Here is a 55,146-nt window from a genome sequence, read left to right on the forward strand (position 1 = left end):
TTCAAGGTCGCCGTTCGGTGTTCAAGGTGCGCAGTTCTGAGCCGGGTGTACCGGGTCGTGGGTCAGCCGAAGGGCTGGCGTTCGTGGTTGTGAGTGGGGTCCTGCTGGGCTGGGTAGCCATTGGTGGCGGAGGCCTGGGGTGGGTGGACTGCGTGGTGCGAGTGGTCGTGGGGTGAGCGGGCGGCATGGGCACCTTCGCCGTGTGGCGCATGGGCGGCGTGATCGGCGTCGCCGTGAGGCGCATGGGCGGCGTGATCGGCGTCGCCGTGAGGCGCATGGGCGGCGTGGTCGGGGTCGGCCCCGTGGGGGTTGGTCCCGTGGGGGTTGGTCCCGTGGGGGTTGGTCCCGTGGGGGTTGGTCCCGTGGGGGTTGGTGATGGATGTGGGTGGGGCTGCGGGTGGGGTGGGGGTGTTGGAGAGGCCGTCTCGGATGGTGCTCAGGAGGCGTTGTTCTACTGCTTCCAGTTCGGCGATTCGGTGGCGGATTGCTTCCTCCTCCTCGCGAGCTGTTGCCAGGAGTTCGTCGGCCTCGGTGCGGGCGGTCTCGCGGAGGTGGTCGGCGGTGCGTTGGCTGGCGGAGAGGACGCTGAGTTCGTAGCGGCGGAGTTCGTCGACCAAGTCGTCGTTGGGGCGTTGGGCGCTCAGGAGGGCGGCAGCCGGGTTGGACGGGTCGACCGGGACCGGGAGGGTCGACTCCAGGTCGGCGATTTGCTGGTCGACTCGGGTGAAGAGGTCGGCTACGTCGGTGCGCATCTGGCGGATGACGGTTGCGGCCGCTTGCACGCGCTCGCTCGCCTCGCGTTCGCGTTCGCGAGCGGTCCGTTCGGCCGAGGTGATCACGTCGAGCGCGACAACGGCGGCTCGCGCAGCTGGATCGTTCGGCATCGGTACCGCACCCGCACCCCCAGCCCGAGCACTGCCAAGGCCAGGGGCAGCGCCTGACGGGCCGTCCGCCAGAGCAGCAGCAGCATCGGTCGGTACCGCGCCCGCGTCACCCGCCATTCCGACAGTACGACGCAGTGGCACCTCGCGGATGAACAGCACCGCAAGCAGGCTGACCACAGCGGAGCAGGCTGCGATCAGGAAGATCCGCCCGGTCGCATCGCCATAAGCGTGCCTGACGATCTCACCCAACTGCGGTGGCAACGACCCGACATCCAGCACACTCGTCCCCGACCCGTCCTGCAATGCCCGGCCGACCGCGGCACCGTCCGGGCCGAGCGCGCGGATGTTCTCGGTGATCAGGTCCTTGACCCGCGTCGCCAGTACCGCCCCCAGCACGGAGACACCGACAGCACCGCCGAGGCTGCGGAAGAAGGTCACCGACGCGCTGGCGGCGCCGACCTCGCTGACGTCGACGGTGTTCTGGACGGCGAGTACGAGGTTCTGCATCATCATGCCCATCCCGATGCCCATGCCGAGCATGCCGAGGCCGATGTACCAGTACGGGCTGGTGTGATCGATCGTGCCGAGCACCCCGAGCCCCGCCGCAAGGAACAACCCACCAAGAACCAGGTACCGCTTCCACTTGCCGAATCGCGTGATCAACTGCCCGGCCCCGACCGACCCCAGGAACGACCCGAACATCATCGGAATCGTCAGCAACCCAGCCTCGGTAGCGCTGTAACCACGAGCCAACTGGAAGTACTGCCCAAGAAACACAGCACTACCGAACATCGCCACACCAACAGCAAGACTGGCCACGATCGCCAGCGCCGTGGTCCGTTCGCGCACCACACCCATCGGCACCAGCGGCTCGCTCGCCTTGGTCTCGACGACGACCGCCAGCAGCGCGAGTACGAAGGCACCACCCAGATACGCGCCCGTCTCCCACGACCACCACGGAAAGTGCGCACCCGCGAAAGACACCCAGATCAACGGCAAACTGGCGGCGCCACTGATCAGCAAAGCGCCGAGGTAGTCGATCCGCACCCGACGCTTGACCAGCGGCAGATGCAGATAGCGCTGCAACACCACCAGGCTGATCACAGCCAACGGCACGCAGACGTAGAAGCACCAACGCCACCCCAGCCAGGACGTATCGACGATGACCCCACCGATGAGCGGCCCACTGACGGTCGCCAACGCCATCGTCGCGCCCATGTACCCGGAGTACCGCCCTCGATCCCGCGGTGGGATCGCCGCCCCGATGATCGCCTGGGCCAGCGCCATCAACCCACCCATCGCCAGCCCCTGCAGCACCCGCGCACCGATCAGGAACGGCACGTTGTGCGCCATCCCCGCCAGCACCGACCCGATCACGAACAAAGTGATCGCCAACTGGACGAGCAGCTTCTTGCTCATCAGGTCGGAGAGCTTGCCCCAGACCGGTGTCGACACCGTCATCGCGAGCAGGCTGGCGGTGATCACCCACGTGTACTGCGTCTGCGACCCCTCGAGGTCGGCGATGATCGTCGGCAGTGCGTTGCTGACGATGGTCGAGCTGAGGATCGCGGTGAACAACGCGGCCAGCAGCCCGGCCAGAATCTCGAGGATCTCCCGATGCGTCAGCGCCGGATCCCCGACAGCTGCTGGTATCGCGGCGGGTCCTGCGTCGGGCGGTGCCAAGGTCTCGGTGGCAGACATCGTGGGTCCGTTCTCCTGCGCGCTGGGGTCGATCAGGCCGGCGCAGCTGATCGAGCTGCCCCGGGGCGGAGGAGTACGGCCGGCACTTCGCCGTACGGCGAAGCCTCACCCGGCAGTGAACGTATTTGGTTGCAGGACCCAACGATAAGCCCGGTCACCGTGAGAGGCCCCGGCGGGCCCTGACAGCACCACCGGGGCTTCTTGTTGATTACTCAACAGCTCCGAACTGTACGCCTGGAAACGCTTCCGCAGGCAGGCTCGTCTCAGGAATCGGGCAGGCTCGAGCGAGGGCCCGGAGCGCTCATACGCCGACGCGTTCGCCGAGTAGCTGTACCGCGTTCGCCGTCGTGCGGGTGCGCCAGTCGACGGCGGCCGAGGACTGGTCGAGGGCAGCGATCTGCGCGACGACTGCCGAGGCCGGGGTGAAGCAGTAGTCGCTGCCGTAGAGGAGACGATCGGTGTCGGCCACCGGGGTGCCACTGACGTCGTACCAAAGCTCCCGCAACTGAGGCGTCACGCTGGGCAGGTCGGGAGCGTAGAGGTCGAGGCGGTCGCCTAGAAGCGGCAAGACTCCACCAGCGTGGGCGATGATGAACTGGACCTTCGGGAAGCGCCTGAAGATTCCAGTCAACGCCAGGTCGGCCACTGCTCGCGCACTGTCGAACAGGAACTCGATCATCGGCCGCGGCCGGTCCAGCGCAACCTGCCGCCACTGCGGCGGCGAAGTGGGATGCAGGAACACCACTGCCGACCGCGCGTCCAACTCCCGCCACAGCTGATCCCACGACGGGTCCCCGGGGTACTGCCCACCTGCATTGCTAGTCAGTACGACGCCATCCGCCTGCAACACGTCCAGCGCGTACTGCGCTTCCACCAGCGCTCCATCGACATCCGGCAAGGGCAGACTCGCGAAGAACCCGAACCGCCCCGGGTGCTGCCGCCCCAACTCAGCCGCTGCCTCGTTGACCCGCCGTGCGAGCACCTGCGCCCGGAAGTCGTCCCCGAAGTGGACCCCTGGCGACGACACCGAGAGCACCGACTTGGCGATCCCAGTGCTGTCCATCAGGTCCAGGTGCCGCTGCACACTCCACTCCGGCCAGGCAGGCAGCCCGTCGGGCCGGACATGCCCGGCCCGCTCGGCTGCTGCGACGTACTCGGGAAGCAGGAAGTGCGCGTGGACGTCGATGAGTCCCATGATCAGACCGCGGGGTGCAGCAGGTCGTCGAGCCCGATCCGGCGCAGGAGCTCAGCGCGGACCCGGTCCGCCACCGGGTTGACCACTGCGGCGCCATCCTCGGACGGGTCGATGTGCACGCGGAACGGGCGACGCCCCTTCTCGGTGTCGACCACGGTCACGATCGCCTTGGCCACCTCAGTCACGTCGGCCCACGAGGGCTCCAGCTCCGCCAGCTTCTGGGAGACCTGGTCCATCAGGCCGGCGTACTTCTCGTCGTACGCGGCCGCCACCTCCACGTCGTATGGCCTGCCGCTGTGGGCGAAGTGGTTGGTGCCGCTGGTGAAGGCACCAGGCACGATGATGGTGGTCTCGATGCCGAACCTCGCCAGCTCCAGCGCGTAGCTGGCGGCCAGTGCGTCCATACCGGCCTTCGCCGCGAAGTACGGGGCCAGGTACGGCGGGGTGCCGCCGCGGGTGCTCGAGCTACCGACCCAGACGACCAGCCCGTCGCGCTGCTCACGCAGGTGCGGCAGAGCGGCCCGGTTGAGTCGCTGCGTGCCGATGACGTTGGTGTCATAGATGTCGGCCAGCTGCTCCGGCGTGAACGCTTCGGCCGGGCCGAGGACCATATGGCCGGCGTTGTGGATGAGTACGTCGAGCTTGCCCTGCTCGGCGATCACCGTCTGCACGGCCTGCTCGACCGATTCCTCGGTACTGACGTCAAGCTCGACAGCGCGGAGGTCGACGCGGTGCTCTTCGGAGTACTGCTTGGCCTCGGCTGCTGCGGAGGCGTTGTGGCCGGCGAGGCCGCGCATTCCGGCGTACACGATGTGGCCCGCGTCGGCGAGCGCATGGGCGGTGAGGGCGCCGAAGCCGCTCGAAGCACCGCTGATCAGGATCACCTTGCTCATGCCGCGGAGCCGCCGTTCGCGTAGATGACCTGGCCGTTGATCCAGCGCGCGGGGCCGGCCAGGAAGTGGACGATCTCGGCGATGTCCTCGGGCTGGCCGAGACGCTCCAGCGGGGGCTCGGCGGCGATCCGGTCGACGAGTTCCTGCGGCTTGCCGTCGAAGAACATGGCGGTCGCGGTCGGGCCGGGAGCGACCGCGTTGACGGTGATGTCGCGGCCACGGAGTTCGCGGGCGAGGATCAGGGTGATCGCCTCGACGCCGCCCTTGGATGCGGCGTACGCCGAGTAGCCCGGGCGGGCCAGCCTGGTGAGCGAGCTGGAGAGGTTGATGATCGCGCCGCCGCTGCGGACCCGGCGGGCGGCCTGCTGGTCGACCACGAAGGTGCCGCGCAGGTTGGTCCGGATGACCTGGTCGAAGACGTCCAGGTCGAGGTCGCTCAGCGGCGACAGCGGCATGATGCCGGCCGCGTGGACGACGACGTCGACTCCGCCGAAGGTCTCCTCGGCCCGGTCGAACAGCGCCTTCACCGCGTTCTCGTCGGCGACGTCGGCCTGGACCGCGATCGCCCGGCCGCCGGCCTGCTCGACCTCCTTGACGGCCTGGTCTGCCTCGGCGGGGCTGCCGCTGTAGGTCACCACCACGGCGTATCCGTCCCGCCCGAGGCGGCCGGCGGTCTCTCGCCCGATTCCACGCGAGCCACCGGTCACGATCGCGACCCGCTCGGTGGTGGTTGTGTTCTCAGTCATCGTCCTGCTCCAGATCTCGGTGTCGTGTTTTTCCTGACACTTAGATCTTGCGGCGGGAGATGGATCAAGTCCAACGACTCATCTCGATGGGCAGATCAGTTTTGTTGATCCATCAGATCACGGCCGACCTCGGTCCCGGCAGGGCGCTGGAGGTGGGCGGTGACCAGGCCGAGCAAGGCCCGGAGCGCCGCGGACGGCTTCCGCTTCCGCAGGGTGGCCACGTAGAGCGACCACTGGAAGGCCTCGCCGACGATCGGGACCGAGCGGATCTTCTCGTCACCGGCGACGGCGTACCCGGGCAGGATGCCGAGGCCGACACCGTGCCGGACGAACTGCACGCCGTTGTCGATACCGAGCGCCTCCACCACGACGTGCCGCTCGATCCCCGCCGCCTCGAACTTCTGGTCGATCAGCGTCCGGGTGCCGAACCCCGGCGGAAAGTCCACGAAGGCCTCGTCGGCGAGGTCGGCCAGCGTGACGGACCGGCGCCGGGCAAGCCGGTGCCCCGTCGGCACGGCCAGCACCTGCGGCACCTTCAGCAGCTCCCAGGCGGTCAGCTCGCGCGGCACGCTGCCCGCACCGACCCCGAGGAAGCCGACGTCGATGTCCCCGTTGCGCAGCCCGACGATCACCCCGGCCGACCCCTCGGGCTCGACCCGCAACTGCAGTTCGACGTTCTGGTACCGCCGCCTGAACTCACCAGCCGCCGCAGGTAGGTCGATCAGCCCGAGCCCAGGCAGCAGCCCGACTCGCACGGTCCCGCGCATCCCCGCGCCCAGCTCGTCCACCACATCCCGAGCCCCTTGCACCGCATCCATCACCGCGAGCGCCTCGGGCAACAGCGCAGTACCGGCCTCAGTCAGTACGACGCGCTGCGCGTTCCGCTCGAACAGCGTGACCTTGAGGTCCTTCTCCAACGTCGCGATCGCCGCACTGACCGCACTCTGCACCACATGCAGCCGCCGCGCCGCGAGCGTAAAACTCCGCTCATGCGCCACGGCCACGAAGTACTCCAACTGCCGCAACTCCATGCCAGAGATTAGCGCCGCACGGCCCACAACAGCGCGTGCCCACCGACCCCCTCGGGGACGAACTCCTCACGCTCCACCACGAACCCCGCCTCCTCGACCCACCCCCGAGTCGTCCCAGCGTCGGCATGGCTCCACCACATGGGCACGCCCCCATCGAGCCAATTCTCCTCGGCCCCGGTCCACGCGGCAGCACCGACGGTCGCCACGAAGAGCCCGCCGGGCCGTACCCACTCACCGATCTTGCGCAACAACTCCTGCTGCTCGTCCAGCGGAATGTGGATGAGCGCATAGAACGACACCACCGCATCAACCGCAGCCGGCGGGAACTGCAGCCGCGCAGCATCCGCCTGAAGAAAGGTCGCCGCTGGAACACGCTCGCGCGCCCACTGGACCTGTACTTCGCTGATGTCGACGCCGGTCACCTGGTGACCGGCCTCGGCCAGCGTGAGCGCCACCGGGATTCCCGAGCCGCATCCCAGGTCGAGGATGCGGCTCGGTCCGGAGAGGCGGTCGAGCAGTTCCGCCAGCCAGGGCCCGTACTTCGATTCGCCGTCGAAAGCCTCGTCGTAGCGGGCGGACAGCGCGTCGTACCCGCGCCGTACCAACTCCTTGGCCGCCTCGTTGTCCATAGCTCGGGAGGCTAGTCGGTGAGGGATCTGATCGTCTTGGTGATTTCGTCGGGCGACTCCTCGGCCATGAAGTGGCCGGCGGTGGTGGTGGAGTGGTGGAGGTTGGGGGCCCAGGCGGACCAGAGGGCGGCGGCGTCGAAGCCGAGTGCGGAGCCCCAGTCCTGCTGGACCACCGCGACGGGCATGGTCAATTTGTTGCCGGCGGCAAGGTCTTCGCGGTCGTGGGTGATGTCGATGCCGGCGCTGGCGCGGTAGTCGGCGACGATCGACGGGATCGCTTCGCGTGATGCCTTCAGGTAGGCGGCGCGGACGTCGGTCGGGATCGCGGCCGGGTCCTTGATCCACAGGTCCAGGAAGTAGCCGAAGAAGGCGTCGGGAGCCGAGGCGATCAGTTGCTCGGGGAGGCCGGGTGGCTGCGCCATCAGGTAGAGGTGGAAGGCGACGGCCGCGTTGACGCCGTGCATCGCGTCCCACATGTCCAAGGTCGGCAGCACGTCGAGGCAAGCGAGGTGGGTGATCTTGTCCGGGTGGTCGAGTCCGGCCCGGAACGCCACGAGCGCACCGCGGTCATGCCCGACCAGCGCGAACTGGGAGTGCCCCAAAGCTTCGGCCAGCGCCACGATGTCGGCGGCCATCGTGCGTTTCGAGTACGTCGTACCGTCGGTCTCCGCGGGCTTGTCGCTGTCGCCGTACCCGCGCAGATCGGGGCAGATCACCGTGTGGTCGGTGGCCAGCGAAGCGGCGACGTGCCGCCAGATCAGGTGGGTCTGCGGGAAGCCGTGGAGGAGCACGATCGGGCTGCCTTGGCCGCCGACGGCCGCGTTGAGCGAGACGCCGTCGGCGACCTCGATGCGCTGGTAGCCGAATCCGGGGATAGTCATTTCGTCTGTCACACCCCGAAGCCTGCCGCGCGCCGATGAGCATCCGATGAGCAGCGCTATACGGTGACCAGGTGGTGGCTTTCGGCGTACTCGGACCGGTCACGGCCTGGCGGGACGGCGCGGAACTCGCGCTCAAGGGCCCGCGCCACCGCGCAGTACTCGCCCGCCTGATCATCGCCCGCGGCCGCGTCGTCCCCGTCGATTCGCTCGTCGCCGACCTGTGGACGGTCCCACCAGACGGCGCCACGAGCGCGGTCCGCACCTTCGTCGCGGCACTGCGTCGAGCGCTGGAACCCAACCGCCCACCACGTTCGAAGCCCACCCTGCTCATCACCGAAGGCCCCGGCTACGCCCTGAAAGCAACAGACGTCGACGCCTGGCGGTTCGAGCAACTGATGGCCGGCCAGCCAACGCTGGAAGAGCTACAAGACGCACTGGACTGGTGGCGAGGCCCCGCCTACGCGGAGTACGCCGACGCCCCTTGGGCCCACGCCGAACGCTCCAAGCTCGCAGAGCTCCGACTGACCGCCATAGAACGCCAGGCCGAAGCACAACTAGCCCTAGGCCTGGCAGCAGAGGCAGTACCGGCCTTGGACGCGCATGTGACCGAGCACCCCTGGCGCGAGGACGCCTGGCGTCTACTAGCCCTGGCCCTCTACCGCAGCGACCGCCAGGGCGACGCTCTAGCCGTACTACGTAACGCCCGGACCCTCCTCATCGAACAACTCGGCGTCGACCCCACCCCAGCGCTCCAGCGCCTCGAGACCGACATCCTCAACCAGGCCGAGCACCTGAGCCCTCAAGCGGCCGGACAGGTCTGGGCCAGAGCCACTGCCGCCTACGACCGGGCAGTGGCCTCCACCGCCCGCGCACGACTCGAGTCGACCGTCGGACTCCTCCGCAACCTCGCAGTGACCGGCGGAACCGGCCTGGAGGCGGCCCGCGAACACAGGCTGGCAGCCATAACCGCCGCCGAGGAACTGGGCGACCCAGAGCTGACAGCCCGAGTCATCGGCCTGTACGACGTACCGGCGATCTGGACGCGCTCCGACGACCAGGAGCAGGCCGATGCGATCGTTGCCGCCTCAGAGCGAGCCCTGACAGCCGCCACCCAGCCAGCAGTTCGAGCCCGTCTCCTGGCCACAGTGGCGATCGAATCGCGCGGCAGCAAGAGCACCCGAGCGCTAGCCGCAGCGCAGGAAGCAGTCGCGCTAGCCAGGCAGCTGGAAGACCCGGCCCTGCTCGCCTTCGCCCTCAACAGCCTGTTCATGCAGACCTTCTACCGAGCCGGCCTAGCCCCAGAACGCGACCAGATCGGCGCAGAGCTGATCACCTTGGCCAGTCGCCACGACCTGACCACCTACGAGGTACTGGGCCACCTCATCCGCATGCAAGCCCGCAGCGCACTAGCGGACTTCGCCACTGCCGACACCCACGCAGCAGCAGCCGATGACCTGGCGGCCAGACGAGAGCTACCACTGGTCGCCGTCTTCACCACCTTGTACCGAGCCATGAGGGCAGGCAACGAAGCCGCGTACCAGGTGGTCGACACCTCGAGCATGCCCGGCCTGCTCGCGGATCTGCAGCAAGGGACCCCGCAAACAGAGCCACGCAACGACCTCCTCCTAGAGGCTCACTGGTGCCTGATCGCCAAGGCGGCCATCGAGCAGGACGACCAGCCGACCATGCGACGCGCACTGGAAGTACTGACTCCTGCAGCCGGTCAACTGGCCGCAGGCAGCGGCCTGCTCAACCTCGGTCCCATCGACGAGTACCTGCACGAGCTCGCAGCTCATGTAGAGAACCCTGGCCCGCCTCCGACCTAGGCATATGGACCTCCAGAAGCTGGTGCAGGACAAGATCGACGGCCTGGTCTCCTCTGGAGCCGAGACCGGACTCCAGCTCGCTGTCTACCGCGCTGGCCGAGGCCGGGCTCTGGTGGGAACCGGGCACCAAGACTGCCTACCACGCCCTGACCTTCGGCTTCCTGATCGGTGAGCTGGTCCGCCGAGCCACCGGCCAACCGATCTCCCGGCTCCTCCGCCGGAATGCTCGGCGCAGTGGATGGAGTGCAGCTGTTCAGCCCAGCGCTGACGGGCGTCGACGAACTGTTCGGGAATCAAGCGACCTGGACGCTGGGACTGCCGCTCGGCCGACTCGGATCGTCGGCGCAAGAAGCTCCGACAAGCTTCGGCATGCCGGGGACGGGTGGCAGCGCGGCCTGGGCGGATACCGCCAGTGGCGTGAGCTTCGGGGCTGACCAAGAACCGGTTCGAGCCGAGCGGAGCCGAGGTTGCCGTCGCGATCGGCAACCTGGTGGCCGGTACTACTGCTCTGTAGTTACGGCTTGCGAACGGACTGCTGATCCACCCAGACCAAGTGGCCGTGGTGGCTGACCAGCACTTCGCCGCTGCGGTGGGCCAGGGCCTGGCCGGCGATCCATCGACCGCCCAGCTGGACCTGGACTTCTTCCGGCCGCGCGCTGGTGGGGCGCACGGAGGTGGCAACAGGCATGGCACCAGACTTCTGGACAGGGGCGGAGACGGATTTACGGCGTCGTAGAGCAGGGACTGGGTGGTGATGCAGATCGGTCATAGTCGTCCTCGGCAGGGACCGCAGTCGTCGACGCATCCAACGCCGGCTGGCTGCTCAACCAAAGGCCACCTTACAACCGGTCACCACCGCGAACCCAGCGGTATCTCGAACTGTCCGAACACCGGTTACCCGGCATTCATTCCCAACCAGGTAAGGACTTTTCGAACCGTCCGTCCCTAAATCCGTCCCGCCTCAGGGGTCAGCCGCGGTCCGGGAGTTGCTGCAGCGCCCAGCCGTTGCCGTCCGGGTCGTCGAAGAAGACGAAGCTGCCCCAGGCGAAGTCCTGCACCTCGCTGACCTCGACGCCACGACCGGCCAGTTCGGCCCGCGCGGCGGCGACATCCGCGACGACCACCTGCAGACCGCGCACCGACCCAGGCTCGGCCTGCGGCATCCCGGTGCCGATGGCGATCGAGCACGCGGAGCCCGGCGGGGTCAGCTGGACGAACCTGAGCTCGTCGGTGACCTGGTGGTCATGGTCGGCGTTGAAGCCGATCTTCTCGGTGTAGAAGGCCTTGGCCCGGTCCACGTCCGCCACCGGCACCGAGACCAACTCCAGCTTCCAGTCCATCGCAGTTCCCTCCCGCTCGCTGATGAGACTCAGAACGTATCGCGGGTAGCGGTCACTTCCTGGCCGCTACTCGATCGTCTGCTTGCCGTCACGGAGCGTGGGTACCGGGCTTTCATGACCACGCACCCGGAAACCATCCATGAGGACCATCAGGAGCAGCACGTCGGCGCCCTGGTCGCTCAGCTCAGCAACGACGTGAGCCGGCTGGTGCGCGACGAGTTGCAGCTGGCCAAGGCCGAGCTCAAGGACAAGGGCAAGGAGGCCGGGATCGGCATCGGCTTGTTCGGTGGCGCCGGAACGGTCGCCGTGTACGGCGTCGGCGCGCTGGTCGCCGCGGCGATTCTCGGCCTGGCGGCCGCCGTACCGGCCTGGTTGTCGGCGCTGATCGTCGCGCTGGTGCTGTTCGCGATCGCCGGCGGCGCGGCGCTGCTCGGCAAGCGGCATGTCAGCCACGCGACTCCGCCCATGCCTGAACACGCCGTCGAAGGCGTGCACGAGGATCTCGAGGCCCTCAAGGGCCACCAGCCGGAAGGGAAGGTCAGCGCATGACCACCACCAAAGACACCACGATGACCGAAACCGAAGCCCTCCGGGCCGACCTCGAACTGACCCGCCGACACCTGGCCGACACCGTCCAGCAACTGACCCGTCAGCTCAACGTCCCCCGCCGCATCAAGGAGTCGGCAGCAAGCGCCGGCCATCGGGCTGTACAAGCAGCCGGTACGGCCGGCGAGCGCGCCAAGGACAGCGCCCGGAACCTGCCGGCCCGCGCCAAGGAGATGCCCGCGACCGCACGGCAGCACCCGAAGGCCACCGCCGCCGTCGGCGGTGCCGTGGCGTTGGGTGTCGGCGCGGCCGCTTGGATTGTGGGGCGGGGTCGGTGAGCAAAGCCGCCAAGATCGCGTATCGGCCGTTCGGGCTGCTGTCGGGGATCGCGGGTGGGCTGGTCGCGGGGGCTGTGTTCAAACAGGTCTGGCGGCGGATCAGCGATGAGGACGACGCACCCGACGCGCTGCAGGCGGAGTACCCGTGGCGCCAGGTCCTGCTCGCGGCCGCCTTGCAGGGAGCGGTGTACGCCGTGGTCAAAGCAGCGATCGACCGCGGTGGCGCGAAAGCTTTCGAGCGCTGGACCGGGGAGTGGCCGGGGAACTGACGGATGTGACCCGTGCCTCGATTGAGAACGGCTCTGAAGGGCACTGGAAGAGCAGCAAACAACGGTTGCCATGGGCCCCGGCGTTGAGCAGACAGCGCCGGGGCCGCACCGTGCCCGGCGGTCACACTCGGCGCTCGGTGTCGGGCAAATGGCCGACAGTTTCTTCGTTCTCTGTAAGGGATTGGTGTTCTCTGCCCTGAACCCTCGACGGGTGACCGTCAGTAGCACTAGCGTCCCATTCTTCTGGCGGTCGAGTGTGTGGAGAAGGTCCGACAGGCATGGACGTCGATTTACGGCTGGTGCGGTACTTCCTGGTGATGTCGGAGGAACTGCACTTCACCGCCGCGGCACGCCGGCTGTACGTCTCTCAACCAGCCTTGAGCAACCAGATCCGCCGGCTCGAGACCCAGCTCGGCGCCCAGCTGTTCGACCGCTCCCCTCGCGGCGTGACACTGACCGCCGCCGGTGACGCCTTCCTCCCGCACGCCCGTGGCGCTCTGGAGGCGATCAGGTCCGGGGTCGCCGACGCCACCGCCGCCGCGCAGCGCGACCAGGTACTCCGGATCGACGTACTCCACACCAATCTCGCCACCCCGCGCGCCGTACTCGCCCGGCTGCGCGACCGCCTGCCGTCGTTCCGGCTCGAGATCACCAGCCGCGGCACCCGCGAGCAACAGCAACGCCTGCTCGCCGGTGAACTCGACCTGGCCCTCTGCGGCTCCACCGCCCGCTGCCCCGACGGAGTCATGCAGCGCATCATCCGCCGCGAAGCCCTCGGGGTCGCCCTCCCGGCGCGGCACCCACTCGCGTCCGCGGAGTCAGTCGCAGTACGTGAGCTCACGGATGAGCTCCACTACCTACCCCAGGACGACCTCGCCCCGGAGTGGAACGAGTTCGTCCTCGCCTGCTGCCGTACCGCGGGATTCGCCCCGCGCCGCCATCCGGCCAGCGGCAGCTCAGCGGCCGAATTGGTCAAGGCCGGCGAATGCGTAGCGCTCGGTCTCCTGTCCACTCCGTACCCACCCGGCGTAGTGGTCCGACCACTCGCGGCAGGCGTACCGCCGTACGGATGGTCGCTGCGCTGGCGCGACTCACCCCGTACTCCGGCAGCCGCGCTGGCCGTGTTGCGAAGCCTCGACTGAACGTTGAGGGAAGCCTACGGGTTGATGAAATTCGACCCTCGGGTGCATAACTTCGCGATCCATGGGGTAGGAATGAGTCACACAGATATTGACCGCGGTCCAGACATGTGCCGCGCCGTGACTCATAGTCGCGAGGTCAAGAATCATGGTTACCGTTTTTGCCGAACCGAAGAAGCACAGCGATCCGAAGCAGCAGCGCGATCTGACCACCCGGGATCTTCTCACCCGGCGCGCGCAGTCCACCGACGAAGCAGTCCGGCAGCTCCTGCTGGACGAAGCGATCGAGTTGAACCTCGGTATCGCCCACAGCATCGCCGGCCGTTTCCGTGGCCGGGGCGTCGAGTCCGACGATCTTGACCAGGTCGCGTACCTGGGGCTGGTCAAGGCCGCCCGCAGCTACCGCCCGGACACCGAGACGCCGTTCCTCGCCTACGCCGTACCGACCATCCGCGGCGAGGTGAAGCGCTACTTCCGGGACTGTTCCTGGACCGTGCGGATCCCGCGCAGACTGCAGGAACTGCAGGGCTCGATCGCCGCCGCGCGACCGCAGCTGGTGCAGGACCTGCAGCGTGATCCCACCCTGGAGGAGCTCGCCGAGCGACTCGGCACCACGGTCGCCGAGGTCGAGGCGGCGCTCGCTGCCGACGGTTGTTTCTCCGTACTGTCGCTGGACCGCCCGCTCGACGGGGAGTCCACGGCCAGCCTGGCCGACACCATCGCGGACGAGGAGGACAGCGCGTTCGAGCGGACCGAGGCGGTCGCCATGCTCGAGCCAGTGCTGAACGACCTCAACCCGCGCGAACGCAAGATCCTCGAACTGCGGTTCGTCGAGGGTCACACCCAGGCCGACATCGGCGCCGAGATCGGCGTCAGCCAGATGCAGGTCTCCCGCCTGCTGCGCGGCATCCTGGATCGCCTGCGCGAGCAGATCGAGCCACCCGCCGCTGCCGCCGCCTGACCCTCCCGTCAGGTCCGGCAGCGCCCTCCCCGCGGTGGTCCGCCGTAAGCTTGTCTTTACGGCGGACCACTTGCGGAGGTTCCTCTAGATGCCGGTGTTCGTGGTCCAGCAGCATGATGCGCGGCGGATGCATTACGACGTACGGCTGGAAGTGGACGGCGTCCTCAAGTCCTGGGCGGTGCCGCGCGGGCCGTCGCTGGATCCTGTGGTGAAGCGGCTGGCGGTGCCGACCGACGACCACGAGATGTCGTATGCGACATATGAGGGCGTGCACGAGGGCGCCCGCTACGGCAGTGGCGCCGTCATCGTGTGGGATGCGGGCGACTACCAGAACCAGACGCGGGACAAGCAGCACCAGCTGATCAAGCCGGCGCTGGCGATCGAGCGCGGGCATTTCCGTTTCGCCTTACAGGGCGTGAAGTTGACCGGTTCGTGGGCGTTCACGCGGACCGGTCGCGACGGGGACTGGCTGTTGGTGAAGGTGCGTGACGAGGCTGCTGATCCGTCGCTCGACCTGACGGTCACCGAGCCACACTCGATCCTGAGCGGGCTGACCATCGAGGAGATGGCGGCTAGCGCAGGCTGAGGCGGATGACCGCCGTGACGACGATGCCTCCGGCAACGGCCAGCAGCATCGGTACCTTGGCCAGGCACAGCCCGCCGGCCGTCGCCGTGCCGGCGATCTTCGTCCAGTCGAGGGCCTGCCAGTGTTCGCCGCCGAGTTCGGTGACGATCAGGCCGGCCAGCAGGACCGGGGCGGTCAACGCGGTCATCCGGATCACGCTCGCCGGCAGTTTGCGTCGGGCGATGATCAGTGGGGCGCTCGCCTTCATCAGCCAGCTGATCACGGTCACCGCGAGGACGGAGAGCCAGAGCCTCATACCGGATCACCTTCCTTCTGGGGCAGTACGCCGATGAGCGCGGCGGCGATCGCGCCCAGCAAGGCGTAGCTCGGGGTGGTGACGAAGAGCAGCCCCGCGGCGATCGTCGCGCCGAGGAGTGCTGCTGTCAGCGCGCGCTTCGACCGGCGCAGTTCGTCGATGGCGAGGATCAGGAAGAACGCCGGGAACGCGACGTCGAGGCCGAGCTGATGCATCAGGTCAGGTGACGGCGAGGTGAGCGCCCCAACCGCCGTACCGGAACTCCAGAGCACCCATTGCGGCACGCTCGCACCGATCAGCCGAACGATGTCGTAGCCGCCGTTGTTGCGATGGGCAACCACAAACGAGGCGTCACACAACGCCTGCGCCTGGATCGCCCGGCTGATCCGCCCGCCCTCCAGACTGTTGTTGAGCGCCACGCTCATCACCAGATACCGCGCGTTGATCAACACCGCCGAGATCACCGCCGCAACCGCCGACCCACCCGCCAGCGTCGTCAGCAAGGTGAACTGAGCCGACCCCGAGAACGCGAACATCGAGAACACCACCGGCAGCCCGACTCCCCACCCCCGAGCCACCGCCTCAGCCCCGAAACTCAACGCCAACACAAACGCCGCCGCCCCCGGCCCGACCCCCATCCGCATCCCGAGCAAGAACTCCCGCCGGCGTTCAGCGCCCGCCAGCCGCCTCACGAGAGCACCCCGGTACCTGGGTGAAGCCGCTGATAATGCCGCCGCGCCCGAGCGCGATTTCCGCAATCCCCCGAACTACACCACCGCCGGGACCCGTTCTTACTCCGATCCAGGAACAACCACCCACACCCCGAATCCTGACACTCCCGCAACCGCCCCAGATCCTCCCGCTCCACCAACCGCCCCGCCGCCATGACCAGCTCATCAACCAGATCAGCCCCCACCCAATCCAACGGCCGCACGCCGGCGGGGGTCGAGCGCTCGAGTGCCCCCACCAGTAGCCGTTGCAGTTCCGCAAGGTCGCCTGCCTTCATCTCACGTGCGATCGGAAGTACCGCGCCATAGACGACCTCGCGCACGGCGACAACCCGTTCCAGTTGGCCATCCGATCCGCTCAGACCGACCGCAGCGCACCAGATCGCGAGCGCCTCCGGCGTGGCTATCCGGTCGATGGTGCGGCTGGGGTCCAGGCGCCAGGAGATGGTGTTGAGCAGGTCCAGGGCTACGTGGCCGCCGATGAGTTCCGGCTGGTAGGCCATGAAGAATCACCTCGTCTAACAACCTAAGAGAGTTTTGAGTGTTAGGCAACCGATGGCCGGTTTCGGACGCGGTGGTTACGGGGTTCAGGGTTGACCGGCGCGGAGGGTGATCACAGAATCGTGCACACTTCTGATTCTTTGGCCGCCCGGAGGACATCAATGCGCACAATCGCAGGTCTTGCAGCTGGGGTGCTGATTGCCGCACTGGTCCCCCTGCCCGCTCACGCGGCACCTCCACCGGTGTGGACGCACAGCGCGGCCGACCGGCTGTTCGCCGGAACGACGAGACCCGCCGGCGCACCGACCGCGATCGACCTTTACGCCGCCCGCAACGAGACCGAGGCGGCGCAGATCGCAGTACGGCCGACGGCTGCGGTCACCGGAGTATCAGTGAGCCCCAGCGCGTTGACCGGCCCCGGAGGGGCGACCATCCCGGCAGCAGAGATCAGCGTGCGTCGGGAGTACCTGCATCCCAACGTCATCCTGCTGGGCGACGCCGAGGTGGAAGCAGCGCCTGGTGGCGGTACGGCGTACTACGACGCGCTAGTCGAAAACACTCCACGCGCACTGGCCGCCAACATCACCCAGCCGTACCACTACAGCGTCCACGTCCCCACCACCCAGACCCCCGGCGTCTACACCGGCACCGCCACCGTCCAGAGCAGCGCGGGCAACGTCGCAGTACCGGTGCGCCTGACCGTCTACCCGACGACCATCCCGCCCACCAACCAGTCCACCTTCAAGCTCAACAACTGGACCACCTCGGCCGGCTGGGACTACGACGGCACGGTCAAGTCGATCCCGGTCCAGTACGGCGTCCAGATGTACGACGCCAACTGGTGGAAGGTGATCGAGGCGATGGCCCGCAACCACGCCGAGCACCGCAACAACGTGGTCTTCGCCGACTTCCAGGCGCTGCTCATCCCCGACACCACCATCGATGCCGCAGGCAACTATACCTTCGGCTGGAACACCTTCGACCGGTTCATCCAGACGTACGCCGACGCCGGCGCCCTGCAATGGATCCACACCCCTCACCTCCTCAACGGCGGCACCAGCCCGACCCTCGAGATGCTCAAGCGCGGCTCCGACGGAAAGACCCAGATGGTCGCCGTCGCCACCAACACTCCCGAGTCGAACGCCTATCTGGACAAGGTGTTCCCGGCGCTCAAGCAGCACCTCGATGCCAAGGGCTGGACCGACATCTTCTACATGAGCGCCAACGACGAGTCGAGTCACCCGGAGGAGATCACCGCGGCCAACTGGCTCTACGCGAAGTACCGGCAGTCCTTCCCGAACCCGAAGCTCAACGAGGCCGAGCTCGCCATCAACACCCCGCCGGCCACCGTCACCTCGAACACCCCGATCCTCAACCTGTACGAGGACAACGTCGGCTACTTCCAGACCAAGCGGCTGAACGGCAACGAGCTCTGGCTCTACAACTGCATCGGCCCGCGCGGCCCGTACCTCAACCGCTTCATCGGCTCGCACCTCGACAAGACCCGCCTCACCCCGCTGCTCGCCTGGAAGGCCAACGCGGTCGGCTACCTGCACTGGGGCTGGAACTACTGGTTCCAGAACGTCGGCGGCCCGTACGTCCAGTTCGACACCTTCGACGGCCCGCAGACCGGCGACAACTTCCTGGTACGCCCGAACCGCGCGGCCTACGACCTGTACGACAGCGTCCGCAGCGAAACCCAACTCGACGGCGTCGAGGACTACGAACTCTTCACCAAGCTCACCGCGACCAAGCCCGTCCTGGCGAAGGCCCTCGCCAACTCCCTCATCACCAACTCGTACACGATCGACCACTCCGGTACTGCGATCGACGACGTCCACCGCCAGGTCCTCGACGCCCTCGCCACCGGCGGCCCCGACCAGACCTTTCCGTACGCCGACGACTTCACCACCGGCGCCTCTGCTTGGCAAGCAGGCAAGGGCACCTGGTCGTCGACGAGCGGCATCCTCAGCCAGACCGACACCTCCCGCTGGGACTTCGTCAGCGGACTCAAAGGCCGCGCGTACGCCGATGTCGCAGCGAGCGTCGACCTGAAGATCACCGGCGTGAACAGCAACGACGGCAACAACAACTGGGCCGGCCTCGTTGTCCGCAACCTCAACACCACCGACTTCGAGAGCGGCTACCTGGTCGCCCAGCGCAACAACGGCGAGGTGTTCGTCTACCGCAGCGGCACCAACCTCGCGCACGCCCAGGCGACCGGCTACACCCCCGGCCAGTTCAACCGCTTGAGAGTAGTTGCACGCGGCAACACGATCACCGTGTACGCCGGAACAGGGCAAGCACCTGTCCTGACCGTCACCGACAACGCGTTCAGCGCGGGTGGCGTCGGCCTGGCCAGCGGTGGGGTCAGCGTCCAGTTCGACAACGTCCGGCTCAACCCCGAGACCAACCCGGCGGAGGCCCGGCCGGTCACCGTCAGCTCGACGTACGACGGCGACGGCTGGAATCCACGGGCGGCGGTGGACGGCCGGCGTACGTCGGTAACCGGCTCAATGGGTTGGACGAGCGCCGCGGCAGCAAGCGCCACCGACGCGCAATCCATCCAACTCGACCTCGGCTCGGCCAAGCCTGTGAGCCGAGTGGATCTCTACCCACGCAGTGACGGCTCCAACGCCGGCAGCGGATTCCCGATCGACTTCACCGTGCAGGTCTCGCAAGACGGAACAACCTGGTCGACCGTCGCCGGCAAACAGAACTACCCGAAGCCGACCGCCACCGCCCAGACGTTCCCCTTCGCACCGCAGAACGTCCGCTACGTCAAGGTCGTCGGCAACAGGCTCAGCCAGGACAACTTCGGCACCTACCGCCTGCAGTTCGCCGAAGTAGAAGTTGCCGGCGGCAACCTGGCGGCCGGACGCCCGGTCAGCTCGTCGACCTCGTCCGAGTTCACCGCCGAGGGCTGGCTCAAGGCCAACCTCACCGACGGCTCCCACCAATCCAGGCTGTGGAACTCGATGGGCTGGACCAGCGCGTCGGTGGCGGCCAACAGCCCGCAGTACGCGCGAGTCGATCTCGGCGGACCCAGCCTGATCAGCCGCGTCGACCTGTACGCCCGCTCCGACGGCGGCAACACCGGCAACGGGTTCCCGGTCGACTTCACCATCGAGACCTCACTCGACGGCACGACCTGGACCCCGGTGGCCACGGTGAACGACCTGCCGCAGCCCGGTTCCGGAGTACAGGCCTACACGTTCCCCGCGACTACGGCGAGGTATGTGCAGGTACGCGGGACCGAACTGAGGCCGGATGGCGAAGGCGGTTACCGGATGCAGCTGTCCGAGCTGGAGGTCAGGTGACTCACCAGCCGTCGATGTGCAGTACTTCCTCGACCGGCTGGCGCGGAGCGGGCTTGAAGGTATCGCCGGTGTAGTAGGCGGTCGGGAGGAGCACGGACTGCCGGATGTCCTCAGGCAGTCCGAGCAACTCCGAGATCTCCTGCTCATAGGTCATGTGCAGCGTGGTCCACGCAGTACCGAGGCCACGTGCACGCGCAGCGAGGCAGTACTGCCACGCGGCCGGCAGGATCGAGCCCCAGATGCCGGCCTGGTTGCCCGCGCCCAGCGACTTCACCTGGAGGCAGGGGATGACCAGGACCGGTACCTGGCCCATCTTCTCGCCCAGGTAAGCGACACTCGACCCGACGCGTTGCTGCACCGGCGCCCTGTCCGGGTCGTCGGCATGCAGCCGGCCGGCCGCACCCGGGGACTCCAGGTACGACTCGACGGACCGCCGGTAGTACTCCCCGATCGCTGCCCGCTTCTCCGCGTCGGTGATCACCAGCCAGTGCCACGTCTGCCGGTTGCTCCCGGACGGCGCCTGGAGCGCGATCTCGATGCACTCGCGGATCAGCTCCATCGGCACCGCCCGCTCGAGGTCGAGCCGCTTGCGGACGGTACGGGTGGTGGTGAGCAGTTCGTCTGGGGTCAGGTCGAGTGTCGTCACCCGATCAGTTTGTCAGCACACGTAGGTGCTGTTGGGGTGGACCTTCTCGCAGTACCGGATGTGGAGGTGGTTGTCGTGGGCCGGCCAGTTGGCGGTCAGGCCTTCGTTGATCAGCGTCGGGTCGTTGAACCAGATGAACTTGACGTGCCCGGGAGCGGCCGCCCGGACCGCTTGGACGAGTTGGCGGGTCGCGGCGCGGTCGTACGTCGCGGACTCCCAGGTGATCCGTCCGGCGGTGCACTGCGCGTTGTCGGTACGGATCGGCCAGATGTCGATGTCCATGCCGTTGTCGTGGCTGGCGTGGCCGGGGATGTCGCCACCGTGCTCGAAGCCGGCGTCGCCGTACCCGACCTTGCCCTGGTTGGTGCTCGCGAAGGAGCGGGTGGCCGCCTCCAGTTGAGCGACAGCGGCAGCGGCGGCCCAGTTGGCGGCGGTGCCGTTGCCGTCGGGGTCCTGGTCGCAGAGGTTGGCGGTGAAGTCGGGGTAGTCGTAGTGCCAGGTGAGGTTGCGCCAGGTGATCGGGCCGACGATGCCGTCGGCGCCGATCCCGGCGTGGGACTGGAACGCGACGACGGCGTCGCGGACCGAAGTACTGAAGACTCCGTCGACGGCGAGGCCGAGCCGGCGTTTGGCGTTCAGCTCGACCTGCAACGCCTTCACGGCCGCGTTGTTGTCGCCGAGCCGGATCGTCGGTACCAGCGCACCCCAGGTCTGCGGGCCGACGATGCCGTCGGAGCCGAGGCCCTTGGCGGTCTGGAAGGCCTTGGCCGCGGTCACGGTGGTCGCACCGAAGACGCCGTCAGCAGTCACCGACTGACCGTTGTGCTGCAGCAGGTACTGGATCGCCAGTACGTCGGCGCCGCGGTTGCCGCTGTTCTGAGTCGGGAAGAACGCGTTCGCGTAGGCCTGAGCGCTGCCGGGGATCCCACCGATCAGCAGGATCACAGCAAGCAGAGCCAGGGCTGGTCTTTTGAGCGAGGGCACGGTGGTCTCCATTCGGGGCGGTCGAGTCCGTGAATCAGTAACCTCTCCCGGCCACTTTCGGACACAAATTTCCCCACCGCAAGAGCTGGAGTGGCGAACCGGCCGGCGAACGCCGTTCCTTCGGCCACTGCCGCGCTGCAGGTCGCCAGTGACCGAACAAGCCGCCGGCCAACCGCCGCCGGACTGCCATGCATGCACAACTCCCGCCGGTCAGCCCGACACGCCGAGGCAAGCGCTTGCCCATCCACTTGGGTATGCGCCGACGGTCGACCGTTGCCCTTGGCAACTGGAATCGGGTGGGTCGCGGAGGGTTGGCGCCTGGGCCGAAGAGGGCGGCTGTTACTCGAAGGGGGATGGGTCTCCGGCGCCGACCCGGACGACCTCGGGGGTGTCCTCGGAGAAGTCGACCACCGTGGTGGGCTCGGTGCCGCAGTCGCCGGAGTCGATCACCGCGTCGATCTGGTGGTCCAGGAGCTCTTTGATCTCCCAGCCCTGGGTCATCGGCTCCTCCTGGTCGGGCAGCAGCAGGGTGCTCGACAGGAGCGGCTCGCCGAGCTCCTCCAGCAGCGCCTGCGTCACCACGTGGTCGGGTATCCGGACACCGACCGTCTTCTTCTTCGGGTGCAGCAGCCGGCGCGGGACCTCTTTGGTGGCCGGCAGGATGAACGTGTAGCTGCCCGGCGTCGCCGCCTTGATCGACCGGAAGACCGCGTTGCTGATGTGCACGAACTGGCCGAGCTGGGCGAAGTCCTGGCAGACCAGGGTGAAGTGGTGCCGGTCGTCGAGATGCCGGATGGTCCGGATCCGGTCCAAGCCGTCCTTGTTGCCGAGCTGGCAGCCGAGCGCGAAACAGGAGTCCGTCGGATAGGCGATCAACCCGTCGTTGCGGATCAGCTCGACCACCTGCCCGATCGATCGCTTCTGCGGATTCTCCGGGTGCACATCGAAATACCTCGCCATGCCCCCGACCCTAGCGTGGCGCCGCTACTCAGAGCAGCAGGGTGAGCGCCAGCGTCGTCAGGGCGAGGACGGTGGTGAGGATCGGCCGGGCGAACCGGGGTGGGGTGGTCATGACACTGATTCTCCGAGCCGTTCCCGTCGGTTGGGAACGGCTCGGAGAGTAGATCAGGGACGGCTCCGGGCAGCCCTCGGTGGACTACCTGACCAGGAGCTTCAGGGCCGTGCGGAACGCGGTGTCGCGGTGGCCGTCGAGTTCGGCGGTGGTGAAGACCGGAGTACGGATGTCCGGCGGGATGCCGGGGCCGTCGAACGTCTTCCAGTCGCGGGTGCGGAACTCTTCGTTCGGCAGGATGTACTCCCAGCCGTTCGGAAGGGTTCGTTGCAAGGTGTCGGAGAAGACGCCTTGAGTGTTCTCGCCGATCCGGACCGGTCGCGGGACGCGGTTGATCATCGCCTGGGTGAAGGTCTCGCCGGCGCTCATCTGCGAGCCACCGGTCAGCATCGCGATCGGTCCCGTGTACTTCGTCCGCTCCGACGGCGCGACGAACAGCGGCTGGGGCGTCGTGAACGCGCTGGCGTCGACCGGGTTGTTGCGGGCTCGCTTGGCATACGCGAAGAACGGCTTGCTGGTCAGCCGCGACGCCAGATCGAGGGCGAGCTGGTCGGAGCCGCCACCGTTGATCCGCAGGTCGACGATCAGGCCACGCAACTTGCCCGGCCCGCTGACGCGTTCCTTGGTGAGGATCTTGTCCAGCGTCGCGTTCAGGGTGTCCCGCTCGGCGTTGTAATCGGGCACGTCGCCGTAGCCGAGGAACGCGATCACCCGCAGGTAGCCGATCCGGCCGGGCAGGTCGGCGTACCCGATCCGGTCGTTCGCGTACGACGTGTACTTCACGCCCTTCAACGCGGTCTGCTCGATGTACGGCCGCAGCTTCGCCTCGAGCTCCGGCGTCGGCAGCGTCGTCCCCGGCCGGGCGCCGGCGTACAGCTTGCCGTTGGGCGTACGGATCGCCGTGTGCGCGTCGCCTAGCGGCTTGATCATGTTGCTGAGCAAGGCGAACAACGCGTCGTCCGAGATGCCCGGGGTGACCAGCGGGCGGTTGGTGGCGCGGGCCTTGTTCCAGTCGATGCCCTTGGCCTGGAAGAACGGGTAGTTCTCGGCGTACGTCGTCCAGAACTGATCGAAGACGGCGAGCGGACCCGTCGCGCCCGGCTCCGTGCAGAGCTTGGGTAGTTTCGCCACCCGGCGCAGGTGTTTGTCGCCGACATTGCCCTCGACGTGCATCACCGCGCGGTCGCGCCGGCCCCGTACGGTGAAGGCCTGCTCCTCGTCGGCGGTGAATCGGTCACCGGTCTGCGTGTACTCGCCGGCCGGCGTACAGCTGATCGAGGTAGTGGAGAACAGCGACGCCTTACCGTTGTCGATGGCAACGATCGTGCCGTAGCCGTCCATCCGCCAGACACCGTCGAGATTCGTCGCCGCGCCGGCCGCAAGTGGTGCGGACAGGGGTGCCGCGACGAGTCCGGCGACGATCCCGACGACCGGCAGCAGTGTGAGCTTCATGCAGTCAACTCTTGTCGGTCCGCAGGACCGCAAACAGGGAGCGACCACCCCATCGGGGGTAGGTCTAGCTCTACTACTTCGCCAGGCCCAGCGGTGTCGCGCTGACCACCAGGTTCTTCTCGTAGCCGCCCCGCCCGCGGTCGTACGCACCCGTGCACGTGATCAGCACCAGCCGATGATCACCCGTCTGGTCGAAAGCACCGCTCTTCGTCGCCAGCGCATCCTTCGGCACCGAGGTCACCGAATTCACCCGGTACTTCGCACTATGGCCGTCGCCGCGCAGTTCGACGGTGTCGCCCGTCTTGACCCGCTCGAGCCGGACGAAGAAACCTATGCCCTCCTTGGCCGAGTCGATATGCCCCGCGATCACCACCGACCCGAACGGATCGCCGGCCTCGGCTCCCCCGTCCCACCAGCCAACCCGCTGAACATGCTCCGGTACTACGAGTTGCCCCGCGACCGTAGACGCCGGCAACACGGCCGCCTCTGCCCCACCGGGCATGACAATCTCGGTCGGCACGAACCGCACCCGCTGGCTGGCTGCCGGCGTACCGACCCTCCCGGGCAGCACGGCTGACGACGGCTCCGGCTGACCCACAGCCGGAGTACCGCCGTCCGCCGTTCCAGGACTCGGGACTGCTTCGTTCACCTGCGCGGCGCACCCCTCCAGGGCCACACAGGTGAACAGCAGCAATCCGAGCAAGAGCCGCCTCAGCGACGTACCGCCTTTCTGACCACGACCGTCAGCGCCAGTGCGCCCACCAGGACCAGCAAGGGCAGCGACGAGCCCTTGTGCTCCTCGGTGAGTCCGAGCGCTGCCGCCTGTCCACCGGTACCGGTGTTGACCAGGCCGGGCTTCTCACTCCCGGCGCCGGGCAGCTTCAGCGTCGCGACCGCGACGTTCATCGTCTTCGAGGTCGGCTCGCCGACAGCGAAGACCCGGGTCAGGTAACCGGCCCGGACCGGCAATTTCAACGGCCCGAGAACAACCGGCGAAGTCGACCCGGCGGGCACGATCTCGACCGAGTAGGTACCGGCCGGAACAACCACGTCGAGTGATTCCCCGTTCGCCACGTTGGCGAAAAGTACCTTTCCGTTCACCCGGATGTCGGCCGGCCCGACCGCGGCCGTGTGCGCGACCCGGACCGCGCCTTTGTCGCGCGGCACGGCGGTCAGCTTGTTGACATAGGTGGTGATCACCGGAGCCGCCGTCGGCGAGGCCGGCCGGTGGATGACGACATCGAGGTTGCTGTCCGCAGCCACCGTCACCTGCCGCTCGATCACCAGCTTCCCGCCGTCCTTCGCGGTGATCTTCCGCGCGCCGGCCGCGACCGTGAGCGGGCCGACCACCTCGGTCGCCTTCACCCCGGTGGCCACCGTCTTGCCGTCCACAGCGATGTCGAGGGTCCGGCCAGGCAGGCCCTGGATCACGTGCAGCACACCACTACCGGCCGCCTGCGCCGGTACCGCGAACAGGGCCCCCAGCCCCAGCACGGTCACCGCCAGCACTCCGGACAACACCCGGGCAAATTGCGGACCTGACCTTCTCGATAATATCGTCCTGATTTTCCGTCCCCCCGGGATAACTGTTGGAGATTGCCCGGATACGCTGTGTCCCCGCATTTTCCCACCCCTTCGGAAATGCATAAGTATTTGCCTTGCCAGGCTAATTCCGGCGTATCGTATGCGGAAGTCGATCCGGCCACCAGAGGAAGTGGCCGGGTCCATTGGGGGCGATGTCGCATGTCCGCACGTAGCTTGAGGACCTCCGTGCTGGCGGTGGTCGCACTGACTCTGGGGATCAGTACGACTGTTGCTTGTTCGGCTGATGAGCAAGCCGGTACGCCGGTTGCGCCGAGCCCGGGCCCATTGGCCAACGGGGGCGGCGCGGCACCGGTCCAACCGCCACCGACGGCGGAGGGACCGGGTTTGACCGCGCCTGGAATCCACCTGGCCGCAGTACCGCGTGGTGACGGCAGTTTCGACATCACCGAAGACGTCGTCCTGCGTTCCGAGGTCGCGCTGATCCGGTTGCAGTTGCCGCAGTCCGGCACCAAGCTGGTCGGAATGATGCGGCCGACCAAGCCGATCGCGACGAGTCTGAAGGTCACCGCCGACGACCAGCCGGTCCCGATGGAGACCACCAAACTGGCCGCGGCTCGCGACCTGCCGCTGACCGTCGCCGCGACGAAGCTCCGGCTGGTCTATCGGCTGTCCGGTTCGACGGTCCGGAGCCTGCCGTCGGAGACCGGTCGCGCCTCGGCCGCGATCAGCCCGCTCACCGCCGGCGTCGACCCGACCTTGCCGACCAACTACCAGATCTCGGGCGGCAGCCTGCTCAACGCGGTCTGCCCGGAGATGACCGAAACCCGTTGCGCCGTTGGCGAACCGCCCGGTCTGGGCATCCAGCAGGGCATCCCGGCCGGCCAGTCCCTCACCGTCCTCCAGCTGGACCTGCCGATGCAGCCGTGAACTAGCCTCCAGCGCCCACGGGACGGTGGGTATTTGAAGCGCTTAAGCTGTTGGCATGGTCAACACACAGGCCGCGGGGCCCATCGCCCTCGGTACCGCGCGGGGCCGCTGGGTGCTGGCCGCCACCGCGCTCGGTTCCGGGATGGCATTCCTGGACGGCACGGTCGTGAACGTCGCGCTGCCCGCGATGGGCGAGGACCTGAACGCCGAGATCTCGGGTCTGCAGTGGATCGTCAACGGCTACATGCTGATGCTCGCGTCGCTGATCCTGCTGAGCGGCTCGCTCGGTGACCGGCTCGGCCGGCGCAAGACCTTCGTCACCGGCGTCATCTGGTTCGCGCTCGCATCGCTCGTCTGCGCGGTCGCACCGAACCTCGAGGTGATGATCGCCGGGCGGATCCTGCAGGGAATCGGCGGCGCGCTGCTCACCCCGGGCAGCCTCGCGATCCTGCAGACGAGCTTCAAACAGTCGGACCGCGCCAAGGCGGTCGGCACCTGGTCCGGGCTCACCTCGGTCGCCGCCGCGGTCGGCCCGTTCGTGGGCGGGACGCTGGTGGACAGCGGTTCGTGGCGATGGATCTTCGTGCTCAACCTGCCGCTCGCGGCGGCCACCGTGCTGGTCACGCTGAGGCACGTACCGGAGACCCGCGACGAGACGATGGCCGGCAAGCTCGACGTGGCCGGCGCCGTGCTCGCGACGGTCGGCCTGGCCGGGGTGACCTTCGGCTTGATCAGCGCCGGCGATCGCGGCTTCGGCGACGCCCTGGTGCTGAGCACGCTGGCGATCGGCGTACTCGGTCTCGCGGCCTTCGTCGAGGTCGAGCGGCGCAGCTCGCACCCGATCCTGCCGCCGGGGATCTTCAAGAACCTGCGCTTCACCGGCGCGAACCTGGTCACCATCGCCGTCTACGGCGCGCTCGGCACGGCGACCTTCCTGCTGGTCGTCTTCCTGCAGACGGCACTCGGGTACGGAGCGCTCGAGGCCGGCGCTGCGTTGCTGCCGATGACCCTGCTCATGTTGACCTTGTCGGGCTACGCCGGCCAACTGTCGGAGATCATCGGCGCCCGGATCCACATGACGGTCGGGCCGCTCTTCATGGCCGCCGGCTTCCTGCTGATGATGCGGGTCAAGCCCGGTGCGAGCTACCTCACCGCCGTACTTCCGTCAGTGATCGTCCTGGGGATCGGCCTGGTCTGCACCGTGGCCCCGCTCACCTCGACAGTGCTGAACGCGGTCGAGGACCACCACGCCGGCGTCGCCTCCGGAGTCAACAACGCCATCGCGCGAACCGCCCAGCTGATGGCAGTCGCCGCAATCCCGCTGGCGGCCGGCATCACCGGCGACTCCTACCGGGATCCCGCCGCCTTCAGTGACGGCTTCCGGATGGCCATGTGGATCTCGTCCGGCCTGGCCGTCTTGGGTGCTGCACTGGCCTGGGTGACGCTGGCTCCGGGGAAGGCCTCGAAGCCACCGGCCGCGGAGGAGCAGCACTACACGCACTGCCCGCTGGTCTCTCCGCCGCCGGCGACTCCGGAGGCTGCTGCTACGACACCGTGAAGGTGCGAGACGTCCCGGTGAACGGCGTGATGGTGCCGTTCAGCGCCTTCGAGTCGCCGTGGTGGACGATCCGGTAGGTGCCGGGTTCGGTCGCCTTCCAGGTGATGGTCGCCTTCGAGTCGGCCAGGCCGCCGCGCTCCCAGCGGTAGGTGGTGTTCCAGTCGCCGTCATCGGCAACTCGTTGCCATTGGCCACCAACTTGGCGCTGCACCTCGAGGAACGTGCCGTTGCGGTGCAGGTTGTTCTTGGGATGCCCGGTCACGAACACCACCGAGACAGTCGCTCCACGCTGGTACTGCGGGGCCGCATCCGTCAGCACCTGGCCGAACGACTTGAACGGCGGCGGCGCGTCGAACACCACGCCCGTCTGCAGGTTGAGCTCGGCCGTGATCGGCTTCGGGGGATGAGTCCCGGGCGGTACCGGCGTACCGGCCTTCAGTGCTTTGGCCAGTCCGGCGAACTCCTGCTGGTACGCCGGCAGCGTGTACTTCCCGAACAGCGTCGAGCCGCCTTCGTACTGCTGCAGCTGATACTCCTCCGGCGTCGTCACGTACGAGCTGTAGGCGTTGGAGTAACCCGAGACCAACACGTTCTCGATCGGTACGCCGAGCTCCCCCGCGACCGTCCGCCGAAGCCGCAGGCCGGCCACGATCGTCACCTCGCCGGGCATCGCGACCAGGTAGAACTGGCCGAGCTTGACCAGCTGGATCGGCACGATGTCCGGCGTCGCCTGTAGCAACCCGGTCGGTACCGCGGCCAGCTTCGGCGACTGGCAGCTGATCAGCCACGGCGCGACGTCGACCTTGAACGGCTTGAGCGCTTCGAAGAACGGGTTCGTCACGCCCTCGGGGATGATCGGGATGGCCGGGCCGTCCTCGACACTGCCGGCCAGCGTGGAGGCGCCGACGACCCCCGGGCAGGTGCGATGTGCCTCACCGTCGGGCGTGTACCGCGGATCGACCTGAACAGCCGACATGTCGACATATCGCATCCGGGCGTCGAGGCTGCCGGTGATCGTTGCCCGCGGCCCGTTGTAGGCCTGCTCGGCGGCCTGTTGCTGGCGGTCGCCGAGGATCTGCTGATTGAGCAACGGGTCCTCGGTCGGGCCGGAACCCGGCTTGAGGTTGAGGTTGGGCGACATGTCGCCGGCGTTCGTGTTGGGGAACGCGGCGACGAAGCCCTGACTCTCGTCGAGGTAGCGGACACCCTTCTCGTCGTGCTCCCAGCGGTAGGCCGCATAGCCTTTGTTGTCCGGGCTGATCAGCGTGTTCTCGTTGGTGATCGAGGTCGCGTGGGTGGCGAACCAGCTGATCGCGCCGATGTCGGAGCCGCCTTGCTGGAACCGTAGTACGGTCACCGCCGGGTCGATCGCCTGCGGGAAGGCGGCCTTGTCGGCAGCCGGGTTCTGGTCGAAGGCGATCCTCGAGCGGTTGACGCTGGCGTCGGTCAACGTCGACCTGCCGAGGCTGATGCTGCCCGGCGCGAGATTCTGGTGCGCCTTGGTGATCGCCTCGACGATGCCGTCGACGGTCGCGTCGAAGGCCTGCTTCTGGAATCCGTAGATCGACAGGTTGTACGCCAGGTTGTGCGACTGCCCACCCGGCCCGCTGTGCGTGTGCGTTGCCGACAGCAACACGTTGCGCTCGGAGTACAGGTCCCCGTACTTCGCCTGCAGCTTCACCAGCACGGCATCGCGCTGCGCCTGGAAGATCATCCCCAGATCCGAGTTGACGTAGGCGACTCGCTGCCCGGTCGCCTGCTCGACCGCGACGAAGGCCCGGGCCCGCAACCGCTGATGGATCCCGGTCGTGTTCTGGCCGAACTTCGAGTACCCCATCATTCCGTTCTCGGCGGCCGGACCGGTGATGTCGGAGATCCCCCGCCCCACCAGGTACGCCGTATCGACGGCTTGCGCGGAGGGAGTCCGATTGACGCTCATCCCGGTGGCGACCAGCGCCAGGGCGAGCACAGCAACAAGCGAGCGGGGGCGGCGACGCATGAAGTCTCCTCAGTCTATTGAAAGCTGAGCCAATTTCATCTTTACCGGAGAGTACCTGGCTGCTCGCAGACTGTGAAGAGGTCGTCACTCACCGAGATGCAGGTAGTGCTTTCGGGTCTCGGCAGGGAGGCGTTCGATCGCGTAGCGGAGCATGGTGCGGGGCATCTGGGTCGCGTGCTGGTCGAGGAAGGCCAGGAGTTCGGTGGGAGCGGTGTGCTTGCCCGCCTCGCGGAGCATCCAGCCGGAGGCTTTGTGGATGAGGTCTTCGCGGTCGTCGAGAACCAGGGCGGCCAGGGCGAAGGTGTCTTCGGTTTCGCCGGCCCGGATCAGCTTGTGGGTGGCGACCAGGGCGATCCGGCGTTCCCAGAGATTGCTGGAGGCAATCAATTGGTAAAGCGGGTCACGCGGATGGTCGAGCAGCTGACCGCCGACGATCTCGGGGGCGCTGCAGTCGACCAGGTCCCAGTTGTCGATGTACTTCGTGTTGCGCAGGTACAGGTCGTAGATCGCGGTCAGATCCGCGGGATTCGCAGTACGGGGCTTGACGGCTCGGGTCGCGCGGTCGGCCAGCAGGCAGAGGATCGCCAGCCGGTGTTCGTGGATCGGGCTGGCCAGCGCCTCCTCGATCGCCGGCAACGGGAGCGTCGTGCGGAGGTACGGCTTGAGAATGAGGCGCAGGGTGGAGAGCTTGACGCCGATCATCTGGTCGCCCTCGCCGTAGCCACCCGGCTTGACCTGGAAGTAGCGGGCGAGCGCCTCGGCGATCGCCGGATCGGCCGCCGCGTCGATCTCGCGGAGCAGGTCGTCGACCTCTTGGGGCACTAGAGCTCCTTCTGCAGCGCCTTCATCGTGCTGATCTCCTTCGTCTGGGTGACGCTGACCTCCTGGGCCAGCTCGCCGATACGGATGTCCGAGCCGTTCTCGAGCTGCTCGGCGCTCATCGTCACCGCCCCCTCATGATGCTTGATCATCAGAGTCAGGAACAGTTCGTCGAAGGCCTTGCCGCGCGCCTGTTGCAGGGTGGTCAACTCGGCCCGGGTGGCCATCCCCGGCATCTTGCTGTGGTCCATGTGCTGCACGTGCTCGAGGTCCGGCGGGGTCTGGCCGGCCTTGACGAGGAGCTGGCGCATCGACTCGATCTCCGGCTTCTGGCCGACCCGGATCCGGTCGGCCAGCGCTTTGACCCGCGCGTTCGATGCCGTCGTACGGGCCCATTCGGCCATCTGCAGCGCTTGGGTGTGGTGGATCATCATGTCGCTCAGGAAGGCGACGTCGTCCGGGTCGACGGTCTGGGCGGTGCTGGGCAGGGCGGTGACGGTCTTGTTCGGGCCACCCGGCGTACCGGGCACGATCACCGGCGGACCGGTCGGCGCGGCCTGCGGCTTCGGATCGGAGCTGCACCCGGTCAGCGTTGCGGCGGCCAGCAGCACGGCAATCCAGCACGTTCGCGCAGAAAACGTCACGTGGGCCTCACTCCCTGTGGCAAATCGCTTCCGGACAGTGTCTATCACGCTTAGGCTGGAGAACCGCCCGACTATCCCAGAAGGGACCACAGCATGCGCGCAGGCCGCCCCCGCACGCTCGCCAGTCTCACCTTTGCGCTCACCCTCGTCGCCGGATCGGCCGGCATCGCGAGTGCCGATGCGCCCGCGCCACCGGAGACCGGCGCGACCAAGAGCGACAACATCACCCACCTGGCCAGCGCGCCGATGAGCGGACCGCTGGCCAACGGGATCAACACCGACATCGCGTTCGCCGGCCGGCTGGCCTATGTCGGCAACTACTCCGGCTTCGCCATCTACGACATCGGCGACCCGGCCGACCCGCGACTGGTGAGCCAGGTGTCCTGCCCGGGCAGCCAGAACGACATCAGCATCTCGAACGGGCTGCTCTTCCTCAGTACCGACTCCTCCCGCAGCGACAACTCCTGCCAGAGCGTCGCGCAGTCGGCGACGATCAAGGAGTCCTGGGAAGGGATCAAGATCTTCGACGTCAAGGACCCGGCCAACCCCCGGTACGTCGCTGCCGTCGAGACCCACTGCGGCTCGCACACGCACACGCTGATCCCGGCCAAGTCGAAGCGCGAGCTCTACATCTACAACTCGTCCTACAGCCCCAATGCGGCATACCCGGACTGCCAGCCACCGAACGACCTGATCGACATCATCAAGGTGCCGGTCGAGCACCCTGAGGACGCGGCCGTGGTCGCCTCGCCCGTGCTGTTCCCCGACGGCGGATTCCCCGGCAGCCCGACCGGTCGCGCGACCAGCGGTTGCCACGACATCACCGCCTTCCCCGCGCGCGACATCGCAGCGGCGGCATGCATGGGTGACGGCATCCTGCTGGACATCTCCAAGCCCGAGCGGCCGAAGGTGCTCGACCGGGTCCAGGACGCGGCGAACTTCTCCTTCTGGCACGGCGCCACCTTCAACCACAACGGCACCAAGGTCGTCTTCATGGACGAGCTCGGCGGCGGCAGCGGAGCGGAGTGCAGCGCCGAGGTCGGCCCGAACAAGGGCGCCACGGCGGTCTTCGACCTCGACCACAAGAAGTTCGTCTTCCGCAGCTACTTCAAGATTCCACGGCATCAGGCCGCCGGGGAGAACTGCGTCTCCCACAACGGTTCGCTGATCCCTGCCCGCGGCCGCGACATCATGGTGCAGGCCTGGTACCAGGGTGGCTTCTCGGTCTGGGACTTCACCGACTCGGCCCATCCGACCGAGATCGGGTACTTCGACCGGCCGCCGATCGAACCGGCCGACTTCGGCGGGTACTGGTCCGTGTACTACTACAACGGCGCCATCTACGGGACTGAATCGGTCAAGGCCTTCGATGTCTTCCGGATCGATGACTCGCGCACCGATCCGGCAAAGCGGGTGAAGCTGGACGAGCTGAACGTGCAGACCCAGCCCGCATCCAAGTAAACGATTCCGCATTGCTCCGGGGTCACGGGCAGAACAACCGTTGTGACGCGTGAGTGTTCGGGCATACGGTGATCCCAGGGCTGTTGTCCACCGCGCCAGGACCGACCGGCGTCGCGGAAGCACCCGGGGGAGAAACAGCGTGACGAGTCAGCCCGATCACGGTGACGGCGAGATGATCCGGACGACGTTCGGCGCCGTCACCGAGGAACTTCGGCCCGGCATCCTGGTGGTCCGGCTGTCCGGTGAGATCGACATCGCCACCACCGACTTCGCCGCCGAAGCGATCCGCGCGGCGATCGCGCCGCCGGCCAAGCTGGTGCTGATCGAGGTGTCCGCGGTGACGTTCTGCAGCTCGGCCGGGTTGGGAAATCTGGTCGAGGCGCGGCAACTTGCGGGGCAACATGGCATCGATCTCGCATTGGTGGGGGTCGGCCGTCCGGTCGACCGCCCACTGACCATCACCGGCCTCGGCCGCGACTTCAGCATCTTCGCCTCGGTCGACGACGCCCTCCAGCACCGCCCGACCTGAGCGCGGCTTCCGGAGTACCGGAAGTAACTGTGCGATACCGGGCGGACCGGAAATGATTGACCGGCGCCGAGGGCGGGAACGCTGAGTTACTGCCGGGCCATGATCGGGAGATGGCAACGTTGCCGCACGACCGGCGGGGGAACGTCGCGGCTGCCTGGGGAGGGGGATGCTTATGGGTCGACGGACTTCATTGGCGATCGGCGTCCGGACCGTCGGGGAGGCGGTCGTGGTCAGCCCATCGGGAACACTCGAACTGACCACCGCTCCGCAGTTGCGGACCTTCCTGGCCCGCCGGCTGGCCGACCAGCCCGCGGCGGTGATCGTGATGCTGCAGGACCTCGTCCTCGCCCGCGCCTACTCGCTCAGCGTCTTCACCAACCTCGCCCGGCAGGTCGCGGACTGGTCCGGCACCCCGTTCGTACTCGTCACCGGCCGCAACCGCAGCCACGAACTGCAACGGCACTCGGAGCTGATCTCCCGCTTCATCCCCGTCTTCCCCGATCTCGCCACGGCGCTGGCGTCCATCCGCAACCCGCCGGCCCGGCAGCTCAGCAAGCTCAGACTGGCTCCCGTGCCGCACAGCGCCTCGACCGCTCGCCGGTTCGTCGCCTCCGTCTGCGAGCTGTGGCACTGCGAAGAGGTCGCCGAGGACGCGGTCGCGATCACCTCGGAACTGGTCGCCAACGTGGTCCGGCACGCCCACACGGACGCCGACCTGCGGCTGGAGCTCCGCCGGCAGGTGCTGACCGTCGCAGTCTCCGACGGCAGCCCAGACCTGCCGGTACGCCGCCCGCTGGGCGTCCGCGAGGGCGGAATGGGACTGGGCATCGTCGCGACGCTGGCGACCTCCTGGGGTGCCAATCCGACGTCGAGCGGCGGCAAGCTCGTCTGGGCGACGATCCGGTTGCGCTCGCCGAACGCGCGGGTGGCGATCAACAACAGCTGGCGCAACGGTCTGTAGCCGGATCGGGACGCTGAGCGGGCAATCGACATCCCCGTGCGGGGACGCGGAATACGCAGTACAGGCGCTCACCTGTGCGGCGCTTTGCTCACGATGGAGCCAAAGAGGCACTAATTGACGGCAGTGGCCCTAACATGACGCGTGTGACCGGGGATTCCAGGAAGCAGCAGAGCCGGCCGACCGTGCAGGACGTCGCCCGGGAGGCAGGCGTCTCGCCGTCGACTGTGTCGCGCGCCCTGCATACCCGGGGCTACGCCTCACCAGAGGTCCGCGAACGTGTCCAGGCGGCCGCCCAGCGGCTCGGCTACGTGCCGAACCACATGGCCCGCAACCTGCGCAGCCGCACGTCGACCGCGATCGGGGTGCTGATCTCCGATCTGCGCAACCCGTTCTACGCCGATCTGGCCGCCGGGATCGAGGAGGTGCTCCGGTTCGAGGGGCACCAGATGATCCTGGTGAACGACAACGGCGACCCCGAAGAGGAGATGCACGCCGCGGAGACGCTGCTGGCGATGCAGGTCGCCGGGGTGATCGTGACGCCGGTCGCGGCGGCCTGCCCGAAGATGCTGCAGGACAACGGGATCCACGTGGTCTCGGCCGACCGGCAGCTCGGGCGCGGCGGCGACGCGGTGCTGAGCGACAACAAGGCCGGCGCGCGGGAGCTGACCGAGCACCTGCTCGGGCTCGGCCACGAGCGGATCGGCCTGCTGATCGACGAGACCAAGTGGTCGACCGGGGCGGGCCGGCTGGCCGGGTTCCGGGCGGCGTACGAGGACGCCGGGCTGGAGCTGGACGAGGACCTGATCGTCTTCACCAGCTTCGACGCCGAGGCGGCCAAGCAGACCACCCGCGAGCTGCTCGACGAGCAGCACGTGACCGCGATCCTGTCGGCCAACAACGTGCTCGCCCAGGGCGCATTGGCCGAATTGAAGCGCCGGAGACTCCGGATACCGAACAAAATCAGCCTCGCCGCATATGACGACGTGCCGTGGATGTCGTTGGTCCAACCCGCGATTACGACGGTGGATCAGCACACTGTGGATCTGGGTCGTAGCTCTGCGCAACTATTACTGGCCAGAATCAGGGACGAACTGCCCGCCCGGCGGCGAATCGTGCGAGTTGCGCCACGTCTTGTTGTCCGTGGATCCACCGGACCCGCTCCCAGAAACTGAATTTCTGGCGTACCACCGGCACATGACACAACTCTATGTAGACCGGGTCATCGCCAGGCAGCTCGAGCGTCACACCGAGGTCGCCGAGGCGATGCACAGCCAGCTGGACGCGATCCAAGCGATCGCCGACGAGCTCATCCGCCGACTGGACACCGGCGGAGTGCTCTACACCTACGGCAACGGCGGATCCGCTGCCGACGCACAGCACCTGGTCGGTGAACTCATCGGCCGCTACCTCAGGGAACGGCGGCCGCTGCCCGCCGTAGCCCTGGTCGGGGACGCGGCCGTGACCAGTTGCATCGCGAACGACTACGGCTACGACGACGTGTTCTCCCGCCAGGTCCAGGCGCTCGTCCGGCCGGGAGACATGGTCGTCGGCTTCAGCACCTCCGGTACCTCTCCGACCGTGGTCAAGGGGCTGGAGGCGGCCCGAAACGCCGGAGCCTGCTCGGTGGCCTTCACCTCGCGACGCGGGATCGGGCTGGCTGCGGCGGCCGACCTCGCGCTCGTAGTACCGGCCGAGGAGACGGCCAGGATCCAGGAGATGCACCTGCTGGCCCTGCACATGGTCAGCGAACTCGTCGACCAGTGGGCCGCCGCCTACTGATCGACCGCCCCACCCATCCGCCCACTACCCGCCAGCGCCTTCGCGGCGGCCTGCTCGCACAGGCCGTCGCGAAGGCGCCGGCCCGTCTTGTACGCCGTACTGCAATCTTCGATCACGTCACCATTGCGCGGTTCGAACAGTTGATGCGATAGCGTCCTGTGTCCGGTGAAGGCTTTGACGAAGGAATGAGAATGGCTGAGAGCGCCAAGATCATCGTGGTGGTGCCGACCTACAACGAGCGGGAGAACCTGCCCGTCCTGGCGGCGCTGCTGTCCGACCTGAAGCTGCCCGGGCTGCAGATGCTGGTCGTCGACGACAACTCCCCCGACGGCACCGGCGACGTCGCCGACGAGCTGGCCAAGGCCGCGCCGACGGAGGTCTCCGTCCTACACCGGACCGAGAAGGACGGCCTCGGCCGCGCCTACATCGCCGGTATCAGCCGGGCGCTGGACGAGAACGCCGACATCGTGATCCAGATGGACGCCGACCTGTCCCACCCCGCCTCGGTGATCCCGACCATGGTCGAGATCCTGCAGACCACCGACGCCGCCGTGGTGATCGGTTCGCGGTACGTCGAGGGTGGCGAGGCCGCGGCCGAGTGGGCCTGGCACCGGCGGCTGCTGTCGGCGTTCGCGAACGTCTACGTGAACACGATCCTGCGCCTGCACGTGAAGGACGCCACGGCCGGCTTCAAGGCCTGGAAGGCGGACACCCTGCGCGCGATCGACGTGTCGACGATCCAGAGCAACGGGTACTCGTTCCAGGTCGAGATGAACTACCGCGCGGTGCGGCAGGGGCGGCGGATCGCGGAGACGCCGATCCGGTTCGAGGAGCGCACGGTCGGCGCCTCGAAGATGAGCATCAAGGTGCAGCTGGAGTCGGCGCTGATGCCGTGGAAGCTGCTCTTCAAGCGCTCCTGAGTACTTCGTCGTCGCAGCCGCTCGGCCTTGGGTCGGGCGGCTTGTTGGTGTGCGCGGGCGTACTGGCGTACTGGAGTGCTGTGCCTGCGTGCTGCGTGCCGACTGATCAGCCGTAGCCGAGCTCGTGCAGGCGGGCATCGTCGATGCCGAAGTGGTGCGCGATCTCGTGCACCACGGTGATGTGCACCTCCTCGACGACGTCCTCGACCGTCTCGCAGATCCGCAGCGTCGGGTTGCGGTAGATCGTGATCCGGTCGGGCAGTACACCGCCGTAGTAGTGCCCGCGCTCGGTCAGCGGGATGCCCTCGTAGATCCCGAGCAGATGCGGATCGCTGTCCGGCGCGTCGTCCTCGACGAACACCGCCACGTTGTCGATCAACGCCGCCAACTCTCCCGGCACCTGATCCAGCGCCTCGGACACCAGCACCTCGAAATCCGCCCGGCTCATCTCGATCACCCCGCCAGCCTAGTGACGCGTTCCACACCGCTTCAGATCGTCGCCTTGCCGACCCCCACCAGCGCTGCCATCCCGAAGCACCGGCTCCCTGTTCACTCTGCCGGCTCCCCTCTCGCTGCCTCTCTCGCTGCCTCTCCCGCCGCCTCCCCCCACTGCCTCCCCGCGGCCGCCTCCGCGCCTGCAGCGGCCATCGCGCCGCCCAACTGCCCCCATCGTCGAGCAACTCCTCCCCAGGCTCCCTACGGCCCGTCCAGCGCCTCCTGAGGCCCCCGTCGAATGCCCTCCCCGCCCTCGCCATCCCGACCGTGTCCTCCATCACCAGAACTCGTTTTGGACCTCGGCCCGTCCTCCTCTATGCTTACCGATGTCCCCGGAGCTTCGGCTCCCGCGGTCCGAGTCCCCATCGTCTAGTGGCCTAGGACGCTGCCCTTTCAAGGCGGTAACGCGGGTTCGAATCCCGTTGGGGATACGGTCAAAAGGCCGTTGTAATAAAGGCTCGAATGATGGTGTAGCATCATCGAGTTGCTAGGCCCAGTAGCGCAGTTGGTTAGCGTGCCGCCCTGTCACGGCGGAGGTCGCGGGTTCGAGTCCCGTCTGGGTCGCCAGGAGAGTGGCGGCGGGTGTCCACACACCGCCGCCATTTATCTCTCCCGGTCAGGTAGCTCAGCTGGTAGAGCGTCCGCCTGAAAAGCGGAAGGTCGGCGGTTCGAGACCGCCCCTGACCACCCTTCGACATCAACCCTCTCCGCCCACCGGAGAGGGTTTTCTTCTTCCCACGCGACCTCCGCGGCCAGCTTCCGTCGCTCCGCTCCTCCAGCCGTCCGCTACGCCCGCTCCCGCCCACCCTCCGGCTCCGCCGGCACCTTGCTGGCTGCCGCCGGAAGTACCGGCTCCCCCGGCCTTTGGGGGCTGTCGCTGCGGTGACGGGCTGTCGCCCGACTTTGCGCTGTCGTGCGGTGGCCACCGGTCCCTGTAGCAATTGGGCTCTGCTCACGTCATCGAATCGTGGCCGGTCCTTGCTAGGCGTTGTCGGCTGACGGCCGCGACACCCACAGCCACAGGCGGCCCGCTCTTTGCTCGCCTCATGGATTGTCTGTGCGACTACTGTCGGTCGGCTCGGCGGGATGTGGGGGAACTCGCTGCGCGGAGGGTCTCGGATGCAGGATTCCGACCGGGGTCGGGCCGTTCACACCGCCCGGACCTGTGTGTTTCACTGTCGCTCGGTCACGCCTCGACGAGGAGGTTCGAGAATGTTGCGCAAGGGCATACGTCACGTTGCTGCCATCGCGGCGAGTGTTGTACTCGGGTTCGGGTTGATCGTCGTTCCTGGGCCAGCGTCTCTTCCCCGTGCTCACGCTGATGGGGGCAGCTACTTCGATTCTTGCTTATACGACTGGCTTACCTGTGGGACTGGCGAAGAGGTCGACCTCACGTCTGACCAGGTTCGCGCACGCACTGACCTTTGTCTGTGGGACAACAACGGCGGCAGTCACCCGAACGCTGCAGTGTGCATCAAGCGGGACGGGGACGTGGTCTTCGTGCGGGACACTGACAGCGACGGCAGGTCAGCACTCGGGCAGATCGGCTTCACTGTCGACAACATCTATGTCTGCAGGAACGCGCACGGGTTCGGGACATGGGCGCGATGCGACTTCCAGTGGCCGGAGAACAATGCTCGCCTCCGCACGATGGACTGCGATTTCGACAACGCGCCGATCAACTTCGGGTCGTCCGAATGCACCACGTCAGAGCGCTACATCGAATTCTTGGGGTAACACGGGACCGTCTCGCTGGCGCAGGTCTGCACCGAACCTCAAGAATGGTTCTGACGGTAAGGGACCGGGCGGTTCGGCTGCTCCTGCCGGGTATCGCCTGACTCGGTGGCGGATGCGCGCTCGTAGTTGGTGAGGACTGCGAACACCTTCGGAGCCTCGTAGAGGCGGGAGCGCTGCTGATTGCCGACCGGCTGCCAGGGCACGTTCGGCATCGACGATGTCCGCCGCGAGTTCGGCACTGAAGTCCAACGCAAGGGCGCTGAGCAGGTCAGGCACTTAAGTCCAGGTTATCTACCTAACCTGGACTTAGAGCGATGTTAGTCCAGGTTAGCTCCGCAGCTGAGGAGATCTTGCGACGAGGATGTCGCCTCCGAGGTCGGCATTCAGGGGGCGGACCGCCGAACTCACCTCAGATCAGTTGCTGTGTCGAAGGTTGAGGGCTGAACCTCTCGTAGCTGGCGGAGGAGGTCTTCGCCGGATTGTCTGCCGTTTGGGAACTGGTCGCCGTGTTCCCAGCGCCAGGATGCGACCATCGCGAGGACTAGTTGTCGGCAGTTGGTCAGTAAGTCCTGGTCGACGTTCGGGTAGTAGGCGCAGACCTCTTCGGGGGCGTGGGCTAGGTCGAACTCGATTGGGCCGCGGCAGCAGGTTTCGAGGTCGATGAGCAGTGGGCCGTTCTTCGTGCTGAGGATGTTGCCTGGATGTGGTTCGCCGTGGAGGAGTTGGTCGGGGCCACCGCGGTTCTCGATAGCTTGTCGCAGGCTGGCCAGCCTGTGCCTGAGGAACTGGCGGTCTGCCTCGGCAAGGTCTGGCGAACGATCGGGGGTGGCGATGACTTCTTGTGCTTCGGTGATTCGGTCTGTGAAGTGTGGGGTTGCTACGTCGAGCTTGCGCATGCCGGCGTGTAGTTGTTGGAGGGCCTGGGCGTAGTCGGCTGGGGCGACGTGAGGGGTTGTGGGCTCGTAGTAGGTCCATAGGGTTATTGCGAAGCCGTCGCGCGTGTAGACGAGTGGGGCTACGCGGGGGTCCAGGGCTCCTACCGGGGATCCGGTCTTGGCTAGCTGTTGGGCGAGGGCGACTTCGAGTTCGGCGACCTCTTGGCCCACGAAGGCGACTCGGGCTAGGACGTCGCATGGCGTCAGCCGCAGGGCCAGTTTGTTCGAGTTGTGGAGGACGATGGCGTCGTTGGCCGGCAGGTCCAGCGATGTGGCGAGCGAGGTTGCGGCGGTGATGGCACGGGTAACGTCGGGCAGCTCCATGATTTGGCGAGGCTACCTTCGCGATCTTGTTCGGTCCCCCTAATTTTCTTCTTGCCGACTACTTCGCGCCTTCAGCAGGGCTGGTGGGTGGCTTTGTAGCCCTTGGGGGCCTTGTCTATCAGGAGGGTTGGGGGTTGGCCGCTGAGGTACTTGCCGACGGTCCACTGGGTGCAGGTTTGGCCTTGGGGGCCGTCGATGGCGTTTTGGTTGCTGGTGAAGGTGAGCTCGGCCAGCAATCGGCCGTCGGTTGTTGGGTTGAGGCTCTGCAGGGTGACCGCGGAGTTGACGGTGGAGCGGAAGCCGGTGGCGAACTCTGAGCTGGTCAGGAGTTTCTGGGCCGCGCGGGTCTGCTGGGCCTGGTAGGTGACGTAGTCGTGGTTGTTGATCGCCGTGAAGTAGGTGGTCAGCAGCTCGACGACAGCGGAGGCGTTGGGATCTTGAGCTGCTTCGCCTGAGACGGAGACCAATTCGTTGCCCAGGGCGGGTTCGGGGGTCGGAGTGGGGTCAGGAGGTGGTTCGGTTGTCTCGTCCGGGGGTGACCAGGTTTCGGTGGGGTACACGGGCTCCTGGGTGTATATCGGTGCCTGCGTGACAACGTAGCCGCCACTCAAGTCCTGGTCGCCAGTCGGACGACGGCTGGCGAGGGCGTTGCCTGTCATGGCGTTCGCCACGACGATTCCGAGGACCACGATGACGGCGAGGATCATCGTCACCCCGACGAACCAGCTTGCGTCGTGGCCGGGTGGGGCCTCGGTTCTTCGGGTCGGTCGCGATTCTTCGAAGCCGGCCTCGCAGCGTGAGCAGAAGTGGGCCTTCTCCGTGCGGCTGCTGCCGCAGGTGGTGCAGTGTTCAGACATCAGTTCGTCCCCCCGGACAGTTACAGGATCGCGCTGACCGCCTGCTGGACCGCAGTCACCGCGCCGCCGATCGAGGCGATCGACTTGGCTCCGGACGCGATCAGGTCCAGCAAGCGGAGTACCGATCTCTTGTTCGGTACTTCCTTCGCCAGCTCGTATTCGGCGTCCTCGGCCATCTCGATGGCCTGGTCCGGCGGCTCCGGATGGGCGCGGAGCAACTCGAGAAGCCGTGCCATCTCGGTCCGGGCGTTGGCGAGCGAGTCGGTCGCTACCGCCGAGATGTTCGTCGCCGTCGCCTTGTTACCGGCCGCCATGGCGCCGGCCGATACGTCCGCGCCCCCGTGAATCTCGATTCCGTAGTTCTTCTGCATCAGTACTCAGTTCCTTCCGACCGCTTCGTTGACGCTCTGCCTGGCCGCGTTGGCGACTTTGGAGATGACGGACGTCGCTCGGGCCCCCGGTCCGGCGGCGATGCTGCCCGCCGTGACGGAGCCGCCGCCGGCGACGTACACGCCGTTGTTCAGGACCATCGTCTGGCGCTGGGTCAGCTCGGCCGTGTCGATCCCCTTGGCCTCGAGGAACTCGGTGAGGGACTGGAACAGCCGCTTGTCGATCACCTTCGTGTACCAGGCATGGTCGAGCTTCTGGAAGTACCGCTGGTAGAACCGATCGGCAACTATCTCGCGCGGACTGGCCGGCGCACCGTAGTCGAACCGGAGCGCGGTGAGGATCTCGCGCTGTTGCCTGATCTTCTGCAGCTCGGCCATCGCGGGGCCCATGAGATGGGCGACCGTCGCGATCGGAGCACGGAAGACGTGCCCTGGCGTACGGCGCAGTGCTCGCCCACCGATCCGCACTGCCTGCCCCGCAGTGGGTTGTGGCAGCAGACGGTCGACCTCCTGGAATTCCTCCCGCACCGGCGTGAGCAGGCAATGGCTGGCCTCGACGAACAGCTCGCGTGGTGTCACGACGAAGCGCAGGAAGGTCGAGAGGACCAGTTGCCCCTGCCAGCCACTGACCTGGATGCACAGGTAAGGGCGGGCGCGGTCCTCGGGCTCGATCGCCAGGCTGCGCAGCAGTGCCCGATCGATCGTCGCCGCTGGAGCAGCCAGTTGATTGGGCAGGAACCGGAGGTCCTCCCGGATGTCGCGACCATCGACGAAGACGCGATCCGTGATCGTGACATCCCCGGTCCGCAGGTCGCGCAACTGCTCGCGGACGAAGTCGTGGACCTCCAGCGCGGTGAAGGATTCGACCTCTTCCCCCGCTGCCGCCTTGTCGGTGTCGAGCACGAACGACCAGGCGTCAACGACAGATCCATTTCCGACGAAGGGCCTGTACGCACTGTAGACCCGGACGTTGCCGCGCCTGGCGTCTTTGATCTGACCCAGTCGCCGGACGGCCTCGGGCTCGCTCGGTTGCGGCAACGCGTCCGGCCGGAACCGTTCCGGATGCAGCTCGTGTGCGACCACGCCGTACGTCGCTACCAGCGTCTCGCCGACGACGACCACCCAGCAGAGCGCGAGCGCTATCACGAAGAAGAGTGGCCGCCCGGTGTACAGGCTCCAGATCATTCCGAACACGAGCAGGGTCAGCAGAACATCGCGGATGAACTGGCGTTTCCGGGCCGCGATGGCGTGCAGGACCACGGGAACCAGGTCGACATCGGGCGATGACGGCGGCGCCTTGTACTCCTCGTCCATGATGTCGCGGACGACACGGCCGGCCAGCTTGCTGTCGAGCTGAACCGCGGCGCAGAGATAGCGGGTGGCATCGGATGGTGGCAACGTTGCCGGATCGTGTTCGGCGAGTGGAAGCGACACTCCGCACGTGCCGCAGTAGGTGGCTCGGACTCGATTTGCCGAACCACAGGAATGACAGTCCCTCATGGTGAATCCCCCCAACCGGAGCGACGGTACGGCGATCAACTCGCCAGGTCCAGGGGTCGGGCAGGACGGATGATATTGACACCCGGAGCAGGAGCGGTCGTCGCGGACTTACACTCAAGCGCTCCGATGAACCCGTCACTCGTCGAAACAGGGGCTGATGGCAACGACCCGTCTCGCTCATCATTTCGTCGTGGTCTTCGCCAGTTACGCTCGGGGGCGCGGATGCTAAATCCTGGTGCGGTTGGCGATTGGTCGTGGTTATGGTCCGGTCATGGCGGCGACCGAGGATGACAGCGATGCGTTGCGGGTGATTTCGATCGAGGGTGGTGTTGTCACCAGGCCTGCCAACGCTTGGACGCCTGCTGTGCATGGGTTTTTGCGGTACTTGCGGCGGCAGGGGGTGATGTGTGTGCCGGAGCCGATTGGGATTGTGGGGGATGTTGAGCGGCTGGTGGTTATTGAGGGGGATGCGGGCGGGGGCTGTTGGGAGCATCAGCATTCCGAGGCGGGGGTGAGGTCTGCGGGGCGGTTGTTGCGGAGGGTTCATGATGCGTCTGTGGGGTGGGAGCCGCCGCAGGGTGCGGTGTTCTGTGCGCCTGAGGTGGTGAGTGAGGCCGAGATGGTGTGGTGTCACGGGGATGTTGGGCCTTGGAACATGGCGTGGGTTGGGGACGAGGCTGTGGGGTTGTTCGATTGGGACTTCTTGCATCGTGGGCCTCGGGTTGATGACGTTGCTTATGCGCTTCAGTGGTTTGCGCCGGCGCGTAGTGATGAGCATGCGTTGAAGTGGCATCACTTTCCGGCGGTGCCTGATCGGGCTGCTCGGGTACGGGCCTTCTTGGAGGCTTATGGCGAGTTGCCGGCGTTTGATGTCGGTGAGGCGATCGCCAGCAGGATGGAGATGACCATGGCGCTGGAGTTGTCGCTGGCCGAGGCGGGCGTTGAGCCGCAGAGGACCTGGGTTGCTGAGGGCAGTCAGGTGCGGGGTGCTGCCGAGGTGCGGTGGGTACGCGAGAACGCCAGGCTGTTGACGCCCTGACACCGCGCGACGCTCGGCTCTTGCTGGTGGGGTCAGTGGGCGCGCAGACTCGGAGTGACCGTGGGGAGGCGGTGTGGACGAGTCAGGGGCGCTTCGGCGTGCGGGGTGGGCGGGGGCGGCTTCGGTTGTGCTGCTCGTGGTTGCGGTGGCGCTTTGCTACCTGGTGGGAGTCGACGACGCGAGTATGTCGGACTCGGACATTCTCGAGAGGCTTAATGACGACGGGCGGCAGGCTGCGGCCGGCATCGGGGTGCCTGTGCTCGCTGCGGGGGTTGCGCTGCTGCTCTGGTTCGCTACTGGTTTGCGGCGGGTGCTGGATCGGCTTTCTGGGGCGATCCGCTGGCGCACGCGATCGTGCCGGCTGCGGCGATGTTCGGTGGGCTGATGATTACCGGGGTTTCGCTTGACGTGGGGAACGCGTTCGCGGCTTGGTCGGACGAGTTCACGGCTGATCCGAACACTGTCCGATCGCTTGGCATGGCCGGCCAAGTGCTTGCGCTCACAGGGCTGGTCGGCTGCGGTGTGGTGGTCGCTGTCACGACACGGATCGCTCAGCGGACGCATGCCTTGCCGAGGTGGGCGGTGTGGGTGTCGTACGCCGTCGTCGTGCTGTGCATGGCCGGCTTCTGGAGCGGGGGGATGGCGTCTGTGGCCTTTGCGCTGTGGATGATCGGCGCTGTCGTAGCTGTACTTCGCTCGGCACGGCAGACGCCACCGGTTGGGGTGCCCCGGGCAACGCAATGAGCGGCAGGGCTGGAATGCACTCCAGTTCTCGCCGTTGACCACGCGATTCAGCTGGTCTCGCGATCAGTACCACTGGGAGCGTCCCGGAGCGGGGAGTGACGGAGGAGCGAGCGGCGAAGGGCGCGTGGGCCCTTCGCCGCTGTCCGGTCGTTAGTGGTACATCGGTAGGGAGGTGCGGAGGGGGGTCGTTGCCTTGGTGGATTTGGCGGTGGCCTTTGCGGCGGCCGCGGCCGGCTCGGGGGCCGGGACCGGGTCGCATTGGAGGTCGGAGCGGTTGCCGGGTTTGCGGGTTGGCAGGGCTCCGGTTTGGAGGTAGGCGACGATTCGGTCGTCGGTGCAAGCTACGCCGGAGAGGGAGCCTGCGTGGGTGGTGCCGCCTACGCCTTCGATCAGGGCGGAGTGCGGGAAGATCTTGCGGGTTTGGATGGCTCCGGAGTACGGGGTGGCTGCGTCCAGGGTTTCGTTGATCAGGAGGAGGCTCTTGACCTTGCGGCCGTCGATCTTGACGGGGCGGCCGGCCTTGGCGGCCCAGTAGGCGCAGGGGGCGTTGAACCAGGCGTTGCCCCAGGTCAGGAACGGGGCCTGGGCGTAGGTGCGCCAGTTGTCGATGCGGACCTTGTTCGCGTTGGTGGGCCACTGGGTGTCGGTGCACTGGACGCCCAGGTAGACGGCGTAACCGTTGTCGTCGAAGGGCGGGCCGCCGTAGAGCTCGACCAGCGGTGCGGCGTTACGGTCGTGGACCCAGGCAGCGAAGGCGTCGGCGACGTCGACCCAGCCGTACACGTAGTACCCGGCCTGGGTGAAGATGTCGTTCCACTCGTCGGGGCCGATCTTGCCGTCGGCGGGATGGCCGATGAGCTTGTGGAGTTCGGAGTAGTAGCGGCGCTCGACGACGGCTTCGGTCTTGCCGAGGTGCCAGGTCGAGTCGTGCGCTGCGACGTACGCGAAGAACACCTTGATGCTCTTGTTGAAGGCGACGTCCTGGTCGAGGTTGGCCTGGTACCAGACCCGCCGCGCGTCGACGACGCCGTCGAAGATGACCCGGCGCAGATGCGACGGGTAGAGGGTGCCGTACACCTGGCCGAGGTACGTGCCGTACGAGAATCCGTAGTAGTTGATCTGCGGCGCGCCGAGCGCCTTGCGGATGCTCTCCATGTCCTGCGCCGAGTCGGTGGTCTTCAGGTGGCCGAGCAGCGCGTGCTGGTTGGCGTCGCAGGCCTTCGCGTAGGCCTTGGAGCGCTTGATCCAGGTCTGCTCGATCTTCGGGGTGATCGGCACGTAGTACGGACGGTTGTACCCGGCAACATCCGGGATGCAGCTCAGCGCGGGCTTGCTCGCGCCGACGCCGCGGGGGTCGAAGCCGATCCAGTCGTAGGAGTCACCGGCGCCGGCCGGGACGAAGTCGCCGAAGATCGCGTAGATCAGGCCGGAACCGCCCGGGCCACCCGGGTTCACCAGCATCGGGCCCTGCGCCTGCGCGTCGGGCGTCTTGTGCTTCACCCGGGACACCGCGAGCTGGATCTTCGTGCCGTTCGGACGGCTGTAGTCGAGCGGTACGGTGACGAAACCGCATTGCGCACCGGCATTCACCAGGCGCGGAATCGTGCAGGCGCCCCATTGCACGGGTGGCGGCGTATAGCCGGCCGGGGCAGGTGGCGACGCCGGCACGGCGGTCGCGGCGGGGATCGATACCACCCCGGCGACCAATGCGGACGACACTGTGGCAGCAACAACCAAACGTCGGATTCTCATGAATTCCTCCCGAGAGGCATCCTGAACCCGCAGCAGGCAAAGAAACAAGGGGGCTCGCCTATCCGCCCAGCCAACCAAGGGTAATCATTGACGGCGGCCCCTTTGGGCAGGGTTTCAGCGAATGCGGTGGCCGCGGAGTACGACGGCAGTCGGCGAAGCCAGAATTTCCGCGTCATCTCGCGGATCGGCGTCGTACGTGACGAGGTCGTCGCCCCCGGTCAGGCCGAGGAAGTCGATGGCCGACGTCGTGGCAGCCTCCAGCGCTTGGGTCACGGTCAGGCCGTGTTTGGCGAGCTGGTCGACCTCGCCGGCGACGGTCCCGACCATGTCGGAGCCAGCGAGCACCTGTACGCCGTACCGCCGGGCAACCGGCAGCAACGCGGTCAGCCGCTCGTCGAGCGCCCGGCGCTTCTCGACTCGTTCTGGCTCGTCATCCGGGTTGGGCGGGCCGTAGGCGGTGATCGTCGGCGTCCAGGCCCCACCGCGAGCACCGAGTACTTCGAGATCCTCCGCGGTGATCACCGTGCCGTGCTCGACCGAGTCGACGCCCAGCCGGATCAGCTCCCCGACGAACTCGCTTTGGGTGTGAGCCGCCACCCGGGCACCCCGCGCATGCACGGCCGCGATCAGCTGCCCGACAGCGTCGACCTCGTAGTTGGGAGTCATCGGGCTGCCCCGGAGCGGCCCGTCCGGCCCGACAGGCGGGAAGTCGCCGACCAGCTTGATCCAAGTGGCTCCGGCGTCGAGCTCGGCCTCGACCGTGGCCAGCAGATGCTCGGCGGGCACCGGTTCGTACAGGCCTGGGAAGTAGCCGCCTTCCGGTGCGACGAACCGCCCGGCGGCGAGGACGAGTGGCCGTCCGTCCTCAGGCCCGGCGGCGAGCTTGAGCGTGACCGAGCGATCGCCGCCAACATCCCGTACTGCCCGCACACCCGCCTGCCCGAGATCCTCGAGCATCGCCCGGGCGGCCGCTTCGTCGAGCGGGACCGGACCGCGTTCGGTGATCCCGACGGTCAGATGACAGTGCGAATCCACCAGCCCGGGCAGGATGAACCGGCCCGGCAGCGGCTCCGGATCACCGGTCCCGGCCTCGACATGGACCTGCTCCCCGGCCGGCAGACCGACCCCGTCGAACACCCAGCGCGTCATACCCGGCATCCTCCGTGATCACAGGTTCAAGGCCCGCGATTCTCGCTCTGAGAGTTCACCGAAGGTCGGCGCGAAATTCACCGCTGAAGGACAGGTTCAGGGGTATGACTTCACGACTCTTCTTCCGCCGGCGCACCCGGATCGCCGTCGCTATCGGCGCCGCTGCCGCCGTGGTGGGCACCGGCACTGTCGCGACCCAGGCCGCTGGGTGGCCGGCCAATCCGTCGCACGACTTCCGGGTCGTCGCCGACGGGTTCTCCGGGCATGGCCGGGTGAACGGCAATGTGCTGCGGAACGACCGCGGTGCGACAGCGGTCGTGCGGCATACCGATCCGGCCAACGGGACGGTGACGGTGGACGCGGACGGGACGTTCGCGTATGTGCCCAAGGACGGGTTCACGGGCGTGGACACCTTCTCCTACACGGCTTCCGACGCGGTGCAGCTGTTCAGGAATGCCGCGTCGAACGGGGAGCCGTTGGCGCCGCGGGCGGAGGTCGCCGGGCCGGGTGGGACGACTACGGAGATCTCGGGGGCTGGTTATGGGTCGGCGCTTACCGCAGTACCGGGTAAGACGGGTTCCTTCTACGGGCTGACCGACCGTGGGCCGAACGCGGATGCGCCGGATGGCAACAAGTCGGAGATGCTGCTCGACTTCGTTCCGCAGATCGGCAAGTTCAAGCTGGTGGACGGCAAGGCACGGCTGCAGAGCGTGGTCACGTTGAAGGGGCCGAAGAGCCTCGGCGGGGTGCCGTACAGCGGGCGGCCGCCGCACGACACCAGCGAGGTGATCGACGACGTCAACGCGACCAACGCCAACGGCGGTGCGCCCGTGCCGGTCGCTCGCGATCCTTATGGGTATGACTCCGAAGGGCTCATCGCGCTGCCAGACGGGACGTTCTGGGTGTCGGACGAGTACGGGCCGTACGTCACGCATTTCGATGCCAAGGGCTACGAGTTGGGCCGGCTCACGCCGTACCGGAACAGCGTCGACAACGCGTCGCACAAGATCATCGGGTACTTGCCGGCCGAGCTCGCGTTTCGCGCCAAGAACAAGGGGATGGAGGGGCTGACGGTCACGCCTGATGGGTCGACGCTGGTGGGCGTGATGCAGTCCGCGCTGCAGCAGCCGGACCTCGGCACGGTCAAGCCGGGCAACGTCTCGCCGAGTCGCATCGTGACGATCGACCTGCGGACGTACGAGACCAAGCAGTACTTGTACCTGCTCGACGATCCGAAGGCGACGGGTGCGGCGAGCAGCGAGATCACTGCGCTGACGAACACGAAGTTCCTGGTGGATGAGCGGGATGGGAACTTCGAGCCCTTTGCGCTGAAGAGCCTCAATGCTGTGGATATCAACGGGGCAACGGATGTCAGCGGGCTGACGATTGGTGGGAAGTCGCCGGAGGCGTTCGTCGGGCAGGCCGGGACGAATGCGGCGCTCGCGGCGCTGACCGGGGCCGGCGTACAGGTTGCACTGAAGCAGCCGGTGGTCAACGTCGGGACGCTGGTGAGCCAGCTCGATCCGACCGGCAAGTTCTTCGGCCACGACAAGGTCGAGGGCGTTGCGACCACGGATGGCGGGCGCACGCTGTACCTGTCCAACGACGACGACTTCGGCATCGACACCATCGCGGTTGACCCGGATGGCAAGTGGACGGTGCGTCAGAAGACTCTGCCGCCGACGGGCAAGGCTGACAACGCGGAGATCCTGAAGGTCGACACGACCAAGCTGCCGGCCGTCCTGAAGACCGTGACGGTCACGATCCACGTGCGCTGATCTGTTGCCGGGCCTGTTCGCGCCGGCCCGGCATGGCAGCCTTTTGCGCATGATCGATGATGACGCGAAGGAGTTCCTGCACGGCGAACTGCGCGATCTGCGGGCGGCGGTGGTGTGGAAGCTGGACGGGTTGTCTGAGTACGACGTACGCCGGCCGCTGACGACGACGGGGACCAATCTGCTGGGGCTGGTCAAGCATTTGGCGCTCTGCGAGTCGCGGTAGTTCGGAGAGGTCTTCGGCCGGCCGTTCCCGGAAGCGTTGCCGCGATGGGACGACTTGGCTGCCCGTGGAACTGACATGTGGGCGGCGGCGGACGAGACGCGTCACGAGATCGTGGGGCGGTACCGGCGTACGTGGGAGCTTGCGGAGACCGGCCGGCAGGCTGGGGATGCCGACATCTTGCGCGAGCAGCTCGATGGGTCGGTCGGGACGATCCCGGCCCGGGCGAAGTCGCAGCCTTCCCCGGCGTTCTGGGACGCCAGGCGGTCGGAGATCGAGCGGATCGCCAAGGCGGCATCCGCCACGGAATGACAAAAGCTGCAATTCGATGGTGGCGAGAGGTGGGGGCGCGTAGCGTTCGGGCGTTGCGGTGGGGTTTTCACTAGGGGTGGGGATTGTCGTGAATCTAGATTTCGGGCTCGACCCGGTGTTCTCGTGGTACGTCGTACTGCTGTGCATCAGCGGTGTGGTGATGGTGGGGATGGCGGCGGTGAAGTCGGCCGACCAGTCGCCCGGGTCGCGGGCGCTGAGTGTGCTGGCCGGTCTCGCCTTCCTCGGCTACGGCATCTACCTCGGCTTCATCTTCGACGGCGGCAGCTACATGATGTTCTTCCAGGCCTTCATCCTGCCGGCGCTCCTGGTCGTCAACTTCATCCGCTCGGTAGTCGCCAAGCCGACTCCCCCACAGCCCTACCAGGGCGCCCACGCCCAGCAATACCAGACCATCCCGCAGCAACAGCCCTACCCCAACACCCCGCCCCAGCCGTCGCCCTACGGCCAGGCCCAACCCACCGCCGCCACGCACGCCGGTGAGCCCACCCAGCCGTACCCCGGCCAGCCCTACCCCGGCCAGCCGCAGCCCGGCCCGGGCTCCTCACAGCTGAACTGAGTGCTTAGACCGTCTTGGTCATGACGCAGTGGTTTTTGCCCTTGGGGCGGATGTAGGTGAAGCCTTCGGCTTCGAAGAGGGTGCGGGTGACGCTGTAGAGGAAGGATGCGGTGATTTGCTTGCCGCCGGTGTCTTGGGGGTAGGCCTCTACTACTCCGCCGCCGGCTTGGGCTATCAGGTCTAAAGCGCCGCGGAGGGCGACGCCGGCGACGCCTTGTTTGCGGTATCGGCGGTCAACGAAGAAGCAGGTCAGGCGGTAGTCGGGTGGCGTGACCAGTTTGGCGTCGTATTCCTTGCGGTGGTTGATGTTCGGCAGCTCGGCCGGTGGGCCGTACTCGCACCAGCCGACCGCCTCATCGCCGTCGAAGACCAGTGCCGCATGCGCCCGGCCCTCCTCGACCAGGCGGCGTTTGAGGGCGCGGTTGTCCTCCGCGTCGTAGGTCTTCTCGTCGGTCGTCGTGTGGAAGAACGTGCACCAGCACCCGCCCCACACCCCGTTGTGCCGCTCCGCGAGATCCGCGAACGCGTCCCAGGTCTCGGGCGTGAGCGCCCGTGTCGTGAGGTCCTCCAACGCCACCGCGATCTTCGCCATGATTCAGCGTAGGACGGTCCACGGACGATTTCCGTCCGGATATCCGCCGGTGAGCCGCGCCGCCGCGCCGCGATGATTGACCGGGACCCCGGCCGTCGGCGAGGATATGGGTCCGGCGCGGTCCGCGCCTCACCTTCGTCGACCGGCCCCAGCCTGGTCCGCTGAGAAGGCAAAGGGATCTCTGGTCTCGGGCCGCTCGTCCTGGTCTCTTGCCTCGGGCGGGATCGCTGGGGGATCGCGTGCGAGTGCGTGGAAGGCCAGATGACAGCGCACAGGAACTTCAAGCGACGGGTTCGTGCCCGCGCCGCCAAAACGGGCGAGTCCTACACGGCTGCCCTCCGGCACTTCCGTCCGACTCCATCAGGAGAAACGATGCCGGAAACCCCCAGCAGCCTGCGGATCGCCGTCGCCCAGTCGACGGTCCGGGTTGATCCCACCGATGCCGACGGGCTGCGCGCGAGCGCGGCCGAAGTACGCGGCCTGATGAAAGAGGCGGCCCACCACGGGGCCCGCCTGGTGCACTTCACCGAGGGAGCGCTCTGCTTCCCCAGCAAGGTGATCATGTCCGAGCTCGGCCCCGACGAGATCGGCCCGTCCGACTGGACCAAGGCCGAGTGGGCTGTACTGACGGAAGAGCTCGACCAGATCGCCAAGCTGTCAGGTGAACTCGGGATCTGGACGGTACTCCCGTCCGTACACCAGTTGCCCGAGCCGGCGCGTCCGCACAGCAGCATGTACGTCGTGTCCGACCACGGCAAGATCGTCAGCCGGTACGACGAACGCATGCTGTCGACCACCAAGGCCACCTGGATGTACACCGCGGGCGACAAGCCGGTGACCTTCGAGGTCGACGGATACCGGTTCGGGCTCGCTTGCGGGCTCGACGTGCTGTTCGCCGAACTGTTCACGGAGTACGACCGGCTCGAGGTCGACGGTGTACTGGTCTCCTACGCCAGCACGGGTGTCGATCGCAACGAGCACATCGGCGTACAGGCTCGCGGGCACGCCGTCAGCAACACCTACTGGGTCAGCCTCGCCGTCCCCGCCAGCCCAGGCGCCGGCATCAACTCAGGCATCTCCGACCCGACCGGCACCTGGACAGCGGAGGGCCCTGCGGACAGTACGCCGGGAATCGCGCTCACCGATCTCCACCGCGCCGAGCTGATCCAGGTCGGCCGCGACTTCCGCCGCAAGACCCGGGACCGCATCAACTCCTGAGCAACGTCGCCCCCACCCGCACTCACCATGGGGGTGGGGGCGCAGTCTTCGATGTCATCAGATCTGGTGACGACTGCGACGGCGCCGGTCGGACAGAGTGAGGGGCACGGACCGCAGCTCGAGGAGGAAGCAGATGGGCAAGGTAGTGGCACAGGCGAACATGTCGCTGGACGGGTACGTCGCCAAGCCGGACAACAGCATCGGGCGGTTGTTCGACTGGCTGCAGAACGGCGAGGTCGAGATGCCGACTCCGGCCGGCGACTTCGCCATCCACCTCACCCCGCAAAGCGCGGAACACCTGCGGCAGTGGACGTCCTCGCTCGGCGCACTGGTCTGCGGGCGAACGCTTTTCGACGTTGCCGCGGGCTGGCAGGGACGGCACACGTTGGACGTGCCCGTCGTGGTGGTGACACATCAGGCGCCCACGGAGTGGGTCGACGCTCACCCCGACGCGCCGTTCACCTTCGCCACCGACGGGGTGGAAGCCGCGATCGCCCGGGCGCAGGAGCTCGCCGGCGACAAGGTGGTCGCCGTAGCCGGCGGGACCATCGCCCGGCAGTGCCTGGAACTGGGTTTGCTCGACGAGATAGCCATCGACCTCGTCCCGGTGGTGGTGGGCGAGGGCAACCGTCCCTTCTTCGGCAAACTCTCCTCGGACTTCGCGCTCGACAACCCGACCACCTGCATCCAGGGTGATCGGGTCACCCACCTCGTTTTCCCTGTATCCCGGTGAGGCTCGCGGCCGGGGTGCTGACGCCGCACGCCGCACCCGGACCTGAAGTCGAGATCCCCGAGATGGCGTCGGCGCAGGTCGACGTGGTGGTCGCTCGGGTATCGCCACCCGATGGCACCACCACGCCTCCTTCTGCGGCCGCGGACCTCCGTGCGCTGGCGACTCCTTCAGCACTACAGCCGGCGATTGAGTCGCTCCTCGATGCGTCGGTCGATGTGATCGCCTACGCATCGACCACCTCCGGATACGCGATCGGGCACGCGGCCGAGGCCGAGTTGGCCAGACGGCTCCGGCGGCTGTCCGGCGTACCGGTTGTCACGAGTGGGCTCGCCGCGGTGCAGGCGTTGAAGGCGTTCGGCGTACGCCGGGTCGCGCTGATCCATCCACCGTGGTTCGAGGACGAGATGGCCGACCTCGGCACCGAGTACTTCCGCGCTCAAGAACTCGACGCCGTCACCCTGACAGCGACCTCGCTCCCCACGGACCCGGCACAGGTGCGACCCGGGCAAGTGATCGAGTACGTCAGCAGTCAGGTGGACGCATCGACCGACGCGATCTTCTTCGCCGGCAACGGCTTCCGCGCCGCGGCCACGATCGAAGAACTCGAACGCCGCACCGGCCAACTCGTCCTGGCAGCAAACCAGGTGCTGCTCTGGTCACTCCTGATTGCCACCGGATCAGGCCTTCGGGTCGACGGCTACGGAAGCCTGTTCGATTCGCGCCTCAGCCGCAGATCGCCTTGTCTGTAAAGGCGTTGACCGCAGTATCTGGGTCGCCGCGGAAGTTCGGCGTCAGCGCGATCGAGACCTGATGCCGGCCATCCGCGGTGGAGAAGGACCAGGCGTTGTAGGCGAGGGCGTCGCCGTCGTTGCCGTAGACGCGCAGGCCGCAGGTGGTGGTTTTCCAGGAGAGGCCCAGGCCGTAGTTGCGGGTTGGGGTGCCAGGAGTCTCCATCTCCTTCAGCAGGTGCTTGGGGAGAAGGCGACCGGCTAGCAGGGCGGCGAAGAAGCGGTTGAGGTCTTTGGTCGTCGAGATCATGTCGCCGCTTGCGCCGAACAGCGTCGGGTTCAGTTCGGTGTAGTCGATGTAGTGGGTGAGGCTCAGGTCGGTCGGCACGTAGCCGTGCGGATGCGGGCCGGGGATCCACGGTGACGTCCCTGGTACGGAGGTCCCGTGCAAGCCGAGCGGCCGGATCAGGCGACGGTCGATTTCCTTCGCGTACGTCCGTCCCGTCACCTTCTGGATGACCTGTCCGAGCAGGAGGTAGCCCGTGTTCGAGTACGCGTACTCCGAACCCGGCACCTCCGACGTCGGCGGGTGGGCCAGCGCCTGGCTGATCTGCTCCGAAGCGGTCCACGTCCGCCACCGGCCGGCGAAGAACTCCGCGGAAGGCGGCATCGCGAGCGTCTTCACGTAGTCGTACAACCCACTGGTGTGGTTGAGCAACTGCCGCAAGGTGATGCTCCGCCCATTGGGAACGACCCCCGGCAGCCACCGCTCCACCGAGTCATCCAGCCGCACCAGTCCCTCATCGACGAGTTGCAGCAGCACAGTGGCGACAAACGTCTTGGTGATACTCCCCGCCCGAAACCGCCCGTCAACGGGCACCGGCCGCGGTGTCCCCATCACCGCAACCCCACTGGTCCCCCGCCACACCCCGTCCTCATCCCGTACCTCCGCCAACACCCCC

58 protein-coding genes and 3 tRNA genes (1 of these 61 running past the window's edge) are annotated in these 55,146 nt (G+C 67.2%); 29 read left to right on the forward strand and 32 right to left on the reverse strand.

Going from position 1 to position 55,146, the window contains the following annotated elements; genetic code table 11:
* Nucleotides 1-62: 62 nt before the first annotated feature.
* The 7 genes from ABD116_RS17440 to ABD116_RS17470 all read right to left on the reverse strand — a co-directional run bounded on the left by ABD116_RS17440 (nucleotide 63) and on the right by ABD116_RS17470 (nucleotide 7,972).
* Nucleotides 63-2,585: an MFS transporter gene (locus tag ABD116_RS17440; protein ID WP_343970601.1), complete on the reverse strand. Its 2,523-nt coding sequence runs from the start codon at nucleotides 2,583-2,585 to the stop codon at nucleotides 63-65.
* 301 nt (nucleotides 2,586-2,886) lie between these two features.
* Entirely contained in the window at nucleotides 2,887-3,780 is an 894-nt protein-coding gene (locus ABD116_RS17445; protein ID WP_343970604.1) for an amidohydrolase family protein, read from the reverse strand.
* A 2-nt stretch (nucleotides 3,781-3,782) separates the two neighbouring features.
* Nucleotides 3,783-4,673, reverse strand: a complete 891-nt coding sequence (locus ABD116_RS17450) for an SDR family oxidoreductase (protein WP_343970607.1) — start codon at nucleotides 4,671-4,673, stop codon at nucleotides 3,783-3,785.
* Complete coding sequence (locus ABD116_RS17455; protein WP_343970610.1) at nucleotides 4,670-5,419, reverse strand: SDR family oxidoreductase; 750 nt, start codon at nucleotides 5,417-5,419, stop codon at nucleotides 4,670-4,672. The genes ABD116_RS17450 and ABD116_RS17455 overlap by 4 nt, the downstream gene beginning before the upstream one ends.
* A gap of 95 nt (nucleotides 5,420-5,514) precedes the next feature.
* Nucleotides 5,515-6,450, reverse strand: coding sequence for a LysR family transcriptional regulator (locus ABD116_RS17460; protein WP_343970613.1), 936 nt, complete (start codon nucleotides 6,448-6,450; stop codon nucleotides 5,515-5,517).
* Between the two features lie 8 nt (nucleotides 6,451-6,458).
* A complete protein-coding gene (locus ABD116_RS17465) occupies nucleotides 6,459-7,079 on the reverse strand; it encodes a class I SAM-dependent methyltransferase (RefSeq protein ID WP_343970616.1) in 621 nt (206 codons plus the stop codon).
* A gap of 11 nt (nucleotides 7,080-7,090) precedes the next feature.
* Nucleotides 7,091-7,972 (reverse strand): alpha/beta fold hydrolase, encoded by an 882-nt coding sequence (locus ABD116_RS17470; protein WP_343970619.1) that lies wholly within the window; start codon nucleotides 7,970-7,972, stop codon nucleotides 7,091-7,093.
* A 59-nt stretch (nucleotides 7,973-8,031) separates the two neighbouring features.
* Here ABD116_RS17470 and ABD116_RS17475 point away from each other — a divergent pair, with 59 nt between their 5' ends.
* The gene (locus ABD116_RS17475; RefSeq protein ID WP_343970622.1) at nucleotides 8,032-9,786 is read left to right on the forward strand and encodes an AfsR/SARP family transcriptional regulator; all 1,755 of its coding nucleotides are present in this window, start codon (nucleotides 8,032-8,034) and stop codon (nucleotides 9,784-9,786) included.
* 80 nt (nucleotides 9,787-9,866) lie between these two features.
* Entirely contained in the window at nucleotides 9,867-10,220 is a 354-nt protein-coding gene (locus ABD116_RS41795) for a serine hydrolase (protein WP_425552095.1), read from the forward strand.
* Nucleotides 10,221-10,300: 80 nt separating this feature from the next.
* Here the strand turns inward: ABD116_RS41795 and ABD116_RS17480 are convergent, their stop codons facing one another.
* A complete protein-coding gene (locus ABD116_RS17480) occupies nucleotides 10,301-10,474 on the reverse strand; it encodes a hypothetical protein (protein ID WP_343970625.1) in 174 nt (57 codons plus the stop codon).
* 280 nt (nucleotides 10,475-10,754) lie between these two features.
* Complete coding sequence (locus ABD116_RS17485) at nucleotides 10,755-11,126, reverse strand: glyoxalase superfamily protein (RefSeq protein WP_343970628.1); 372 nt, start codon at nucleotides 11,124-11,126, stop codon at nucleotides 10,755-10,757.
* A gap of 114 nt (nucleotides 11,127-11,240) precedes the next feature.
* On the opposite strand from ABD116_RS17485, the gene ABD116_RS17490 reads away from it, so the two are divergent.
* The 6 genes from ABD116_RS17490 (at nucleotide 11,241) to ABD116_RS17515 (ending at nucleotide 14,965) form a co-directional block, all read left to right on the forward strand.
* Nucleotides 11,241-11,675 (forward strand): phage holin family protein, encoded by a 435-nt coding sequence (locus ABD116_RS17490; protein WP_343970631.1) that lies wholly within the window; start codon nucleotides 11,241-11,243, stop codon nucleotides 11,673-11,675.
* Nucleotides 11,672-12,010: a DUF3618 domain-containing protein gene (locus ABD116_RS17495; protein WP_343970634.1), complete on the forward strand. Its 339-nt coding sequence runs from the start codon at nucleotides 11,672-11,674 to the stop codon at nucleotides 12,008-12,010. The genes ABD116_RS17490 and ABD116_RS17495 overlap by 4 nt, the downstream gene beginning before the upstream one ends.
* Entirely contained in the window at nucleotides 12,007-12,279 is a 273-nt protein-coding gene (locus tag ABD116_RS17500; protein WP_343970637.1) for a DUF4235 domain-containing protein, read from the forward strand. The genes ABD116_RS17495 and ABD116_RS17500 overlap by 4 nt, the downstream gene beginning before the upstream one ends.
* Nucleotides 12,280-12,557: 278 nt before the next feature.
* The gene (locus ABD116_RS17505) at nucleotides 12,558-13,421 is read left to right on the forward strand and encodes a LysR family transcriptional regulator (RefSeq protein WP_343970640.1); all 864 of its coding nucleotides are present in this window, start codon (nucleotides 12,558-12,560) and stop codon (nucleotides 13,419-13,421) included.
* 145 nt (nucleotides 13,422-13,566) lie between these two features.
* Complete coding sequence (locus ABD116_RS17510) at nucleotides 13,567-14,379, forward strand: SigB/SigF/SigG family RNA polymerase sigma factor (RefSeq protein ID WP_343970643.1); 813 nt, start codon at nucleotides 13,567-13,569, stop codon at nucleotides 14,377-14,379.
* 88 nt (nucleotides 14,380-14,467) lie between these two features.
* Nucleotides 14,468-14,965, forward strand: coding sequence for a DNA polymerase ligase N-terminal domain-containing protein (locus ABD116_RS17515; RefSeq protein ID WP_343970646.1), 498 nt, complete (start codon nucleotides 14,468-14,470; stop codon nucleotides 14,963-14,965).
* Here ABD116_RS17515 and ABD116_RS17520 read toward each other — a convergent pair.
* The 3 genes from ABD116_RS17520 to ABD116_RS17530 are packed head-to-tail and all read right to left on the reverse strand — an operon-like array spanning nucleotide 14,952 to nucleotide 16,491.
* Nucleotides 14,952-15,260: an AzlD domain-containing protein gene (locus tag ABD116_RS17520; RefSeq protein WP_343970649.1), complete on the reverse strand. Its 309-nt coding sequence runs from the start codon at nucleotides 15,258-15,260 to the stop codon at nucleotides 14,952-14,954. The genes ABD116_RS17515 and ABD116_RS17520 overlap by 14 nt on opposite strands.
* Nucleotides 15,257-15,952: an AzlC family ABC transporter permease gene (locus ABD116_RS17525; protein WP_343970652.1), complete on the reverse strand. Its 696-nt coding sequence runs from the start codon at nucleotides 15,950-15,952 to the stop codon at nucleotides 15,257-15,259. Before ABD116_RS17525 ends, ABD116_RS17520 begins: the two co-directional genes overlap by 4 nt.
* Nucleotides 15,949-16,491, reverse strand: a complete 543-nt coding sequence (locus ABD116_RS17530) for a CGNR zinc finger domain-containing protein (RefSeq protein ID WP_343970655.1) — start codon at nucleotides 16,489-16,491, stop codon at nucleotides 15,949-15,951. Before ABD116_RS17530 ends, ABD116_RS17525 begins: the two co-directional genes overlap by 4 nt.
* A 159-nt stretch (nucleotides 16,492-16,650) precedes the next feature.
* On the opposite strand from ABD116_RS17530, the gene ABD116_RS17535 reads away from it, so the two are divergent.
* On the forward strand, nucleotides 16,651-19,809 hold the full coding sequence (locus tag ABD116_RS17535; RefSeq protein WP_343970658.1) for a discoidin domain-containing protein: 3,159 nt from the start codon (nucleotides 16,651-16,653) through the stop codon (nucleotides 19,807-19,809).
* Between the two features lies 1 nt (nucleotide 19,810).
* On the opposite strand, the gene ABD116_RS17540 is transcribed toward ABD116_RS17535, so the two are convergent.
* The 6 genes from ABD116_RS17540 to ABD116_RS17565 form a co-directional block, all read right to left on the reverse strand.
* Entirely contained in the window at nucleotides 19,811-20,455 is a 645-nt protein-coding gene (locus tag ABD116_RS17540) for a nitroreductase family protein (protein WP_343970661.1), read from the reverse strand.
* A 12-nt stretch (nucleotides 20,456-20,467) separates the two neighbouring features.
* Complete coding sequence (locus ABD116_RS17545; protein ID WP_343970664.1) at nucleotides 20,468-21,439, reverse strand: peptidoglycan-binding domain-containing protein; 972 nt, start codon at nucleotides 21,437-21,439, stop codon at nucleotides 20,468-20,470.
* A gap of 339 nt (nucleotides 21,440-21,778) precedes the next feature.
* Nucleotides 21,779-22,399, reverse strand: a complete 621-nt coding sequence (locus ABD116_RS17550; RefSeq protein ID WP_343970667.1) for an L-threonylcarbamoyladenylate synthase — start codon at nucleotides 22,397-22,399, stop codon at nucleotides 21,779-21,781.
* Between the two features lie 196 nt (nucleotides 22,400-22,595).
* Entirely contained in the window at nucleotides 22,596-23,963 is a 1,368-nt protein-coding gene (locus ABD116_RS17555; protein WP_343970670.1) for a S41 family peptidase, read from the reverse strand.
* Between the two features lie 73 nt (nucleotides 23,964-24,036).
* Complete coding sequence (locus ABD116_RS17560; RefSeq protein WP_343970673.1) at nucleotides 24,037-24,612, reverse strand: class F sortase; 576 nt, start codon at nucleotides 24,610-24,612, stop codon at nucleotides 24,037-24,039.
* 62 nt (nucleotides 24,613-24,674) lie between these two features.
* Complete coding sequence (locus ABD116_RS17565) at nucleotides 24,675-25,484, reverse strand: DUF4397 domain-containing protein (protein ID WP_343970676.1); 810 nt, start codon at nucleotides 25,482-25,484, stop codon at nucleotides 24,675-24,677.
* Between the two features lie 408 nt (nucleotides 25,485-25,892).
* Between ABD116_RS17565 and ABD116_RS17570 the strand changes: the two genes are divergently transcribed.
* Nucleotides 25,893-26,435 (forward strand): hypothetical protein, encoded by a 543-nt coding sequence (locus ABD116_RS17570; RefSeq protein WP_343970679.1) that lies wholly within the window; start codon nucleotides 25,893-25,895, stop codon nucleotides 26,433-26,435.
* A 55-nt stretch (nucleotides 26,436-26,490) separates the two neighbouring features.
* Complete coding sequence (locus ABD116_RS17575; protein WP_343970682.1) at nucleotides 26,491-27,993, forward strand: DHA2 family efflux MFS transporter permease subunit; 1,503 nt, start codon at nucleotides 26,491-26,493, stop codon at nucleotides 27,991-27,993.
* On the opposite strand, the gene ABD116_RS17580 is transcribed toward ABD116_RS17575, so the two are convergent.
* The 3 genes from ABD116_RS17580 to ABD116_RS17590 all read right to left on the reverse strand — a co-directional run bounded on the left by ABD116_RS17580 (nucleotide 27,980) and on the right by ABD116_RS17590 (nucleotide 31,455).
* Nucleotides 27,980-29,992, reverse strand: coding sequence for a neutral/alkaline ceramidase (locus ABD116_RS17580; protein WP_343970686.1), 2,013 nt, complete (start codon nucleotides 29,990-29,992; stop codon nucleotides 27,980-27,982). The two genes, ABD116_RS17575 and ABD116_RS17580, sit on opposite strands and share 14 nt — an antisense overlap.
* Nucleotides 29,993-30,076: 84 nt before the next feature.
* Nucleotides 30,077-30,814, reverse strand: a complete 738-nt coding sequence (locus ABD116_RS17585; RefSeq protein ID WP_343970690.1) for a DNA alkylation repair protein — start codon at nucleotides 30,812-30,814, stop codon at nucleotides 30,077-30,079.
* A complete protein-coding gene (locus tag ABD116_RS17590; protein WP_343970692.1) occupies nucleotides 30,814-31,455 on the reverse strand; it encodes a DUF305 domain-containing protein in 642 nt (213 codons plus the stop codon). Before ABD116_RS17590 ends, ABD116_RS17585 begins: the two co-directional genes overlap by 1 nt.
* Nucleotides 31,456-31,548: 93 nt before the next feature.
* On the opposite strand from ABD116_RS17590, the gene ABD116_RS17595 reads away from it, so the two are divergent.
* The 5 genes from ABD116_RS17595 (at nucleotide 31,549) to ABD116_RS17615 (ending at nucleotide 36,185) form a co-directional block, all read left to right on the forward strand.
* On the forward strand, nucleotides 31,549-32,916 hold the full coding sequence (locus tag ABD116_RS17595; protein ID WP_343970695.1) for an LVIVD repeat-containing protein: 1,368 nt from the start codon (nucleotides 31,549-31,551) through the stop codon (nucleotides 32,914-32,916).
* Between the two features lie 139 nt (nucleotides 32,917-33,055).
* On the forward strand, nucleotides 33,056-33,445 hold the full coding sequence (locus ABD116_RS17600; RefSeq protein WP_343970698.1) for an STAS domain-containing protein: 390 nt from the start codon (nucleotides 33,056-33,058) through the stop codon (nucleotides 33,443-33,445).
* Nucleotides 33,446-33,617: 172 nt separating this feature from the next.
* On the forward strand, nucleotides 33,618-34,406 hold the full coding sequence (locus ABD116_RS17605; protein ID WP_343970702.1) for an ATP-binding protein: 789 nt from the start codon (nucleotides 33,618-33,620) through the stop codon (nucleotides 34,404-34,406).
* Nucleotides 34,407-34,540: 134 nt separating this feature from the next.
* Nucleotides 34,541-35,578 carry a LacI family DNA-binding transcriptional regulator gene (locus ABD116_RS17610; RefSeq protein ID WP_343970705.1) on the forward strand — a complete coding sequence of 346 codons (1,038 nt, stop codon included), beginning with the start codon at nucleotides 34,541-34,543 and terminating at the stop codon, nucleotides 35,576-35,578.
* Between the two features lie 22 nt (nucleotides 35,579-35,600).
* Nucleotides 35,601-36,185 (forward strand): D-sedoheptulose-7-phosphate isomerase, encoded by a 585-nt coding sequence (locus tag ABD116_RS17615; RefSeq protein WP_343970708.1) that lies wholly within the window; start codon nucleotides 35,601-35,603, stop codon nucleotides 36,183-36,185.
* Here the strand turns inward: ABD116_RS17615 and ABD116_RS17620 are convergent.
* Nucleotides 36,179-36,301, reverse strand: a complete 123-nt coding sequence (locus ABD116_RS17620; protein WP_343970711.1) for a hypothetical protein — start codon at nucleotides 36,299-36,301, stop codon at nucleotides 36,179-36,181. The two genes, ABD116_RS17615 and ABD116_RS17620, sit on opposite strands and share 7 nt — an antisense overlap.
* 75 nt (nucleotides 36,302-36,376) lie before the next feature.
* Between ABD116_RS17620 and ABD116_RS17625 the strand changes: the two genes are divergently transcribed.
* Nucleotides 36,377-37,105 carry a polyprenol monophosphomannose synthase gene (locus ABD116_RS17625; protein ID WP_343970714.1) on the forward strand — a complete coding sequence of 243 codons (729 nt, stop codon included), beginning with the start codon at nucleotides 36,377-36,379 and terminating at the stop codon, nucleotides 37,103-37,105.
* Between the two features lie 106 nt (nucleotides 37,106-37,211).
* Here the strand turns inward: ABD116_RS17625 and ABD116_RS17630 are convergent, their stop codons facing one another.
* A complete protein-coding gene (locus ABD116_RS17630; protein WP_343970717.1) occupies nucleotides 37,212-37,562 on the reverse strand; it encodes a metallopeptidase family protein in 351 nt (116 codons plus the stop codon).
* Nucleotides 37,563-37,958: 396 nt separating this feature from the next.
* Here ABD116_RS17630 and ABD116_RS17635 point away from each other — a divergent pair.
* From ABD116_RS17635 to ABD116_RS17650, 4 genes are all read left to right on the forward strand, one after another.
* A tRNA-Glu gene (locus tag ABD116_RS17635) sits at nucleotides 37,959-38,031 on the forward strand.
* 59 nt (nucleotides 38,032-38,090) lie between these two features.
* Nucleotides 38,091-38,167 (forward strand) — tRNA-Asp (locus ABD116_RS17640).
* A gap of 47 nt (nucleotides 38,168-38,214) precedes the next feature.
* Nucleotides 38,215-38,287, forward strand: a tRNA-Phe gene (locus ABD116_RS17645).
* A gap of 813 nt (nucleotides 38,288-39,100) precedes the next feature.
* The gene (locus ABD116_RS17650; protein WP_343970720.1) at nucleotides 39,101-39,337 is read left to right on the forward strand and encodes a hypothetical protein; all 237 of its coding nucleotides are present in this window, start codon (nucleotides 39,101-39,103) and stop codon (nucleotides 39,335-39,337) included.
* Between the two features lie 38 nt (nucleotides 39,338-39,375).
* Here ABD116_RS17650 and ABD116_RS17655 read toward each other — a convergent pair whose 3' ends face one another.
* From ABD116_RS17655 to ABD116_RS17675, 5 genes are all read right to left on the reverse strand, one after another.
* Nucleotides 39,376-39,549, reverse strand: a complete 174-nt coding sequence (locus tag ABD116_RS17655) for a hypothetical protein (RefSeq protein WP_343970723.1) — start codon at nucleotides 39,547-39,549, stop codon at nucleotides 39,376-39,378.
* A 192-nt stretch (nucleotides 39,550-39,741) separates the two neighbouring features.
* Nucleotides 39,742-40,596 (reverse strand): phosphotransferase, encoded by an 855-nt coding sequence (locus ABD116_RS17660; protein WP_343970726.1) that lies wholly within the window; start codon nucleotides 40,594-40,596, stop codon nucleotides 39,742-39,744.
* Nucleotides 40,597-40,667: 71 nt separating this feature from the next.
* On the reverse strand, nucleotides 40,668-41,453 hold the full coding sequence (locus ABD116_RS17665) for a hypothetical protein (RefSeq protein WP_343970729.1): 786 nt from the start codon (nucleotides 41,451-41,453) through the stop codon (nucleotides 40,668-40,670).
* 20 nt (nucleotides 41,454-41,473) lie between these two features.
* Nucleotides 41,474-41,824 (reverse strand): hypothetical protein, encoded by a 351-nt coding sequence (locus tag ABD116_RS17670; RefSeq protein WP_343970732.1) that lies wholly within the window; start codon nucleotides 41,822-41,824, stop codon nucleotides 41,474-41,476.
* A 6-nt stretch (nucleotides 41,825-41,830) separates the two neighbouring features.
* Nucleotides 41,831-43,276, reverse strand: coding sequence for a hypothetical protein (locus ABD116_RS17675; protein WP_343970735.1), 1,446 nt, complete (start codon nucleotides 43,274-43,276; stop codon nucleotides 41,831-41,833).
* 337 nt (nucleotides 43,277-43,613) lie between these two features.
* On the opposite strand from ABD116_RS17675, the gene ABD116_RS17680 reads away from it, so the two are divergent.
* A complete protein-coding gene (locus tag ABD116_RS17680; protein WP_343970738.1) occupies nucleotides 43,614-44,381 on the forward strand; it encodes a phosphotransferase in 768 nt (255 codons plus the stop codon).
* A gap of 894 nt (nucleotides 44,382-45,275) precedes the next feature.
* On the opposite strand, the gene ABD116_RS17685 is transcribed toward ABD116_RS17680, so the two are convergent.
* Nucleotides 45,276-46,877, reverse strand: coding sequence for an alpha/beta fold hydrolase (locus ABD116_RS17685; protein ID WP_343970741.1), 1,602 nt, complete (start codon nucleotides 46,875-46,877; stop codon nucleotides 45,276-45,278).
* A 114-nt stretch (nucleotides 46,878-46,991) separates the two neighbouring features.
* Nucleotides 46,992-48,026, reverse strand: a complete 1,035-nt coding sequence (locus tag ABD116_RS17690; RefSeq protein WP_343970744.1) for an amidohydrolase family protein — start codon at nucleotides 48,024-48,026, stop codon at nucleotides 46,992-46,994.
* Nucleotides 48,027-48,130: 104 nt separating this feature from the next.
* Between ABD116_RS17690 and ABD116_RS17695 the strand changes: the two genes are divergently transcribed.
* The 4 genes from ABD116_RS17695 to ABD116_RS17710 all read left to right on the forward strand — a co-directional run bounded on the left by ABD116_RS17695 (nucleotide 48,131) and on the right by ABD116_RS17710 (nucleotide 50,913).
* The gene (locus tag ABD116_RS17695; RefSeq protein ID WP_343970747.1) at nucleotides 48,131-49,804 is read left to right on the forward strand and encodes an esterase-like activity of phytase family protein; all 1,674 of its coding nucleotides are present in this window, start codon (nucleotides 48,131-48,133) and stop codon (nucleotides 49,802-49,804) included.
* A gap of 49 nt (nucleotides 49,805-49,853) precedes the next feature.
* Entirely contained in the window at nucleotides 49,854-50,027 is a 174-nt protein-coding gene (locus ABD116_RS17700; protein ID WP_343970750.1) for a mycothiol transferase, read from the forward strand.
* A 75-nt stretch (nucleotides 50,028-50,102) separates the two neighbouring features.
* Entirely contained in the window at nucleotides 50,103-50,336 is a 234-nt protein-coding gene (locus tag ABD116_RS17705) for a hypothetical protein (RefSeq protein ID WP_343970753.1), read from the forward strand.
* An 88-nt stretch (nucleotides 50,337-50,424) separates the two neighbouring features.
* Complete coding sequence (locus tag ABD116_RS17710) at nucleotides 50,425-50,913, forward strand: hypothetical protein (RefSeq protein ID WP_343970756.1); 489 nt, start codon at nucleotides 50,425-50,427, stop codon at nucleotides 50,911-50,913.
* A gap of 4 nt (nucleotides 50,914-50,917) precedes the next feature.
* Here ABD116_RS17710 and ABD116_RS17715 read toward each other — a convergent pair whose 3' ends face one another.
* Entirely contained in the window at nucleotides 50,918-51,505 is a 588-nt protein-coding gene (locus ABD116_RS17715) for a GNAT family N-acetyltransferase (protein ID WP_343970759.1), read from the reverse strand.
* Between the two features lie 372 nt (nucleotides 51,506-51,877).
* On the opposite strand from ABD116_RS17715, the gene ABD116_RS17720 reads away from it, so the two are divergent.
* The 3 genes from ABD116_RS17720 (at nucleotide 51,878) to ABD116_RS17730 (ending at nucleotide 54,205) form a co-directional block, all read left to right on the forward strand.
* Entirely contained in the window at nucleotides 51,878-52,723 is an 846-nt protein-coding gene (locus ABD116_RS17720) for a carbon-nitrogen hydrolase family protein (RefSeq protein ID WP_343970762.1), read from the forward strand.
* Between the two features lie 133 nt (nucleotides 52,724-52,856).
* Nucleotides 52,857-53,456: a dihydrofolate reductase family protein gene (locus ABD116_RS17725; RefSeq protein ID WP_343970765.1), complete on the forward strand. Its 600-nt coding sequence runs from the start codon at nucleotides 52,857-52,859 to the stop codon at nucleotides 53,454-53,456.
* Nucleotides 53,453-54,205, forward strand: a complete 753-nt coding sequence (locus ABD116_RS17730) for a maleate cis-trans isomerase family protein (RefSeq protein ID WP_343970768.1) — start codon at nucleotides 53,453-53,455, stop codon at nucleotides 54,203-54,205. Before ABD116_RS17725 ends, ABD116_RS17730 begins: the two co-directional genes overlap by 4 nt.
* Here the strand turns inward: ABD116_RS17730 and ABD116_RS17735 are convergent.
* On the reverse strand, nucleotides 54,180-55,146 hold the 3' portion of the coding sequence (locus tag ABD116_RS17735; RefSeq protein WP_343970770.1) for a serine hydrolase domain-containing protein. 179 nt of this gene lie beyond the right edge of the window; the window shows 967 of its 1,146 coding nt (coding positions 180-1,146); the start codon falls outside the window, past its right edge; the stop codon is at nucleotides 54,180-54,182. The two genes, ABD116_RS17730 and ABD116_RS17735, sit on opposite strands and share 26 nt — an antisense overlap.

This window comes from Kribbella koreensis (assembly GCF_039525325.1).
In the GTDB taxonomy this organism is placed as follows: domain Bacteria; phylum Actinomycetota; class Actinomycetes; order Propionibacteriales; family Kribbellaceae; genus Kribbella; species Kribbella koreensis.

Excerpts from the sequence above, each read along its gene's own strand:
- ABD116_RS17440 (WP_343970601.1), bottom strand. The coding sequence starts at position 2,585 with ATGTCTGCCACCGAGACCTTGGCACCGCCCGACGCAGGACCCGCCGCG.
- ABD116_RS17445 (WP_343970604.1), bottom strand. The coding sequence starts at position 3,780 with ATGGGACTCATCGACGTCCACGCGCACTTCCTGCTTCCCGAGTACGTC.
- ABD116_RS17450 (WP_343970607.1), bottom strand. The coding sequence starts at position 4,673 with ATGAGCAAGGTGATCCTGATCAGCGGTGCTTCGAGCGGCTTCGGCGCC.
- ABD116_RS17455 (WP_343970610.1), bottom strand. The coding sequence starts at position 5,419 with ATGACTGAGAACACAACCACCACCGAGCGGGTCGCGATCGTGACCGGT.
- ABD116_RS17460 (WP_343970613.1), bottom strand. The coding sequence starts at position 6,450 with ATGGAGTTGCGGCAGTTGGAGTACTTCGTGGCCGTGGCGCATGAGCGG.
- ABD116_RS17465 (WP_343970616.1), bottom strand. The coding sequence starts at position 7,079 with ATGGACAACGAGGCGGCCAAGGAGTTGGTACGGCGCGGGTACGACGCG.
- ABD116_RS17480 (WP_343970625.1), bottom strand. The coding sequence starts at position 10,474 with ATGCCTGTTGCCACCTCCGTGCGCCCCACCAGCGCGCGGCCGGAAGAA.
- ABD116_RS17485 (WP_343970628.1), bottom strand. The coding sequence starts at position 11,126 with ATGGACTGGAAGCTGGAGTTGGTCTCGGTGCCGGTGGCGGACGTGGAC.
- ABD116_RS17490 (WP_343970631.1), top strand. The coding sequence starts at position 11,241 with ATGACCACGCACCCGGAAACCATCCATGAGGACCATCAGGAGCAGCAC.
- ABD116_RS17495 (WP_343970634.1), top strand. The coding sequence starts at position 11,672 with ATGACCACCACCAAAGACACCACGATGACCGAAACCGAAGCCCTCCGG.
- ABD116_RS17505 (WP_343970640.1), top strand. The coding sequence starts at position 12,558 with ATGGACGTCGATTTACGGCTGGTGCGGTACTTCCTGGTGATGTCGGAG.
- ABD116_RS17510 (WP_343970643.1), top strand. The coding sequence starts at position 13,567 with ATGGTTACCGTTTTTGCCGAACCGAAGAAGCACAGCGATCCGAAGCAG.
- ABD116_RS17515 (WP_343970646.1), top strand. The coding sequence starts at position 14,468 with ATGCCGGTGTTCGTGGTCCAGCAGCATGATGCGCGGCGGATGCATTAC.
- ABD116_RS17520 (WP_343970649.1), bottom strand. The coding sequence starts at position 15,260 with ATGAGGCTCTGGCTCTCCGTCCTCGCGGTGACCGTGATCAGCTGGCTG.
- ABD116_RS17530 (WP_343970655.1), bottom strand. The coding sequence starts at position 16,491 with ATGGCCTACCAGCCGGAACTCATCGGCGGCCACGTAGCCCTGGACCTG.
- ABD116_RS17535 (WP_343970658.1), top strand. The coding sequence starts at position 16,651 with ATGCGCACAATCGCAGGTCTTGCAGCTGGGGTGCTGATTGCCGCACTG.
- ABD116_RS17550 (WP_343970667.1), bottom strand. The coding sequence starts at position 22,399 with ATGGCGAGGTATTTCGATGTGCACCCGGAGAATCCGCAGAAGCGATCG.
- ABD116_RS17555 (WP_343970670.1), bottom strand. The coding sequence starts at position 23,963 with ATGAAGCTCACACTGCTGCCGGTCGTCGGGATCGTCGCCGGACTCGTC.
- ABD116_RS17575 (WP_343970682.1), top strand. The coding sequence starts at position 26,491 with ATGGTCAACACACAGGCCGCGGGGCCCATCGCCCTCGGTACCGCGCGG.
- ABD116_RS17580 (WP_343970686.1), bottom strand. The coding sequence starts at position 29,992 with ATGCGTCGCCGCCCCCGCTCGCTTGTTGCTGTGCTCGCCCTGGCGCTG.
- ABD116_RS17595 (WP_343970695.1), top strand. The coding sequence starts at position 31,549 with ATGCGCGCAGGCCGCCCCCGCACGCTCGCCAGTCTCACCTTTGCGCTC.
- ABD116_RS17605 (WP_343970702.1), top strand. The coding sequence starts at position 33,618 with ATGGGTCGACGGACTTCATTGGCGATCGGCGTCCGGACCGTCGGGGAG.
- ABD116_RS17610 (WP_343970705.1), top strand. The coding sequence starts at position 34,541 with ATGACGCGTGTGACCGGGGATTCCAGGAAGCAGCAGAGCCGGCCGACC.
- ABD116_RS17615 (WP_343970708.1), top strand. The coding sequence starts at position 35,601 with ATGACACAACTCTATGTAGACCGGGTCATCGCCAGGCAGCTCGAGCGT.
- ABD116_RS17625 (WP_343970714.1), top strand. The coding sequence starts at position 36,377 with ATGGCTGAGAGCGCCAAGATCATCGTGGTGGTGCCGACCTACAACGAG.
- ABD116_RS17655 (WP_343970723.1), bottom strand. The coding sequence starts at position 39,549 with ATGCCGAACGTGCCCTGGCAGCCGGTCGGCAATCAGCAGCGCTCCCGC.
- ABD116_RS17660 (WP_343970726.1), bottom strand. The coding sequence starts at position 40,596 with ATGGAGCTGCCCGACGTTACCCGTGCCATCACCGCCGCAACCTCGCTC.
- ABD116_RS17665 (WP_343970729.1), bottom strand. The coding sequence starts at position 41,453 with ATGTCTGAACACTGCACCACCTGCGGCAGCAGCCGCACGGAGAAGGCC.
- ABD116_RS17670 (WP_343970732.1), bottom strand. The coding sequence starts at position 41,824 with ATGCAGAAGAACTACGGAATCGAGATTCACGGGGGCGCGGACGTATCG.
- ABD116_RS17680 (WP_343970738.1), top strand. The coding sequence starts at position 43,614 with ATGGCGGCGACCGAGGATGACAGCGATGCGTTGCGGGTGATTTCGATC.
- ABD116_RS17685 (WP_343970741.1), bottom strand. The coding sequence starts at position 46,877 with ATGAGAATCCGACGTTTGGTTGTTGCTGCCACAGTGTCGTCCGCATTG.
- ABD116_RS17690 (WP_343970744.1), bottom strand. The coding sequence starts at position 48,026 with ATGACGCGCTGGGTGTTCGACGGGGTCGGTCTGCCGGCCGGGGAGCAG.
- ABD116_RS17695 (WP_343970747.1), top strand. The coding sequence starts at position 48,131 with ATGACTTCACGACTCTTCTTCCGCCGGCGCACCCGGATCGCCGTCGCT.
- ABD116_RS17700 (WP_343970750.1), top strand. The coding sequence starts at position 49,854 with ATGATCGATGATGACGCGAAGGAGTTCCTGCACGGCGAACTGCGCGAT.
- ABD116_RS17705 (WP_343970753.1), top strand. The coding sequence starts at position 50,103 with ATGTGGGCGGCGGCGGACGAGACGCGTCACGAGATCGTGGGGCGGTAC.
- ABD116_RS17715 (WP_343970759.1), bottom strand. The coding sequence starts at position 51,505 with ATGGCGAAGATCGCGGTGGCGTTGGAGGACCTCACGACACGGGCGCTC.
- ABD116_RS17720 (WP_343970762.1), top strand. The coding sequence starts at position 51,878 with ATGCCGGAAACCCCCAGCAGCCTGCGGATCGCCGTCGCCCAGTCGACG.
- ABD116_RS17725 (WP_343970765.1), top strand. The coding sequence starts at position 52,857 with ATGGGCAAGGTAGTGGCACAGGCGAACATGTCGCTGGACGGGTACGTC.